Origin of the sequence: Frigoribacterium sp. CFBP 13707 (genome assembly GCF_014842245.1) — a bacterium.
In the GTDB taxonomy this organism is placed as follows: Bacteria; Actinomycetota; Actinomycetes; order Actinomycetales; family Microbacteriaceae; genus Frigoribacterium; species Frigoribacterium endophyticum.
The window spans coordinates 1-57,671 of sequence record NZ_JACYVL010000012.1 but is presented as its reverse complement, the minus strand read 5'-3'; the positions used below and the strand labels follow the sequence as shown (position 1 = coordinate 57,671).

Sequence of the window (57,671 nt, the reverse complement as noted above, 5' to 3'; positions counted from 1 at the left end):
CCCGCGCGGCGATGTCGGTGCGGTGCTGCGAGCCCTCGAGCCGGATGCGCGAGACGGCCTCGTAGACCCGGCCCCGCGCCTCCTCGAAGTCCTTCCCCTCGGCGACGACGCTGAGCACGCGCCCGCCGGTGGCGATCAGCCGGTCGTCGAGCCGCGCGGTGGCGGCGTGCGTCACGTGCACCCCCGCGACGGCCAGGGCGTCGTCGAGCCCCGTGATCTCGCGCCCGCTGACGACGGCCTCGGGGTAGCCCTCGCTCGCCAGCACCACGGTGACGGCGGGCGTCGGCACGAAGCGCGGAGCCTCGTGGTTGCCGAGCGACCCGGTCGCCGCCGCGAGCAGCAGGCCGCTCAGCGGGGTGACGAGACGGGGCAGCACGACCTGCGTCTCGGGGTCGCCGAAGCGCGCGTTGAACTCGATCACCCGCACGCCCTGCTCGGTGAGGATGAGCCCGGCGTAGAGCAGGCCGATGAACGGCGTGCCCTCGTGCTCGAGCTGGCGCACGGTCGGCGTCGCGACGGTGTCGAGCACCTCGTCGACGAAGTCCTTCTCGCTGCCGAATCGGTCGGCGAGCCAGGGCAGCGGCGAGTACGCGCCCATGCCGCCCGTGTTCGGGCCCTCGTCGCCGTCGCGCAGGCGCTTCGAGTCCTGAGCGGGGCTGAGCGGCACGACGGTGTGGCCGTCGCTGAGGAAGAAGAGCGAGACCTCCGGGCCCTCGAGGTGCTCCTCGACGAGCACGGAGCCGTGCTGCAGCCAGTAGGTGACGTGCTCGACCGCGGCGTCGCGGTCGGAGGTGACGAGCACGCCCTTGCCCGCGGCGAGCCCGTCGGCCTTGACGACGTAGGGGGCGCCGAACTCGTCGAGCACCGTGACCGCCTCGTCGAGGGTGCCGACCCGGGTGGCCCGGCCGGTGGGGACGCCCGCGGCGTCCATGACGCGCTTGGCGAAGGTCTTGCTGCCCTCGAGCGCGGCGGCCGCCTTGCCGGGGCCGAAGACCGGGATGCCGCGCGACCGGAGCGGGTCGGCCACGCCCGTGACGAGCGGCGCCTCCGGGCCGACGACCACGAGCTCGACGTCGTTCTCGAGCGCGTACTCGGTGACGACCGCACCGTTCGACGGGTCGAGGTGCACCACCTCGACCTGCTCGGCGATGCCGGCGTTGCCGGGGGCGACGACGATCTCGTGCCCCGCGTCTTCACGGAGCAGGGCGGTGATGATGGCGTGCTCGCGAGCACCGGAGCCGAGGACGAGGATTCGCACGCGCCGATCCTACCCAGTGGGCCGTCCGGGCCCCTCGGCGCCCGCCCGTATAGGTTGAGCCGCATGGCCAAGGCGAGGATCGACGACGGCACCGGCGCGGCCGCCGTGCGCGAGGCCCAGACGGCGCTCGCCGAGGGCGCGCAGCCCTCCCGCGTGGTCACCGCGACCGCGGTCCGCTGGCTGCTGCAGGTGCTCGCCGACGGCGAGCCCGGCGCCACGGTGGAGGTGCGGGTGCCGCCCTGGGGAGCGGTGCAGTTCCGTGAGGGCCTCAGCCACACCCGCGGCACCCCGCCCAACGTCGTCGAGACCGACCCGGCCACCTTCATCCGCCTCGCCACCGGTGCGCTCACCTGGCAGGAGGCCGTCGACCAGGCCCTCGTCTCGGCCTCGGGCAGCCGCGCCGACCTCACCGGCTACGTGCCGGTCCGCCTGCCGCGGAGCTGACGACCGCTCGGCACCGAGACACCGGGCGTGCGCGCGACCTCGGCTCTGGGAGAATGGCCGACGTGACCACCGCACCCGACTCCCCGCAGCAGCCCGACGCCGACGCCTCGGCGGTCGACGCCCCGGTGGTCGACGACCGCTCGCACGACGAGGTCAGCGTGCGGCGGGCGCCGAAGATCTCGGTCTTCCTCATCGTCGGCGCGATGGCGGGCGTCGTCGTCTCGTTGATCGTCACGTCGCTCTTCCCGTTCGACGAGGGCGAGGGCATCGCCTCGACCTACGGCTACTTCGCGCTGTGGGGCCTGACCTTCGGCGGCGCGATCGGCGCCACGGTCGCGATCGTCGCCGACCGCAGCTCGATCCGCCGCGCCAAGCGGGTGCGGGCCGAGCGCGAGAGCGTCGACGCCCCCGACGAGCCCGCCGTCGAGGGCGAGCTCGAGTAGAGCCCCCGGGTCTCGAGCAGAGCCCCCTGCGGGTCAGGAGCCGGAGGCGCGCCGCAGCCGGGCGAGCAGCTCCGGCCCGCGCTCGTCGAGCGAGCGTCCGCCGCGCACGACGCCGACCACCACGAGCACCCCGCCGAGCAGCAGGCCCACGACCAGCGCCGCGACCCCGAGCAGCAGGCTGCCCTGGGCCAGGGCGACGAGCCCCAGCGCGATCTCGGGCAGCGCGAACGCGAACGACAGCGCCCACGCCGCGTACATGCCGAGCGCCGACGTCAGGCTGGCGCCCTGCGGCGACTTGAACGGGCTCTCGCCCGCCGCGGGCACCGGCATCAGGAAGCGGGTCGACGCCACGCTCGAGACCCCGAAGCCGGTGAGCATGACGCCCAGGCCGATGCCGAGCAGCGCGGGTGCCTTCGTCAGCTCGCCGAGCACGGCGAGGGGCACGAGGGTCGCGACGACCACCACGGGCACCGCGAAGAGCGAGAGCGTGATGACGCGCCCCGCCCGGTCGGCACGGCCGGAGACCCCGGTCGAGAGGTGCGCGGCGAACGCGGTGCCGTCGTACGACACGTCGGCGCACAGGGTCACGGCGAGCAGGGCGGCGATGCCCGGGCCGAGCGCGTAGAGCAGCCAGTCGCTGCCCGTCGTCGCGGCGAGGAACACCGCGAGCACCGGCAGCAGCGGCACGATCACGAGCGAGCCGCCGTAGCGCGGGTCGCGCAGCCAGTAGACGGCCGTGCGGGCCGCGACGGCGCCGGTCGGCGTCGCCGGGAACCAGCGGAACGGCCCGAGGCCCTTCGAGCGACCCGAGGCGGCCGCGCCCGGCGACGAGACCAGCGCGGCCCGCAGCCCGACGCGCCAGAGCAGCAGCAGCACGGCCAGGGTGGCGAGGGCGATCAGGGCCTTGACCCCCGCCTCCCCGGGGCGGCCCAGGGCGAGGTCTCCCGGCACCGACCAGACGGCCCCGAGGGGCGTGAACGAGAGGACCCCGGCGATCTTCGGCAGGTCGTCGCGCAGGCTCGAGAGGCCCGTGCCCGCCAGCACGATCAGGGGCCCGGCGAGGATGAGCGGCACGAAGACGAGCACGCCCATCACCTCGCGGTAGCGCCGGTGGGCGCCGAGCGAGCTGGTCAGCGACTCGAGCGCTCGCGACGCGGCGATGCAGGTGAGCACCCCGACGACGCCGCAGACGACGGCGGTGAGCAGCGACAGCGGGTGCTGCCACCAGCTCAGCCCGGTCGCGACACCGGCGACGAGGGTGACGAGCCCCGGCACGCCGAGCACCCCGCACACCAGCAGGGCCACGAGGAGGCGGTCGGCCGGCAGCGGGAACGCCCGCAGCTTCGAGATCGCGAGCGTCTGGTCGACGCCGCGCAGCAGCAGCGGCACGACGACCCAGCCGAGCACGGCGACCGAGCCGCCGAGCACCCCGACCGTCCACGCCCAGGTCTCGGGCGCGAACGACAGCGCGAACAGCCCGCCGACGAGGAGGGCGAGGATGCCGAGGCCGTACAGGAGCCCGATGATCGCGGCGATCAGCTGCCAGGTGCTGCGACGGAACCCGTTCAGCATCACCCGCCAGCGGAGGCTCAGGAGGTGCGCAACCACGAGGGCCCCTGTGCGTGCTGACGGCCGCCGACGAGCTCGACGAAGCGGTCTTCGAGGCTGGAGCCGGCGCGCACCTCGTCGGTCGTGCCCGCCGCGAGCACGCGGCCCGACGACACGACGGCGACGTGGTCGCACATGCGCTGCACGAGGTCCATCGAGTGGCTCGAGACGATGACGGTGCCGCCGCCCTCCACGTAGCCGTGCAGGATGTCGCGGATGTTCGCCGCCGAGACCGGGTCGACCGACTCGAACGGCTCGTCGAGCACGAGGAGGCGCGGGGCGTGGACGAGCGCGCAGGCCAGCGCCACCTTCTTGGTCATGCCCGCGGAGTAGTCGACGACGAGCGTGCCGCCCGCCTCGCGGAGGTCGAGCAGGTCGAGCAGGTCGCCGACGCGGAGGGCGGTCGTCGCGCGGTCCATCCCGTTGAGGAGGCCGTGGTACGTCACGAGCTGCTCGCCGGTCAGCCGGTCGAAGAGGGCCACGCCGTCGCTCAGGACGCCGACGAGCGACTTGGCGCGGACGGGGTCGCTCCACACGTCGGTGCCGAGCACCTCGATCGTGCCGGCGTCGGGGCGCAGCAGGCCGGTCGCCATCGACAGGGTGGTCGTCTTGCCGGCGCCGTTCGGGCCGACCAGCCCGTAGAAGGAGCCGAGCGGCACCGTGAGGTCGAGGCCGTCGACGGCCACCTTGGGGCCGAACGCCTTGCGGAGGCCGGCGATGCGGAGGGCCGGCGCGGCGGTCCCGGCTGGAGCGGCGCCGGGGGCCGGGGCGGCGCCGGGGGCCGGGGCCTTCTCGGGCACCGCGGGCGGGCGCACGGTCGCGGTGTCGTCGGGGGGCACGGGGGAGCCGAGGTCGCTCATGCGACGAGCCTATTGACGACGGCTCGGGTCGGCCACCGTCTCGTGGGGGAGGCGCGGCCGCCCAGGCCGACCCGCGCCTCCGTCACGGTCAGCTGAGCTGGTTCGCCTCGACCCAGGCAAGGTACTCGGGGGTGACCGAGCCGGTGACGTAGTCGCCGGTGAAGCAGCTCATCTCGAGGTCGACGACGTCGCTGCCCTCGGTGATGGCGGAGCGCATGTCTTCCACCTCCTGGTAGATGAGGTGGTCGGCGCCGAGCTCGCGCGCGATCTCGGGGATCTTGCGGTCGTGGGCGATGAGCTCGTGCCGGGTCGGCATGTTGATGCCGTAGACGTGCGGGTAGCGCACCGGAGGCGCGGCGGAGGTGAAGGTGACCTCGTTCGCTCCGGCGGCGCGGGCCATCTCGACGATCTCGCGCGAGGTCGTGCCGCGCACGATGGAGTCGTCGACGATGAGGATGTTCTTGCCCTTGAACTCGCTCGACATCGCGTTGAGCTTCTGGCGCACCGAGCGCTTGCGCTCCGCCTGCCCCGGCATGATGAAGGTGCGGCCCACGTAGCGGTTCTTGTAGAAGCCCTCGCGGTACTCGATGCCGAGCTTGCGGGCGACCTGCATGGCGGCGGGCCGCGACGAGTCGGGGATGGGCATGACCACGTCGATGTCGCCGGTCGGCGCGTAGGTCGCGATCGTGTCGGCGAGGCGGTCGCCGAGGCGGAGGCGGGCGTCGTAGACCGAGATGCCGTTCATCACGGAGTCCGGCCGGGCCAGGTAGACGTACTCGAACGAGCAGGGCACCAGGCGGGGCGCCGCGTGGCACTGCTTCGACACCATCTCGCCGTCGAGCGAGACGAACACGGCCTCGCCGGGCGCGACGTCGCGGACGATCTCGTAGCCGCCCGACTCGAGCACGAGCGACTCGCTCGCGACGATCCACTCGTCGCGCTGCCCGTCGGCGGCCTTCCGGCGGCCGAGCACGAGCGGACGGATGCCGAACGGGTCGCGGAACGCGAGCAGGCCGTGGCCGGCGATCATCGCGATCGCGGCGTACGAGCCCTGCACCCGGTCGTGCACCCGGGTGACCGCGGCGAAGATCTGCTCGGGGTCGAGGTCGGTGCCGTTGACCTGCTCCTGCAGCTCGTGGGCGAGCACGTTCACGAGCAGCTCGGTGTCGCTGTTCGTGTTGAGGTGCCGGCGGTCGACGTGGAAGAGCTCGCTCGTCAGCTCACGCGTGTTCGTGAGGTTGCCGTTGTGCACGAGGACGATGCCGTAGGGGGCGTTCACGTAGAACGGCTGCGCCTCCTGCTCGTTCGTCGCCGCGCCCTTCGTGGCGTAGCGGACGTGGCCGAGGCCCATCGTGCCGAGCAGCGCCCGCATGTCACGCGTGCGGAAGCCCTCGCGGACCTGCCCCTTGGTCTTGTGCACGTGGAAGATGCCGCGCTCGGCGGTCGCGATGCCGGTGCTGTCCTGCCCGCGGTGCTGCAGCAGGAGGAGGGAGTCGTAGACGAGTTGATTTGCTGGCTCGTGCGCGACGAGACCGACGATGCCGCACATGCGGATCTGGCTCCAGACCGTAGAGTTGGGGTTACTGCGTCAGTCTGCCACGACACCGAACGGATGAACGAATGGTGACCTCCCCTGCCCCCTCGAGCAGCGCCTCCTACGCGGCGGCGGGGGTCGACACCGCCGCGGGCGACCGTGCCGTCGAGCTGATGAAGGCGGCCGTCAGCGCCACCCACGGGCCCGGCGTCGTCGGCGGGGTCGGCGGCTTCGCGGGGATGTTCGACGTGTCGTTCCTCAAGGACTACGACCGGCCGCTGCTCGCGACCTCGACCGACGGCGTCGGCACGAAGGTCGCCATCGCGCAGGCCCTCGACAAGCACGACACCATCGGGCAGGACTTGGTGGGCATGGTCGTCGACGACATCGTCGTCGTCGGCGCCCGCCCTCTCGTGATGACCGACTACATCGCCTGTGGCCGCGTCGTGCCCGCCCGCATCGCGTCGATCGTCGAGGGCATCGCCCGCGCCTGCTCGGAGACCGGCACCGCCCTCGTCGGCGGCGAGACCGCCGAGCACCCCGGCCTGCTCGGCCCCGACGACTACGACGTCGCCGGCGCCGCGGTGGGCGTCGTCGAGGCCGGCTCGCAGCTCGGCGAGCACCTCGTCGTCGACGGCGACGTCGTGCTGGCCCTCGCGTCGTCCGGGCTGCACTCGAACGGCTTCTCGCTCGTGCGGCACATCCTCGCCTCGCGCGACCTCGGCTACACCGACAGTGTCGACGAGCTCTCGGGCACCCTCGGCGAGGCCCTGCTCGAGCCCACCCGCCTCTACACCGCGCCCCTGCTGCGCGTGCTCGACGACCCGGCGCTCGCCGGGGCCGTGCACTCGCTCAGCCACGTCACCGGCGGCGGCATCGCCGCGAACCTCGCCCGTGTGCTGCCCCGCGGGTCGTGGACGGAGGTCGACCGCACCACCTGGTCGCCCGCGCCCGTCTTCCGCGTGCTCAGCGAGCTCGCCGGATCGACGCTCGAGTCGAGCGAGGGCACCTGGAACCTCGGCATCGGCATGATCGCCGTCGTCGCGGCCGACCGCGCCGCCGCCGTCACCGCGGCCCTCGCGGCCGACGGCGTCGAGACGTGGCAGGTCGGCACCGTCGCCACGTCGACCCGCGACCTCAGCGGCTTCGAGCAGGGCGCCAAGGGCGTGGACGGCGGGGCCGTGCGCCTCGTGGGGGCGTACGCCGGCTGAGGTCGCGCGGGGCGGGGCGGGGTCGGGGTCGGGGTCGCCGCTCGCTCGCCGCGACTCGGGGGACGCTGCTCGCTCGCCGCGACTCCGTTTTCCTGTAAATGCCGACCGGGAAGCCTGCAATACGGAGGAATCCGGGTACCAGAAGGGCTCGGGCGGCCGGATGGTCGGCATGTGCCCCGAGGAGGCGCGGGGCGGGTCGGCGGGGCCGGTCGGGGGAGACGGGGCGGCCGAGGTGGCGAGGCGGTGGCCGATCGCCGCGGGCGGCCGAGGCCGCGGGTGCGGCGGCGGGCGTCGCGCCGTAGGATCAGCGCACGCCCTCCGGGGCGCGACCCGACGACGACGTCGGGACGGACGACGAAGGAGTCGACCAGATCATGACCACGCACCCGCACGCCCTGCCCGCCCGCTCGACCCGCGCCTCCCGGGTGCCGGCCGCCTCTGCTGCTCGTCGCCCCGGCTACACGCCGGTGCGGAGCAGCCGCCGCGTCGCCGTCGTCACCGCGACGGGCCTCGTCGCCGTCGTCGCCGTGGGGCTGCTGCCGGTGCTCGCGCAGTTCGTCGGCTAGGCACGGCTGATCGGTCGGACGCCTGTCGTCGGCCCGTCGCCACGGGGCGATCGACCGCCGCGGGTCCGTCAGGCGTCGGTGCTCGGCTGATCGCCGCGGCCTGCTGGTCGCCGCTCGACGCCCCTCGCCGCTCGGCCGCTCCTCAGCGGCGCTGGTCAGCGGTGCCGCTATGCCGCGCTGCTCAGAGGACGCAGAACTCGTTGCCCTCGGGGTCGGCGAGCACGACCCACGACGCGTCGACCTGTCCGACGTCGACGCGCGTCGCCCCGAGCCCGATGAGGCGGTCGACCTCGGCGGCCTGCTCGTCGCGGCTGTCGGGCCGGAAGTCGAGGTGCAGCCGGTCTTTCACGGTCTTGGGCTCGTCGACGTGGACGAACAGGAGGCCGGGCAGCACGTCGGGCGCGGGCCGGATCTCGGGCTCGTCGTCGCCCGTCGAGACGACCACCCAGCCGAGGGCCTCAGCCCACCAGGCGGCGAGGGCGGCGGGGTCGCTCGAGTCGACCACCACTTGTTCCCAGGTGAGAGCCATGCCGGTCAGCCCCGTCGTCTCAGATCGCGCTCGTGAGCCGTCGGCTCAGGCGCTCTTGTCGTGCTCGTGGCCAGCGTCGTACTCGTCGTCGACGAAGTCGTCGGCCCACTTGTCGACGTACTCGTCGCCCGAGTCGCTCTTCGTGGCGAGTTCTTTCTCGAGCGCACCGTAGTTGGTGTCAGGGCTGAAGTACTTCAGCTCTCTGGCGACCTTGGTGTGCTTGGCTTTCTGACGGCCGCGCCCCATGCGTGACCCCCTCTGCTCTCGGCCCGGAAACGGTGTCGGACGAACCGGGTACAGCCGACAGATGACAGTTGCAAAACTGGACACGATCTTATCACGGGGCCCCGCCGCCCCCGTCCCCCCGAGCGGGTGCTGTGCCGGGGGCGCGGGGGCGGTCGTCAGCGGGGCGGCACGACGTCGTGGGTGGCCGCCCAGACCGCGACGGCGGCGGCCGCGGACCACGCCTGTGGGCGGCACGACGCCGGGTACGGCACCGGCGACGGCACCTCGCCGCGGTCGTCGCCGGAGTGCAGCTCGGGCATGCGGTGGTCGAACGACGGCGCCGCCGCGAGCAGGCCCTCGGCGAGGGAGCGCGCCTCGTCGTCGAAGCCCGCGCGCGCGAGGCCCGAGACCGCGACGGCGGTGTCGTGCGTCCACACGCTGCCCCCGTGGTAGCTCAGGGGCCAGAAGCCCGCGGCGTCGCTCGACAGGGTGCGGAGCCCGAAGCCGGCCGCCAGCTCGGGCGAGACGAGCCGGGCGGCGACCAGCGCCTCCTCGTGCTCGTCGAGCAGGCCCGTGCCCAGCAGGTGGCCGAGGTTGCTCGTGACGGTGTCGACCGGCCGCTTGGCCGCGTCGAGCGCGATGGCCGGGTAGGCCCCGGCCGCGTCGGAGACCCAGAAGGAGTCGCGGAACCTGTCGCGCAGGCGCGCCGCCCACGCCCGCCACGCGGCGCCCCCCTCGCGGCCGAAGTGGTCGAGCAGGTCGGCGCCGTGCACCGCCGCCTCGTAGGCGTACGCCTGGACCTCGCAGAGCGCGATCGGCCCCTCGGCCAGGCGCCCGTCGCGCCACTGGACGCTGTCGCCGCTGTCCTTCCACCCCTGGTTGGCGAGGCCGTGCCCCGTCTCGTCGACGTACTCGAGCAGCCCGTCACCGTCGCTGTCGCCGCTGTCGCGCATCCAGGCGAGGGCCGCCTCCGCCGCGGGCAGCAGCGCCTCGACCTCGGCGTCGGGCAGGCCCCAGCGCCACGCGTCGTGCAGCAGGCAGACCCAGAGCGGAGTCGCGTCGACCGTGCCGTAGTGGAGCGGGGGGAGGCTCACGCCCTCGCCGGGGATGGTGAGGGTCTGCTGCCGCAGCTCGTGCATCACCTTGCCCGGCTGCTCGGCGGTGTCGGGCACGGAGGCGGTGCCCTGCAGGCGCGCGAGGGCCCGGAGCGTGCCCGCCGCCACGGTGCGGTCGAGGGGCAGCGTGAAGCGGGCCGCCCAGATCGAGTCGCGCCCGAACAGGGTGAAGAACCACGGCGCCCCGGCCGCGTAGAAGACGTCGCCCGGCTCGTCGGCCGTCGTGAGGCGCAGCGCCGCGAGGTCGTCGTGCGCCCGGTCGAGCCAGCGAGCCAGCCGGTCGTCGCGCGGCGCCGGGTCGGGCGCGGCCCAGGCGAGCGGGCCCGCGACACCGGCGACGACGGGGGAGGGGCGCGACGCGGTGAGGGCGAGGGCGACCGAGGCCGAGGCCCGGGGCGGCACCACCAGCCGCCACGTGGCCACGAGACGGGTGCCGTCGTGCTGCACCGCGCCTCCGGCACCGCCGTCGACGCCGGCCGCGTCGAGGGAGACGGCGACGCCGTCGGAGGTCCAGGAGGCGCGGGCGCCGTCGCCCGCGACCGTCACGTCGTCGGGGCGCCCGCCCGGCAGCCCGGCCTTGACCAGCTCGAGGGGGGCCGCGTCGGGCCGCAGCGCGAGCGCGACGGTCAGCGTCAGCTCGCGGTCGAGCCGCGACGTCACGGTCAGCCGGTCACGCATGCCGCCCACGTCGACCGAGCGCAGCACCGACAGGCGGACTCCGGGGTCGGCCCCGCGGTCGTCGACGCCGCGCAGCAGCGACTCGACCCGCAGCGTCGACGCGTCGACGGCGACCGTCGCGACGGTCTCGGGCACGCGCCCGTCGACCGTCAGCGTCAGCTCGTCGACGAGGCGCACGTCGCCGAGGTAGAAGCCGTGCACCGCGGCCCGGCCCATCGTGCCGTCGTCGGACGACCAGGCCTGCGCCGGGGCGCGGAGCACGACGGTCTCGGCGGCGAGGAAGGGCTGGAGGCCGTGGCGCTCGGTGCTGGCTTGGTCGTCGACGCCGTCGCGCTGGTCGGCGGGGCGGGGGCGGGCGGCGGTCTCGGTCATGTCGGTGCTCCGGGGGTCAGGGCGGGCGTGGGGAGGGGGCCGGTGGGGCTCACTCCTTCACCGCGCCGTCGCTGGCGTTCATGATGCGGCGCTGGAAGACGAAGAACACGAGCGCGACGGGCACGGTCATGATCGCCGCGGCGGCCAGCTTGATCGGGTACTGCGACCCCTGGCTGAGCTGCCCGGAGGCGAGGCTCGCGACGCCCTTGGTGAGGGTGGTCAGCTGGGGGGACTGGGTCGAGACGATGAAGTGCGAGAGCTCGTTCCACGAGCCCTGGAACGACAGGATGACGATCGTCACGAGGGCCGGCCGCGCCATCGGCAGCACGATCGACCAGAACACCCGGAAGGTGCCGGCGCCGTCGATGCGCGCCTGCTCCTCGACGCTGCGGGGGATCGACTCGAAGAAGTTCTTCATGATGAAGACGCCCGCCGCGTCGGTCAGCAGCGGCACGATCATGCCCGAGTACGAGTCGTACATGCCGAGCTGGTTGATGACGAGGAACTTCGGGATGAGCAGCACCACGGTCGGCACGGCCATCACGCCGACGAGCAGCACGAAGATGAGGCCGCGCCCCCGGAACTGCAGCCGGGCCAGGGCGTACCCCGCGAGCGAGTTGAAGAACACGCGCCCCGTCGTCACGAACACCGTGACGACGGCCGAGTTGGCGAACCAGGTCGGGAAGTCGCTGTTGAGGAACAGCTGCCGGTACGCCGCCGTGGTCGCCGTGGCCGGGATGAGCGAGAGCGGGTCGGACGCGGCCTCGGGGTCGGTCTTGAACGACGTCGCGACGTTGATGAGGAACGGTGCGATGTAGATCACCGCGATCACGATCAGCACCGCGTAGAGCACCGAGGTGCCGGCCACCCGGGCGGAGCTGCGCCGGGGCCGGCCCGCGGGGCGGGGAGCGGCGGGAGGCGCGGCGAGGGGGGAGGGCGTGGGGGTCGCGCCCTCGCGGGGCAGCGTCGCGGTCATCGCCCGGCTCCTGTCGTGTAGAGCGCCGTGCGGCGCGTCGAGACGGCGCGCTCGCGGAGCACGATGCGCTGCAGGATCGTGAGCGCCACGATGATGACGAAGAGCACGAAGGCGATGGCGGCGCCGCGGCCCCACTCCTGGTCGCTGAAGGCCGAGGTGTACGAGAGGTACGCCGGCGTGAGGGTCGTCTTCTGCGGCCCGCCCTGCGTGCCCGTGTAGATCTGGTCGAAGACCTGCCAGGTGCCGATGAGGCCGAGGGTCAGCACGGTGAAGAGCGTGGGTCGGAGCTGCGGGAGGGTGATGCTCCAGAAGCGCTGCCAGCCGTTCGCGCCGTCCATCATCGCGGCCTCCTGCACGTCGCCGCCGAGGTTCTGCAGCGCCGCGAGGAAGAGCAGCATGAACGTGCCGCTGGTCGTGAAGACGGCCATGAGGATGAAGGCCGACATGGCGACGGAGGGGCCCGCGAGCCAGTCCCAGAGGGTCACGCCGAGCGCGGTGTGCTCGGCGAGGAAGGCCGGCGGGCGGGTCACGCCGACGAGCGCGAGCAGGTTGTGGAGCACCCCGCTCGCGTCGTTGAACCAGGCCGGGCCCGTGATGCCGAGGAACGAGAGCGCCTTGTTGACCGCCCCGCTCTGCGAGAAGAGGAAGAGCCAGAGCACGGTGATCGCGACCGAGCTGGTCACCGACGGGAAGTAGAAGGCGGTGCGGAAGAAGCCGCGCCCGCGCAGCACCTGGCGGTTCACCAGCACCGCCAGCAGCAGCGAGACCGCCGTCTGGATCGGCACCACGAGCAGCACGTACCAGGCGTTGTTGCGGAGGCTGATGCCGAAGTCGCGCTCGGCGAGGCCGCCGCCCGAGAGGAGCTCGCGGTAGTTGTCGAGCCCGACGAAGCCGACGCCGGCGGCGAAGGGCGACCCCCGGCCCGTCCAGTCGGAGACGCTGACCCAGAGGGCCATGAGCACCGGGACGGCGAGGAACAGGCCCAGGATCACCAGGATCGGGGCGACGAACAACCAGCCAGAGAGGCTCTCCCCCCGCGTCGCGGCGCTGCGGCGACGCGGGGGCTTCGTGACGACGGCGGTCATGGTCGGCGCCTAGTCGAGGATCGCGGCGAAGTTCTGCTGCGCGGACTCGAGGATCGTCCTCGGGTCGCCGTCCTCGAGCCCCGCGAGCTGCGAGTTGAAGTCGGCGATCACCGCGGCGGAGCCGTCCTGCGTCGGGACGCCCTGGGCGAACTCGACGGAGTCGAGGAAGGCGGCCTCGTCGGGGTTCGCGGACTTCCACTCCTCGGCGGCGGACTCGATCGACGGCATCACGCCGAAGGCGTCGGCGAAGGCCAGCTGCTGGTCGGTGCCCGTGAGCTGCTCGACCAGCGCGACCGCCGCCTCCTGGTTGGGGCTGTCGGCGGCGATGCCCCAGCAGTTCGTGAACTGGAGGGTGCCCTGGCCGCCGGGGCCGGCGGGCAGCTCGGCCACCCGGTACGAGACGTCGGGGTAGTCGGCGCTCATCGCGCCGGCGATCCAGTTGCCCTCGATGGTCATCGCCGCGGCGCCCGTGCCGAAGGCCTCGCCGCCCCAGCCCGCGCCGAGGTCGCTCGAGTAGGCGGCGTTGCCGCTCGCGAGGAGCTCCTGCACGTAGGTGAGCGCCTCGACGTTCTCGTCGGAGTCGAGGGTCGCCTCGGTGCCCTCCGCGTTCGTCACGGTGCCGCCGGCCTGCGCCATGAAGGCGCCGACGCGGGCGTACTCGGGGCTGAACGCCAGACCGACGTGGTCGGCCGTGGTGAGCTCGGCGGCGACCTCGCGCAGGCCGTCCCAGTCGGTGGGCACGTCGGCGTCGGTGAGGCCGGCCTCGGCCCACATGTCGTCGTTGATGATCAGGCCGAGGGTCGAGAAGTCCTTCGGGGCGCAGTAGAACTGGTCGTCGACGGTGAAGCTGTCGACGAGGGCGGGGTAGAAGTCGTCGGCGTTGCTGAGCCGGTCGCCGTAGGCCAGCAGGCTGCCGTTGCCCGCGAAGCCCGCGAGGGCGTCGGTGGAGAGGTAGAACACGTCGGCCGGCTCGCCCGAGGCGAAGCCCTGGCTCAGCTGCTGGGGCAGGTCGGAGGCGACGCTCACCTCAGCACCGGTGCCCGACTCGGACGACCAGGCGGCCACCGCGTCGGTGACGGCGGTCGCCTCGGCGTCGCCGCTGGCGGCGATGAGCACGCTGAGGGCGTCGTCGCTCGAGGTCAGCTCGCCGGAGGCGCCGGCCCCGTCGGAGGTGTCGCTGAAGCCGGAGCCGCCGCAGGCGGTGAGCCCGAGCACGGAGATCGTGGTGAGTGCGGCGGCTGCTGCCAGCCGGGCGGTGCGTCGTTGCATGAGGGGCCTCTCGTCGCGTCGTTGCGAGGTGGTGCGGTCGGGGTGCTGTCTTGATCGTTCATATTTGATCGATCAAATCGGTGACGTCAGAGTAGGCAGCCGCCCTCGCGGCTGTCAAGCACGACCGCGCGGGGCGGACGACGCGCTGGGGTAGCGTGACGGCAGGCCGGTCAGCGGGGCGGGCCGGGAGCGGAGGTGGGCGTGCCCTCGGTGCCGACACCGCGACTCCCTACGGTCAGCGACGTGGCCGAGGCGGCCGGCGTCTCGCGGCAGACCGTGTCGAACGTGCTGAACGCCCCCGCCGTCGTGCGCCCCGACACCCGCGGCCGCGTCGAGAAGGCCATCGCTGACCTCGGCTACCGCCCCCACGCGTCGGCCCGTCGGCTGCGTACGCGGAAGAGCTCGACCATCGGCGTCCGCCTCGACCCGGTGCAGAACGGCATCTCGGGGGCCGTGCTCGACAGGTTCCTGCACGCGGTGACCGAGCAGGCCGACCGACGCGGCTACCGGATCCTGCTCTACACGGCCGCGAGCCCCGCCGACGAGATCGCCCAGTTCGGCCGGCTGCTCGACGGGGCGGACGTCGACGGGTTCGTGCTCACCTCGACCTCGTTCGACGACCCCCGCACCGAGTGGCTGATCGCGGCCGGCGCCGAGTTCGTCACCTTCGGCCGCCCCTGGGGGCTCGACGACGTCGACGACCCCCGACACCGCTGGGTCGACGTCGACGGACGCCACGGCATCGCGTCGGCGACCCGGTCGCTGCTCGACGACGGGGCGCGGCGCATCGCCTTCGTGGGCTGGCCCGCCGAGTCGGGGGCGGGCAACGACCGGAGGCGCGGCTGGCGCGAGGCGATGGCGGCGGGGTCGGGGCTCTCGCCGAAGGCCCTCGACGCGCTCGACCTGCACCTGGAGGACTCCGTGTCGGTCGCGGCCGCGGCGGTGCACGGGCTGCTCGAGGGCGGCGGCCTCGACGCCGTCGTGTGCGCCAGCGACACCCTCGCGCTCGGGGCGTCGACGGTCGTCGGCCCCGGCGTGCGCGTCGTCGGCTACGACGACACCCCGGTGGCGGCCGCCCTCGGCTTCTCGAGCGTGCAGCAGCCCCTCGAGGAGGTCGCGTCGGCCGCCCTGCAGCTGCTGCTCGACGGCGAGTCCGGTGGTGAGGCGGGCGGGGCTGCCGGCGGGGCTGCGGATCGTCACCGGCTGCTGCGGCCGCGGACGGTGTGGCGCTAGGGGACTGACGACGCGGGCGGGTGCCGGGGGCGTGCCCCGTGCCTCCCTCTGGCCCCGATCCGAGAGGGATCCGCGCCGGACGGCCGCAGATGTGCGGAACGCTGGTGCGCTGACCGCCGATCACTCTCGGATCACGAAGTTCCGCGGCGCGGGGGCGGAGATGCCGACCATCGGGCCGGACCGGGCGCTCTGGTACCTGACTTTCCCGGTGTTGCAGGGCCCGCGGTCGGCATGTGCCACAGGAGCGACCGCGGGAGGCGCGGGGCGGCGCCCCAGGGAGGTGGGGGGAGGGAGGGCGCTGCGGTGCCGCCCGCAGCCGCTAGCGCTTGCGGCGGGAGGCGGAGCCGCCGGGGCTGTTGCGCGCCGTGGAGCGCGCCTTGCGGGCGGCCTTGGCGGCGGCGCTCCGCGAGCCCTTGCCCTTGCCCGCGGGGGCGCCGGCCGAGCCGTCTCCCGCAGCGCCGTGCGGCGACGCCGGGGTGCGGACCGAGCCCGTGTCGGTCGTCAGGGGCTCGGCCAGCCCGAGGCCGACCGCACCGCCCTCGGCGGCCGCGCCGGCGCGGCCGGCCGGACCCGCGCCTCCGGTGCCCTGGGTCGCCCCGGCCGCGGTGCCGACGGGCCCCAGCGGCTTGCGCGGCAGGGGGCGGATGGGCTCTCCGCGACGGTCCTGCCCGGGCACCGGCCGCGAGCGACGGCCGTAGAGCACCTCGGACGAGTCGAGCAGCCACGGCACCAGCGAGATGGTGACGCCGTGCACGAGCATGAGCTTCTGGCGGATGCGCCGGCTCTTGTGGTTGTGCAGCGCCGCCTCCCACCAGTGGCCGACGATGTAGATCGGCGTGTAGACGGTCACGACCTCGCTGCCGTGCTCCTCGCGGTGTGCCTTGATGTACTTGATCAGCGGCATGCTGATGTCGCGGTACGGCGAGGGCACGATGCGCAGCGGCACCTCGATGTTCTGCTCCGCCCACTGCCGCTGCAGCCGCGCGGTCGAGTCGTCGTCGATGCCGACGTGGATCGCCTCGAGCGACTCGTGCCGCGCCGCGATGGCGTAGTCGAGGGCCTTGAGCACGGGCTTCTGCATCGTGCCGACCAGCACGATCGCGTGGTCGCCGTGCGAGCCGAACTGCGTCGTCGCGTCGGGCTCGATCTCGACCAGCACGTCGCGGTAGTAGCGGTTCACCCCGAGCATCAGCGTGAACAGGATCGGCATGATGACGAAGACCAGCCAGGCGCCGTGCGTGAACTTCGTCACCGTCACGACGATCAGCACCGACGCCGTGAGCAGCGCCCCGAAGGCGTTGATGCCGCGGGCCCGGTAGACGGCGCCGCGGTCGGCGCAGCCCTCGCGCAGCATGCGGGTCCAGTGCACGACCATGCCGGTCTGTCCGAGCGTGAACGACACGAAGACGCCGATGATGTAGAGCTGGATCAGGCCGGTGACGCTGGCCTGGTACACGAGCAGGATGGCGCAGGCCACCAGGGCCAGCACGATGACGCCGTTCGAGTAGATCAGGCGGTCGCCGCGCGTGTTGAGCGCCTTCGGCGCGTACTGGTCGCGGGCGAGGATCGAGCCGAGCAGCGGGAACCCGTTGAACGCCGTGTTGGCCGCGAGCAGCAGCACCGCCGCGGTGCACGCCTGGATCAGGTAGAACGGGATGCCGAACAGCGAGCCGCCGAACACGGCGCTCGCGATCTGCGCGATGAGGCTGCGCTGCGGCGTGCCCTCGCAGTCGACGAAGCCCTGCAGGTCGCAGGCGTCCTCGGCGTAGTGCACCTTCGCGATCAGCGCGACGGCGACGAGGCCGGCGAACAGCACGATGGCGATGCCGCCCATGAGCACGAGCGTCTTCTGGGCGTTCTGCACCTTGGGGCGACGGAAGGCCGGCACGCCGTTGGCGATCGCCTCGACGCCGGTCAGCGCCGAGCAGCCGCTCGAGAACGCCCGGAGCAGCAGGAGGATGAACGCGGCCTGCGTCAGCTGGTCGGCCTGCACCGTGTACTCGGCGCTCTCGGCCACCGGCGGGTCGCCGAGGGCCGTGCGCACCAGGGCGATCACGATCATCACGAACACGCTCGACACGAAGAGGTAGGTCGGCACCGCGAACGCCTTGCTCGACTCGCGGACTCCCCGCAGGTTCACCGCGGCCAGCACGATGACGAAGAAGATCGCCAGCTCGACCCGGATCGGCGCCAGCTCGGGCACCGCCGAGATGATGTTGTCGACGCCGGAGGCCACCGACACGGCGACCGTCATGACGTAGTCGACCAGGAGCGCGGAGGCCACGACGAGGCCGGCCTTCTCGCCGAGGTTGCGGTGGGCGACCTCGTAGTCGCCGCCTCCCGACGGGTAGGCCTTGATCAGCTGGCGGTACGACGCGACGACCACGAGCAGCAGCACGACGACCGCGACCGCGACCCACGGCGCGAGGGTCAGGAACCCCAGGCCGCCGATCAGCAGGATCATCAGCAGCTCCTGCGGCGCGTACGCCACCGAGCTCAACGGGTCGCTGGCGAAGATCGGCAGCGCGAGGTGCTTCGGCAGCAGCTGCCCCTCGAGCTTCTCGGAGGGGAGGGGTTCGCCGATCAGCCACCGCTTCGGCGACCGGACGTCGTCAGTCACGAGCGGCGACTCTACTCCGCGGCGAGGGACTGTCAACTCGGCGGCGGGGCCGTTCATTCCCGATCCGTCCCACGGGCTCCGAACCGTCTGGTACCGGCGCTCCGGGCTCAGGGGAGGCGCGCCTCCGGCAGGTCGGCGACAGGCGTCGAGGAGTCGCGGGTCGGCGCCCCGGGGGAGGGCTCGGCGGGCGTCGCGGCGGGCGGCGCGCCCGGGGTCTCGGCCGCCGGGCGGCGTCGGGCCAGCGCGGGGATGGTCACGGCGACCATCGGGCCGATCAGCAGCGCCTCGAGGGCCGTGCCGATCCCGACCTGGCCGCCGAGGAGCCAGCCGATCGCGAGCACCGTCACCTCGATCGCCGTGCGAGCGACGCCGATCCGCCAGCCCAGCCGCCGGTTGAGGCCGAGCATGAGGCCGTCGCGCGGCCCGGGCCCGTGGTCGGCGCTGATGTAGAGGCCGCTCGCCACGGCGAGCAGGGCGAGGCCGAGCGCGAAGGTGAGGCCCTGGGCCCACCACGCCGTCTGCTCGGGCAGCACCCGGAGCACGACGTCGGCGACCGGGCCGATCGTGATCGTGTTCGCGACCGTGCCGAACCGGACCCGCTGGCGCAGGGGGATCCACGCCAGCAGCACGAGCACGCTGGTCGCGACGACCACCACTCCGTACGAGAGGCCGGTCTGCGCGACGATGCCGGTCGACAGGACGTCCCACGGGGCGAGCCCGATGCCGGCCCTGACCATCAGCGCGAGGGCGACCCCGTAGAGCACGAGGCCGACGGCGAGGCGCGCGAGGCGCTCGAGGTGGTCGCCGCGGCGGAGGGCGGTCAGGGGGAGGCGGGGGTACGGCACGTCGACGATCCAATCGGTCAGGTGGACTGGTCGCAAGGTGCCAATCGCCCTAGTGTGGCCGCATGACCACGGTGACCACCAGCGGACCAGCCGTCTCGTCGCGGGCCCTCGGCTCCCTGCTCGACTCGTGGCGCGCCTCCTCGGCTCCCGGCTACGCCGCCCTGGCGGACCGCGTCCGGCTGCTGGTCGTGGACGGGCGGCTGCCCGTCGGCACGCGCCTGCCGAGCGAGCGCGACCTGTCGGCCCACCTCGGGGTCAGCCGCACCACCGTCGCCGCCGCGTACGCGTCGCTGCGCGAGACCGGGCACGTGCAGAGCGTGCGCGGCAGCGGCAGCACCGTCCGGCTGCCGGCCCGGACGAGCCTGCCGCGCGCCTCGTCGTCGGCCGGGCTGCTCGACCTCACCAAGGCCGCGCTGCCCGCCGTCGACGGCATCGCCGAGGCGGCCCAGCGCGCCGCCGCGAGCATCGGCGGCTACCTCGCCGACAGCGGCTACGACACCGTCGGCCGCCCGGTGCTGCGCGAGGCGATCGCCGAGCGCTACCGGGCCCGCGGCCTGCCGACCGACGCCGAGCAGATCGTCGTCACCCTCGGGGCGCAGCACGCCATCGCCCTGCTCGCGCGCGTGCTCGTCGGCCGGGGCGACCGGGCGGTCGTCGAGGCGCCGGGCTACCCGCACGCGTTCGAGGCGCTGCGCGGCGCGGGCGCGCGGCTCGCCCCCGTCAGCGTGACCGTGCGCGACGGGTGGGACGAGTCGGCCCTGCTGCAGACGCTCCGGCGCACCAGCCCGACGATCGCCTACCTCATGCCCGACTTCCACAACCCGACCGGGGCGACCATGCCGGCCGACCAGCGCGTGCGCGTGCTCGAGGCCGCGGCGGACGAGGGGACGGTCGTCGTCGCGGACGAGACGATGGCGGAGCTGCGGATCGGGGGGCCGCTCGGCGCGGGCCCGCTCGGCGGGGGCTCCCTCGGGGGCGGGCACCGCGCCTCCTCGCCGTTGCCGATGGCGGCCTACGGGCCCGCCGTGCTGATCGGCTCGGCGGGCAAGTCGCTCTGGGGCGGCCTGCGGATCGGCTGGATCCGCGCCGAACGCCCCCTCGTCGACCGCCTGGTGCGCGCGCGGTCGGCGGGCGACCTCGGCACCCCGGTGCTCGAGCAGCTGATCGTCGCCGACCTGCTCGGCGACATGGAGGGGATCCTGGAGGCGCGGGCCGGCCAGTTGAGACGGGGTCGCGACCGCGTCGTGGCCGGGCTGCGCTCCGCCTTCCCCGGGTGGCAGGTGCCGTCGCCGGCCGGCGGGCTCACGACCTGGGTCGCCCTCGGGGCGCCCGTCAGCTCGCAGCTCACCTTCGCGGCCCGGCAGCAGGGGCTGCTGCTCGCCGCGGGGCCGATGTTCGGCGTCGACGGCGCCTTCGAGAGGTTCCTCCGCGTGCCGTTCTCGTACCCCGACGACGAGACCGACCGGGCCCTCGCGGCGCTCGCGGCGGCGTGGGAGGGGATCGACGGCGTGCAGGTGCCCCGCGGGGCGGTGATGGCGGAGGTCGTGTAGCCGCGTTCCCAGAGAGACTGACGACAATGGAGGAGTGCACGACGTGCACGTCCTCCTCACCGGCCTTCACCAGCCACGTCTCCGGGAGCCCCGTGCACCTCCTCTCCGTCTTCAGCCTGCGCAACCGCGCCCTGATCGCCCTCGTCACCATCGTGGTCGCGGTCTTCGGCGGCATCGCCCTGACGAGCCTCAAGCAGGAGCTCGCGCCGAGCGTGCAGTTCCCGCAGATCGCCATCGTCAGCTCGTACCCCGGCGCGACCCCCGAGGTCGTCAACGACGACGTGTCGACGCCGATCGAGCAGGCCGTGCAGATCATCCCCGGGCTCGAGGGCACGACGGCCACGTCGAGCACCTCGCAGAGCACGGTGTCGGCCGAGTTCACCTACGGCACCGACCTGAACTCCGCCGAGCAGAAGATCCAGTCGGCGATCAACCGGCTCTCGCTGCCCGACTCGGTCGACACGCAGGTCGTCACGGGCAGCCTCGACGACCTCCCGGTGATCCAGATCGCGGTCACCGGCTACGACCAGGCCGACGCGCAGACCCTCGTCGACCGCCTCACCACCACGACCGTGCCCGACCTGCAGAAGCTCGACGGCGTGCGCGAGGCGTCGATCTACGGCGACGCGGGCCAGCGCGTCACGATCACGCCTGACCAGACGGCGCTCGCCGCGGCGGGCCTCACCGCGCAGGCCTTCCAGGACGCCCTCGACGCGAACGGCACGCTCATCCCCGGCGGCACGATCACCGAGAACGGCCAGACCCTCTCGATCCAGGCCGGTCAGCGCATCACGAGCACCGACCAGATCGCGGCCCTGCCGCTGCTCGGCGGGTCGGGCACCTCGCTCGTCACGATCGGCGACGTCGCCGACGTGCAGCTGACCAGCGCGCCCGTCACCTCGATCAGCCGCGTGAACGGGCAGGACGCCCTGACCGTGGCGGTCACGAAGACCCTCGACGCGAACACCGTCGACGTCTCCGAGATCGTCCGCGACGCCATCCCGGGCCTCGCCACCGACCTCGGCGACGGCGTCGAGCTGACCGTCGTCTTCGACCAGGCGCCCTTCATCCAGCAGTCGATCGACAGCCTCGCGACCGAGGGCCTGCTCGGCCTGGCGTTCGCGGTCGTCGTCATCCTCGTCTTCCTGCTCTCGGTGCGGTCGACGATCGTCACCGCGATCAGCATCCCGACCAGCGTGCTGATCACCTTCATCGGCCTGCAGGCGGCGGGCTACACGCTCAACATCCTCACGCTCGGGGCGCTGACGATCGCCATCGGCCGCGTCGTCGACGACTCGATCGTCGTGATCGAGAACATCAAGCGGCACCTGACGGCGGGCACGGACCGGCTGCAGGCCATCTCGGTGGGCGTCCGCGAGGTCGCCGGCGCCATCACGGCGTCGACCGTCACGACCGTCGTGGTGTTCCTGCCGCTGGCGTTCGTCGGCAACATCACGGGCGAGCTGTTCCGGCCGTTCGCGCTGACGGTGACGATCGCGCTCATCGCCTCGCTGTTCGTGGCGCTGACGATCGTGCCGGTGCTGGCGTACTGGTTCCTGCGGGCGCCGAAGGCGCACAAGCACGCTGGTGGGGCTGGTGCGGGTGCCGGTGCCGGTGCTGGTGACGGCGTCGGCGCGGAGGCGCGGGTCGGCTCGCGGGAGCCGCTCACCACGGCCGCCTCCGACCCCACGGACCCGACGCCGCTCGACCGTCTGCGCCGTGTCTACGTGCCAGTGCTGCGCGGGACGCTGCGTCGCCCCGTCGTCACCCTCGTCGCGGCGGCGCTCGTGCTCGCCGGGACGGGCGCCGTCATCCCGCTCATGAAGACGAACTTCCTGGGGTCGAGCGGGCAGAACACCTTCACGGTGACGCAGACCCTCGCCCCGGCGTCGAGCCTCGACACCCTCTCGACCGCGGCGACGCAGGTCGAGGACGTGCTCGAGGGCGTCGACGGCATCGACACCGTCCAGCTGACCATCGGCTCGAGCGGCACCTCGATCGCGAGCTTCTTCGGCGGCAGCGGCGACAGCACGGTCACGTACTCGATCACGACCGACGAGGACGCCGACCAGGAGGCCGTCCAGGCCGACGTCCGCTCGCAGCTCGACGGCGTCAGCGACGCGGGCACGATCGAGCTGGCGGCCTCGAGCGGCTTCGGCACGAACAACGACATCACCGTCGACGTCTCGGCGCCCGACCCCGACACCCTGCAGACCGCGACCGACGCCGTGCTGGCCGAGGTGCAGGACCTCCCCGGCACCGCCGAGGCGAGCTCGAACCTGCAGTCGGCCCAGCCGATCATCGGCGTCACCGTCGACCGCGACGCGGCGGCCCGGATCGGCCTCAGCGAGGTCGCCGTCGGCGGCATCGTCTCGCAGGCCGTGCAGGCGTTCCGCGTCGGCTCGGTCGAGATCGACGACAGCTCGGTCGACGTCTACACGCTCGACCCGACGCCGCCGGCGACGCTCGACGACCTCCGGGCGATCCAGCTGCCGAGCCCCACGGGCCCCGTCCGTCTCGACTCGGTCGCGACGGTCGACCAGAGCACCGGGCCGACCTCGGTGACGACGAAGGACGCCGTCCGCACCGCCACGGTCACCATCACGCCCTCGGGCGACGACCTGTCGAGCGCGGGCACCGAGGTCTCCGACGCGCTCGCCGACGTCTCGCTGCCCGCCGGCGCCGACGCGGTGGTCGGCGGGGCGACGGCCGACCAGGCCAACGCCTTCTCGCAGCTCGGCCTCGCGGTGCTGATCGCGATCCTGATCGTCTACATCGTCATGGTGGCGACCTTCCGCAGCCTGCTGCAGCCGCTCCTCCTGCTGGTGTCGATCCCGTTCGCGGCCACCGGCGCGATCCTGCTGCAGCTGGCCTCGGGGATCCCGCTCGGCGTCGCGTCGCTGATCGGCGTGCTGATGCTGGTGGGCATCGTGGTCACGAACGCGATCGTGCTGATCGACCTCGTCAACCAGTACCGCGAGAAGGGGCTCCGGGTGCGCGAGGCGCTGCTCGAGGGGGCGTCGCGACGTCTGCGGCCCATCCTCATGACGGCGACCGCGACGATCTTCGCCCTGACCCCGATGGCGCTCGGCATCACGGGCCACGGCGGGTTCATCTCGCAGCCGCTCGCGATCGTCGTCATCGGCGGGCTGGTGTCGTCGACGGTGCTGACGCTGGTCGTGCTGCCGGTCATGTACTACCTCTACGAGCGGGTCGGCGAGCGTCGGGCCGACCGGGCGGCGGAGGCCGCGGGGGGTGCCGGGGGTGCCGGGGGTGCCTCGGGCGCCGGGGGTGCCTCGGGCGCCGCAGGCGATCGCGAGGCTGCTGGGGTGTCGCCGGCGTAGCTCGTCGCTCGTCGCTCGTCGTGCCGAGGGCGCCGTGTCACCGCGAGGTGGGGCGGCGCCCTTCGTCATGCGGGGGCGAACGGGGGATGCACGCCGCGCCCTGAGTCGCGCTCGGAAGGCGGGAGGGATCAGCTCGGTGCGAGCGGCGGCGGGAGGCTGTGGCGGCCGTGCCTGTCGGGTCACTCTCGAATTTGGAAGGAGTCGCCGTGGTCGGGCTGCAGAACCCGACCGTGGGGGCTGTAGTAGTGGGATATCCGGGTACCAGGGGCCGTGGCGGGTGCGGATGGTCGGGTTGTGCGGCGGTGTCGGAGCGCGGAGCGCTGGGCAGGGCCGCGCGGCTGGCCGCGCTCGGAATGCGGGAGGGATCTGGTCGGGGCGGGCGGCGGCGCGCGGCTGTGGCGGCCGTGCAGGTCGGATCACTCTCAAATTTGGAAGGGGTCGCCGTGGTCGGGCTGCAGAACCCGACCGTGGGGGCTGTAGTAGTGGGAGATCCGGGTGCCAGGGGCCGCGGCGCGGGCGGATGGTCGGCATGTGCAGGGGTGGGGCGGGGGAGGCGGGGGTTCCGCGGGCGGGAGGCGTCGGGTACCGTAGGTGGGTCGGCTCAAGACACCGCGCCTGTGGCGCGAACCGATCGGGCGCTGAGTGCAGCGACGATCACGCATAGAGGGTTTGTCAGTCTTGTGGGCCGGATTCTCGACGGATGTCGTCGAGATGAATTCACGAACGTGAACGGTCCTGGCCAAAGGCTGCCCGGGTATCACCTCGCGTCACCGCGCAAGCCCGGAGAGAACCACCATGCCCCCCTACGACAAGACGCCTTCGCGCGCCCGCAACGACGACGGCCCCCGCGGCGGCGGCTCCAAGAGCCCCAAGCACCGCGGCCACCGCCCCGACGAGGCCGGAGCCCCCGCCCGCAAGGACCGCTGGAACAGCGACGCCCGCGCCGAGCGCCGTGGCGACGCCCCCCGCACCGGCGGCGGCCGCCCCAACTGGGAGCCCCACGAGAAGACCGGCAACAGCCGCTTCGCCCCCCGCGACCACGACGCCCGCAACGGCGAGCGTGGCCGTGACGGAGGCGCCCCCCGCTTCGGCCGGGACGGCGGCCGCGAGGCAGCCCGTGCCGGCCGCGACGGTCGCCCGACCCGCCCCTGGGAGCGCTCGGAGCGCCCGGCTCGCGACGACCGCGGCGGTCGTGACGACCGTGGCGGCCGCGACGACCGCGCCCCGCGCAGCTGGGACCGCGACGCCCGCCCCCAGCGCGACGACCGTGGCGGCCGTGACGACCGCGCCCCGCGCAGCGGGGACCGCGACGCCCGCCCCCAGCGCGACGACCGCGCCCCCCGCTCGTACGACCGCGACGAGCGCCCCGCCCGCCGTGACGACCGCGCGCCCAAGAGCTACACGCCCGCCGGGCGCCCGCCCCGTGACGACCGCCCGCAGCGCTCGTTCGACCGCGACGACCGCGCTCCGCGCAGCTTCGACCGCGACGACCGAGCACCCCGCAGCGACCGCGGCGACCGTAACGACCGCCCCCAGCGCAGCTTCGACCGCGACTCCCGCAGTGACCGCCCCCAGCGCTCCTTCGACCGCGACTCGCGCAGCGACCGCCCCCAGCGCTCCGACCGCGGCAGCGACCTGTACCCGAAGCGCGACGCGGGCCACTACTCGCCCGAGGACGACGTCAAGCTCGAGAAGCTGCAGGCCGCCGTGGTCACCGCGGCCGACGTCGAGGGCGTGAGCTTCGGCGACCTGGGCCTCGGCGACAACATCGAGCGCCAGCTGGCGTCGATGGGCGCCGCCGCTCCGTTCGCCATCCAGGCGGCGACGATCCCCGACGTGCTGGCAGGCAAGGACGTCCTCGGCCGTGGCCGCACGGGCTCCGGCAAGACGATCGCCTTCGGCGCTCCGCTGGTCGAGAAGCTGATGGAGAACAACGGCGCCAAGGGCCGCAAGCCCGGCCGCAAGCCGCGCGCGCTCATCCTCGCCCCGACGCGCGAGCTCGCGATGCAGATCGACCGCACCGTGCAGCCCATCGCCCGCTCGGTCGGCCTCTTCACGACGCAGGTCTACGGCGGCGTGCCGCAGGCCCGCCAGGTCGGCGCCATCAACCGCGGCGTCGACATCGTCATCGGCACCCCCGGCCGCATCGAGGACCTCATCGACCAGGGCCGCCTCGACCTCAGCGAGGTCACCATCACGGTGCTCGACGAGGCCGACCACATGTGCGACCTGGGCTTCCTCGAGCCGGTGCAGCGCATCATCCGCGAGACCGCCGACGTGAAGCCGAACGGCGACCGCGCCCAGAAGCTGCTCTTCAGCGCGACCCTCGACAAGGGCGTCGCGAAGCTCGTCGACGAGTTCCTCGTCGACCCGGCCGTGCACGAGGTCGCCGGTGAGGACCAGGCCAGCGCGACGATCGACCACCGCGTGCTGCTGATCGAGCAGCGCGACAAGACGGCCGTCATCGAGCAGCTCGCCTCCGGCCCGGGCAAGACCCTCGTCTTCGCCCGCACGCGCGCCTTCGCCGAGCAGCTCGCCGACCAGCTGGAGGACGCGGGCATCCGCGCCACGAGCCTCCACGGCGACCTCAACCAGGCCCGTCGCACCCGCAACCTGCAGATGCTCACCAGCGGCCGCGTCAACGTGCTCGTCGCGACCGACGTCGCCGCCCGCGGCATCCACGTCGACGACATCGAGCTGGTCGTCCAGGCCGACATGCCCGACGAGTACAAGACCTACATGCACCGCTCGGGCCGCACGGGCCGCGCCGGCAAGGAGGGCACGGTCGTGACGCTGATCACGCGCCAGCGCCGCCGCCGCATGGAGGAGCTGCTCGACCGCGCCGAGATCGACGCCGAGATGATCGAGGCCCGCTCCGGCGACGCCCTGCTCGACCGGCTCGCCGGCGCGTAACGACACCGCAGCACCACGGCACCCGACGGGCGCTCACCTCACGAGGTGGGCGCCCGTCGTCGCGTGCGGGGGCCCGAGGGAGGCGCGGGTCGGCCCGCCCGCACCGCCCGCGTCACGGGGGCAGGACCGCCCCTAGGCTCGCGAGGTGCCCCCGACCCGTGAACGCCCCGGCCTGGTGCCGGTGCTCGTCAACGACCGCCGGCGCTGGTACGTCGTCGACCCCGCGCTGACGCCCGACGCGGCCGCCGACGCCGTCGCCGAGCTACGCCGGTCGGCGGCCCCGACGAACGTCGGGAGCGGGCGGCGCGTGCTGCGGTGGGCGCCGCTGGTGCTGTTCGTCGTCACCACGGCGACCGGGGGCGCCGGCGTCGCGGCAGGCGTGGAGGCGCTGCCCCTCACGGAGGAGTTCGGCGCGATGAGCATCGCCGTCGTCGGCGTCCTCGCCGTCCTCGTCGGCGCGATCGCCCTGGCGTTCAGCGTCAGCGACCGTCTCGCGCCCGACCTCGTCGGCCCCGCTCCCTCGGCACAGGTCGTCCCGGTGCCGCGTCACGTGCTCTCGTGGCTGCGCGACGACACCCCGGCCGAGGCTGTCTGGCGCGTCACCGCGGCCGTGGGGCTCGTCGAGGAGCTCCGTGGCGCGAGGTGGGCAGTCGCTGACGCCGACGGACAGGAGCGCGAGGACGGCCGGGGCGACGAGGGCCCGGGCGGCGAGGCAGTCGCCCGCCGGGCCGTGGCCGTGCTGGTCGCCGCCGAGGCGACCGCGGTGGACGAACTCAGGGCCGTCGCGGCCGCGACCGGCTACGTTCCGTCTCGCCGGCACGCCGAGGTGGACCGGTGACGGCGTTCGTGAGCATCCCTGGTGACGACGAGGAGTCGTGCTGGTTCGTCGCAGCCCCGGGGGTGCCCACGGCCGCGGTGGAACGGGAGCTCCGACGTCGGGGCTGGGCCGCCGAGCCCACCCGGTGGTCGACGCGGTGGCTGTACGCCGCAGCGACGATCGCCGGGGCCGTCATCGGCGTCGCGGTGACCCGCGAGGTGGGTCACCTGCACGAGTGGGCGTCGCTCGCGGCCGGTGCCGTCCTCGGAGCCGCGGTCGGCGGGGGGCTCGTCGCCGTCGGCCACGACGTCGTCCCCGGGCCGCGTCGTGATCCGGCGGCCCTGCGCCGGACCGTCCGTGACGCCCTCGACGGTGACGGCGTCGTCACCGTCCCCGTCGAGTTCCGCACCTGGGCCGAGCAGCACGACCCGCCCGTGCCGCACGACGACCTCGCCGAGCTCGCCCGGCGGCTCTCCGACACGGAGGACGCCGCCGACGAGCTCGACCTGTGGCGGCTGGTCGTGCACGCCGACACCTCGCCCCGCGCCTTCGCTCTGGTCGACCCGATCTACCTCCAGCACCACGCGGCGGCCCGGGCACGCCTCGACGAGGTGGCCGACCGCCTGGGCTTCCCGGTGCCGGCGAGCTGCCTGCCGGAGTCGCTCCGCTGACGACGCAGGCGGTCCGCACAGGCCGACCCGCGCCTCCCCGGTGCTGAGGCGGGGCTAGCGGCGGTCGAGCAGCCCGCGCACGAACGACGCCTGGCCGAGGTGCTGCTGGCAGTCGCCGAGGATGCTCACGAGCCGCGCCCCGGCCGTGACCGGCGGGTCCCACTGCTCGTCGACGACGTCGTCCCAGGAGGCGGCGTCCAGGTCGTCGAGGTAGCCGCGGGTGCGCAGGGTGACCGCCTCGAGGTAGGCCACGAGCAGGTCGCCCTCGACCCGCACCGAGGCGACGTCGGCGGGCGACATGCCGTAGCCCATCTCGGCGGGGGAGAAGGGCAGGCCGAACGACTCGGCCCAGCCGTCGACCGACCACACCTCGTCGCTGCCCGCGAGGTCGGCGACCTGCGCGTCCTGACCGCGCGCGGTGTGCCAGACGAGCCAGGCGATCGTGTTGGCCTCGGGGTCGGCCCGCCAGGCGAGGTCGTCGACCGAGAGGCCGTCGACGGCCGAGCGGGCGATGGCGGGCAGGCGCGAGAAGGCGTCGATGAGCACGTCGGAGGGAGTCATCGCGCCACCCTACGACCGGCTGCGCGGGAGGGTCCGGCCGCGAGGAGCGCCGACCGGGGCGGAGCTAGTCGGACGAGGCCGGAGCCTGCGCCGACCCCTCGGCCGCACCGGCAGCGAGGGCCGCCAGGTCGGCGTCCGCCTGCGCCGCCGACCGGACGAGGGAGTCGCCGATCGCGCGCATCGCCGCGGCCAGGAAGTCGAGGTGGTGCGGATCGACCGCGTCGCGGAACGCCCCGCGGTAGAACTCGTCGATCTCGTCGATGGCCTTGCGGCCCGCCGGGGCCAGCTCGAGCACGACGCTGCGCCGGTCGGTGGGGTGCGGGGCGCGGTGCACGAAGCCGGCGGCGCCGAGCCGGTCGATCAGGCTCGTGGTGGCGCCCGTCGACAGCTCGAGCGCCTCGGCGGTGGCCTTGGGCGTCGAGGCGGCGTTCTCGCCGACGAAGCGGAGGCAGCGCAGGTCGCTCGTGCCGATGCCGTAGTAGGTGGCGACGAGGCGCTCCACGCGCTCGTTCTCCTTCTGCAGGGCACGGAACGCGTCGAGGACGCCCGACACGTCGAGCAGCCCGTCGTCGTGGAGGGGAGGCGCGGCGCCGGCGGGCGGCTGGGGGGAGACGTCGGTCATGGGGTGGGCTCCGGGGCCTCGGGGGCGGGTCGTGCGCGAGCGTGCGGGGCGACACGGTGCGGGGGGTCACGACGAGGGGCGAGGTCGACGCCCGCCGAGGGCGGGGAGCGAACTGCCTCGACGACGAGCATAGCTCGGATGACGAGTAGTTCACCCGTCGAGCCATGTCCCCTTGAGTGGGGGCATGCTTCGGCTTGCGTGCTACTCGGGTGACAAGTAACTTGATTGTCGTACCACTTGAGAGGCCAACCACTCGGATACCGAGCAAATTGTTCTCCGAGGCTCTCCCCCCAACTTCCCGTTCCACCCCAACCACCTGGAGCTCCCCATGTCGCGTCCCACCCCCCGCCTCGCCCGCCTCGCCGCCTGGATCGCCATCCCCGCCGCCCTCGTCGCCTCCGGCCTCGTCGTCTCGCAGGCCTCCTACTCGGCGTTCTCGTCGACCACGGCCAACCCGACCAGCAACTGGACCGCGGGCAGCGTCGCCCTCACCGACGACGACGGCGGCACCACGGCCGACGGCTCGACCGGCGCCGCGATGTTCCAGGCCACGAACCTCAAGCCCGGCTCGACCGGCTCCAAGTGCATCGCGGTCACCTCGACCGGCTCGCTCGCCTCGGCCGTCAAGCTCTACAGCAGCAGCTACTCGACCACCAAGGCCCTCGGCGACAACATCACGCTGAACATCACGCAGGGCACCGGCGGCGGCTTCGGCTCCTGCACCGGCTACACGCCCGCCCAGGGCGCCGCCGGCGCCGTCTACTCCGGCACGGTCGCCGGCCTCAGCACCGCCGCCACCAACTACGGCAACGGCGTCGGCACCTGGGCGACCGTCGGCGGCACGACCCCCGAGGTCCGCACCTACCAGGTGACCTACACGGTCAACTCCGCGGCGACCAACGCCCAGCAGGGCGGCACCGCCGCCATCGCCCTCACCTGGGAGGCGCAGAACAGCTAGTCGCCCGGCCGCCGGCCCCGACAGCCGGCGGCCCCGACCGCCGCCGGCCCCGACCGCTGACCGCTCCACCGACTCCCGTCGCCGCTCCTCCCCCCTGCGTCGCGACGGGCCCCACCTCGCCGCCCGCCCCGACCCCCCGCGGGGCGGGCGGCGAGGACCTCCTCCGGCCCCCTGAGCCGGCCGGAGGAACAGCAGCACCGCAGGACACCCGATCGCCCGCGACGCCGCACCGCACCACCGCACCACCCGGCCCCCCACCTCGCCGGTCGCACGCCCACCCCGAGCACCACCGCACCGCCCCGACGCACCACCGCACCACCGCCCCGCCCGACCCGGAGCGCAGCACGACAGCAGCACCGCACCGCAGCACGACAGCACTCACCACGCACGCACCACGAGACCACGAGGCACGCCATGACCACCTTCGACTTCCTCAGCCCGGCCACCGCCGCGGCGCAGGTCGCCGGGTCGCGGCGTGCCTCTCGGTCGTGGTCGCACTGGCTCCGGCTGCTGGTCGGGGTGCTCTCGCGCACCGTCCTCGCCACCGTGGTGGGCCTCCTCCTCTGGGCCGCCGTCCCCGCCGTGATCGGCTGGACCCCCACGACGGTCATGACCGGCTCGATGGAGCCGCGCATCCACCCCGGCGACATCGTGGTCGCGAAGCCCGTCGCCGAGTCGGCGATCCGCCAGGGCCAGGTGCTCCTCTTCCAGGACCCCGACCGGGCCGACCACCTCCGCCTGCACCGCTACCTCGACAACGGCGAGGGCACGACCATCGTCACCAAGGGCGACGCCAACCCGCAGGCCGACAGCACCCCGGTCGCCCGCGACGCGGTCGTCGGCGTCGGCTACCTGCGCGTGCCGTACCTCGGCACGCCCTTCGTCTGGGCCCAGGCCGGCCAGACCGGCCACCTGCTCGTCACGGGCAGCCTCCTGATGCTGCTCGTGCTCGGCGCCCGCGCCGACCGCTACCTGCTCAAGGGCCTGGAGGGCCCCGAGGAGTCGCCCCGCACCTCCCGCCGTCCGGTCGCCCTCGCCGGCGGTCGCGTGGCCGCCCGCCGCAGCGTCCGTCGTGCGGCCCGGCTCCGGGTCGCCGGCAGCACGCTCGCCGTGGTCGGCCTCGTCTCGGGCCTCGCCGTGACCCTGGTCGTCTCGGGCGGCGCCGGCGCCGCCTTCTCGGCCCAGGTCGCGAACCCGTCGAGCGCCTTCGGCGCCGCGTCGACCTTCGACTGCCTCACCGACGCGTACAACGACCAGACCTCCTTCGGCTTCTCGTACAACGAGACGTCGGGCACGACGACGGCCGACGGCAGCGCCTTCGCCCGCGTCGGCACCCTGAGCTCCGGCGCCTCGTTCGTCGGCGGCTCGTGCGCGGCGAACTCGAGCCCGTCGCTGCAGCTCGACGGCACCTCGGGCCAGGTCACCACGGCCGTCATGCTCGGCGGGCAGCCCTCGTTCACGGCCGAGACCTGGTTCCGCACGACCACGACCCGCGGCGGCGCCCTCGTCGGCTTCTCGTCGGCGCAGACCGGCACCACCACGACCACCGACCGCGCCCTCTACATGACGAACACCGGCACCCTCGCGCTCGGCGTCCGCCCCACGACCAGCACGGTGAAGACGACCGTCACCCCCCGCGCCTACAACGACGGCGCCTGGCACCACGTCGTCGCGACGCTCTCGAGCACCGCCGGCGTCGTCATCTACGTCGACGGCCAGGCCGTCGTCACCGACACCACCTCGAAGACCGCCCAGGCCTCCTCGGGCTACTGGCGAGTCGGCTACGTGCCGCTGACCGGCCTCGGGTCGGCGCCGACCAGCAGCTGGTTCGCGGGCCAGGTCGACGGCAGCACGATCTACAACAACTCGGCGCAGACGGCCTCGCAGGTCCAGGCGCGGTTCGCGGCCGGGCACTGACGCACCGCTCCTCCTCGGGGGCTCGACCCGCGCCTCCTCGGGGCTGGCCCCCGCTCTGGGAGACTGGCCGGATGCCCCTCCAGATCAACGACGTCTACGTCGACGGCCGCCTGCACGCGTCGCACGACACCCTCGACGAGACGTACGCGGCGCTCGCCGAGACCGGCGGCACCGCGTGGGTCGTGCTCAGCGAGCCCGACGCGGCCGAGCTGGCCTCGCTGCAGCGGCGCTTCGACCTGCACGAGCTCGCCGTCGAGGACGCCGGCTCGGGCCACCAGCGCGCCAAGCTCGAGCGGTACGGCACCACGCTCTTCGTCGTCGTGCGGCCCGCGGTCTACCTCGACGACGAGGAGACCGTGGCCTTCGGCGAGATCCACGGCTTCGTCGGGCCGGATTTCTTCATCGGCATCAACCACGTCTCGCACATCGACGCCCGGCACGTCGCCCGCAGCGTCTCGCGGCTGCGCACGAAGCCCGACCTGCTCGGGGCCGGCCCGCAGGCGATGCTCTGGGCCCTGCTCGACGCGGTCGTCGACGCCTACAAGCCGGTCATCGACGGCCTCGAGAACGACATCGACGAGATCGAGCAGCAGCTGTTCTCCGGGGCGCCCGGCGTCGCGCGGCGCATCTACGAGCTGTTCGGCGAGGTCAGCGACTTCCAGAAGGCGTCGCGGCCGCTGATCGCGATGCTCGACGGGCTGCTGCGCGGCGGCGAGAAGTACGGGCTCGGCACCGAGCTCGAGCGGCGGCTGCGCGACGTGCAGGACCACGTCATCCGCGTGGTCGACCGAGCCGACACCTTCCGCGCCGTGCTGCAGAACGCGCTCGCGCTGAACGCCACGCTCGTCGCCCAGGACCAGAACGAGGTCACCAAGCGCATCTCGGCCTGGGCCGCCATCCTCTTCGCACCGACCCTCGTCGGAGCGATCTACGGCATGAACTTCGACGTGATGCCCGAGCTGCACTGGACCCTCGGCTACCCGTTCGCGCTCGGGCTGATGGCCGCTATCGGCGGCGGGCTGTGGGGGGCGTTCCGCCTCAAGCGCTGGTTGTAGGAGGCGCGGGGCCGGGCGCGCGGGGGCGCCCGCGGGGGCTGGGCGCGCGGGGGCGCCCGCGGCAGCGAGGTGCCCCGTTCTGGGTGCTCGGCGCGCGTGAGGGCCCGGAACGGGTCACCTCGGTGGGTGGGGGAAGCGCGGGCTCGCCCGGGCGCGAGCCCGCAGGCACCGAGGTGCCCCGTCGTGGGCTCTCGGCGCGGGGGAGGGCCCGGGACGGGTCACCCCGGTGGGTGGGGAGGCGCGGGGCCGCGCGTCAGCGCTGGTAGAGGCGCTTCGCGCCGAGCACGTGGGCGTCGGCGGTCTCGGGGCGGAGCGCGGTGGCGACGGCCTCGTCGCGGTCGAGGTGACCGGGGAAGTTGATGCGCGTGAAACGGCCCTTCGGGTCGTCGGGCGAGACGGGCAGCACGATCGACGTGCGGCGGAGCGCCTCGGCGAGCACGAGGCGGTGCTCGTCGGTGAGGGCAGCCCCGCGACGGTCGCGCAGGAACGCCTCGACGCGCGCCTTCCCGCCGGCCGACAGGCGCAGGGTGACGACCGGCTCGCGTCGTCGCTGGGGAAGGGCGCCGATCTGGGCGGCGTCCACCGACGCGAGCTCGACCGTGCGTGACCCGGCGCGGAGCTCGCCCGTGCCGAGGGAGACCGCGGCCAGCGGCCAGCGGCGGGTGCGCGCGACCCAGGCGACCGCCACGGTGACGACGACCAGGGCGAGGGCCGTGCCAATCGTGACGACGACCGGCACGCCGTCGGCAGCGAAGGTGGCCGCGATGTTGACCAGGTGCAGGCTGATGAGGGAGAGGAAGAACGGCTGCGCGCCGACGCCCCAGACGCTGCGCCAGTCGCGCGTGCCGATCACGACCCAGCCCTGGGGCAGGGCGTCGGCGTCGGGGCCGAGCGTCTCCGAGTCCGGGCCGCCCCGGGCCGGGGCGGCGGCGGTGTCGCCGGGGTCGGCCACGTCAGTCGGCTCGGATGACGCGGCGGGCCGTGCGGACGTCGGGGCCGAGCCGGGTCAGGTGCTGCTCCAGGTCGGCGACCGCCGCCTCCAGCTGGTCGTCGGTGAGCGGGTCGAGCGCGTCGAGGACGAACAGGGCCGACGTGGTGTCGTCGCGGAGCGCGGTGCGCGGGCCCTGCCGCCAGTTCCAGCGGCGGCAGGTGACGCCCTCGTCGTCGCACCAGACGACCTCGCCGGCGTCGGGGTGCTCGGTCACGGGCTCGCCGCCCGCGCTCGTCTCGAACGCCTCGTCGCCGACGGCGCGGACGAGGCGGGGCGCCCCGACGTAGCGTGAGAGGTCCTCGCCGCCGAGCGGGATCGCGTGCGAGACCGAGACGGCGTTGTAGAGGTCGGTGAGGCGGTTGACCCGCGGCAGGCCGGACTCCGCGCGGCGGATGAGCGCCTCGGCGCTGTTGCGCGTCCGCTGCGGCTTCGCGCCGAACGCCCGGTACGCGTCGCGCCAGGCGGCGACGTGCGGCAGCTCGTCGACGGGCACCTCCGCCAGGGCCGCGGCGGCCGACCGCTCGGCGGCCTGCAGCAGCGCCTCGCTCTCGTCGTCGCTGGGGCCGGGCACGATGCCGTCGACGGCCACGAGCGCGGCGCGGTAGTCGGGCCGGAGCGCGAAGACGGCGGGGTCGACGGAGGCGGCGGCGAGCAGGCCGGGGAGGTCGCGGTCGGTCATGGGCCCAGCTTGCCACGGGGCGCACGAGGTTCCCTCGGGTCGGTACCCTGGCGACGTCGCAGGGTGCGACGCGAGCAGGGGGAACGACATGAGTGACGACGGACGGAACGGCCAGGGCGGGCAGGGCCAGGAACAGGGACAGGGACAGGGCGGCGAGCAGGGGCAGCAGCCCGGGGAGGCGCCTCGCTGGCCGTACGGATCGCCGCCCGCGGAGGGCCAGTCGCGGCTGAGCCCGCAGGCGCCGTCGGGGCAGCACCCGTCCGGGGAGCAGTCGCCGTCCGGGCAGCAGCCGCCGTACGGCCAGCCGTCCTCCGGCCAGCCTTCGTACGCGCAGCAGCCGAACGGCCAGCAGCAGCCGCAGTACGGGCAGCAGCCGTACGGCCAGCAGCAGTACGGCCAGCAGCCCTACGGCCAGCAGCCCGGCAGCGCGGTCGCTCCGCCCCAGCCGCTCTACGGCACCCCCGTCCCGCTGGCCGCCGACGGCACGGTTCCGCTCTGGGCGCCCCTGTACGGCGCGGGGCCGGTCGAGTCGATCAAGCGCTTCTTCCAGAAGTACGCGACGTTCTCGGGGCGGGCGAGCCGCAGCGAGTACTGGTGGGCCGTGCTGGTCAACACCGTCGTCTTCATCGTCCTCGGCATCGGCGGCGGCATCGCCGGAGCAGCGGGCGCCACGACCGCGGTCGACGGCACCTCGCAGCCGGGCCCCGGCTTCTACCCGTTCGGCATAGTCCTGGCACTGGTCGCGGTCGGCACGATCATCCCGTGGCTGTCGATCGGCGTCCGTCGCCTGCACGACGTCGACCTGAGCGGGTGGCTGATCCTGCTGAACCTCGTGCCGTACCTCGGCGGCTTCGTGATCTTCATCCTGTCGGTGCTCGGGCCGAAGCCGGGCGGGGCGCGCTTCGACGTGCCCGCTCCCCAGGGGGCCGCACCGCGCCTCCCGCAGGCCTGACCCGTCACCGAGGCCCCCGGGGGCGCTGACGGCAGCGCGCCCCGGGGGCCTCGCCGTGGCCCCGGGGCGTCGCCGGGGCCCGGGCGGTGCCCTAGAGCGCGACCGCCTCGATCAGCACGAGCTGCTCGGGGAAGAGGACGGGCGCCTGCACGCCGCCGAGCCGCAGGGCACGGCCGCTCAGCACGACGCCGTCGAGGGCCCAGGCGAGCGGCGACTGGCCGGGCCCGGCGAGCGGGGCCGTCGGGGCCGCGAGGGCCACGCGGTAGTCGCGGTCGTCGTCGAGGCCGGGCAGCGTGACCGGGCCGGGCGGGTAGCTCGCGCTCGTCGCGACCTGCGTGAACGTGTAGAGCGCGCGGCCGAGGTCGGCCGCGACGACGCCGCGGAGGTCCATGCCCGCGTCGGGCAGGTCGGCGTGCACGACGGCCCCGGTGTGCAGCAGGTCGCGGTGGGCCTTGTGCACGGTGATCCAGGCGGCCAGCTCGTCCAGGGTCGCGTCGGCGACGTCGGGCGAGCTGATGTCCCACTCGACGCCGAAGTGGCCGGGCAGGGCGACGCCGGCGCGGAACGACAGGTCGTGGCGACGGCCGGTCGAGTGCGACCGGGGGCCGCTGACGTGGGCGCCCATCAGCTCGACCGGCACGAGCAGGCCGGTGTGCTTCTGGTTCACGAGGCGCTCGACGGGGTCGATGCAGTCGCTCGTCCAGATGCGGTCGGTGTGGTCGAGGACGCCGAGGTCGACGCGGGCCCCGCCGGAGGCGCAGCTCTCGATCTCGAGGCCGGGGTGCCTCGTGCGCAGCTCGTCGAGCAGGCGGTAGAGGGCCACGACGTTCTCGTGGACCGCCGGCCGTGCGGGCGAGCCGGCCCCCGCCTCCAGCAGGTCGCGGTTGTGGTCCCACTTCAGGTAGGCGACGTCGTGGTCGCTCACCAGCGCGTCGAGCTGGCCGAGGACGTGGTCGAACGCGTCGGGGTTCGACAGGTCGAGCACCTGCTGCTGGCGCGCGACGGCGGGCAGGCGGCCCTCGCCGGGCCCGAGGACCCAATCGGGGTGCGCCCGCGCGAGCTCGCTGTCGGGGCTGACCATCTCGGGCTCGACCCAGATGCCGAACTGCATGCCGAGGCCGGTGACGTGCTCGATCAGCGGCGCCAGGCCGTCGGGCCACACCGTCTCGTCGACCCACCAGTCGCCGAGCGACGTCGTGTCGTCACGACGGCCGTGGAACCAGCCGTCGTCGAGCACGAAGCGCTCGATGCCGACGCGGGCCCCGGCGTCGGCCAGGGCGGTGAGCCGGGCGAGGTCGTGGTCGAAGTAGACGGCCTCCCACGTGTTGAGGGTCACCGGGCGCGGCGTCGACGGGTGGCCGGGGCGGGCACGGAGGAGGCGGTGGAAGCGCGACGAGAGCTGCGTCAGTCCGTCGCCCCACGAGCCGATCGACCACGGCGTCTCGTAGCTCTCGCCCGGCCCGAGGCGGACCTCGCCGGGAGCGAGCAGCTCGGCGAGACGGGTGTGCGTCGCGCCCGTGACGATGCGCTCGACGCTGACGCGGTGGTTGCCGCTCCAGGCGAGGTGGGCGGCGTGGACGAGCCCGCGCTCGAACGCGAAGCCGGGCGTGCCGGTCGCGACGAGCAGGGTCGCGTCGGCGCCGGGGCGTCCGCGGCGGCTCTCGCGGTCGTACCGGCCGACCGTCAGGGCGTGGCGCTGGGGCGTGCGCTCGCGGAGGTGGCGGCCCGTCGTGTCGAGCACCTCGCCCGCGGTGTGCGGCAGGGGGAAGCTGGCGGCGAGCTCGCCGAGCTCGTAGGTGGCGGCGGTGTCGAGGGCGGCGGCGGCCGAGGCGTCGAGGCCGCGGGCGTCGTCGCCGGTCGAGCCCGCCGCGGTGTTGGACAGGCGGAGGCGCTGGTGCAGCAGGCCGTGCACGTCGAGCCGCAGGGTGACGACGAGGCGCAGCTCGGCGGCGGGGTCGTCGGCGGTGACGGTGACGGTGGTGCCGGGGGAGCCGGCGATGCCGGGGGCGGCGGTGGTCGCGGTGGCGGTGCTGGAGTCGCTGGAGTCGCTGGAGTCGCCGGAGGCGCCGGAGGCGCCGGAGGCGCCGGAGTCGGCGGCGTCGGCGGTGCCGGTCTCGCGGACGTCGAGGTCGGTGACGGTGAAGGCGGGCGAGAAGGAGGCGCCGGCACGGCTGCCGAGGAGCCCGGGCGTGCCCTGCCAGCCGTCGGACTCGAGGGGCAGGAGCGTCAGGCGGGCGGGTTCGTCGATCGCGCCCGAGGTGCGCTGGGGGCGGGAGGCGAGCACGAGGCCGGCGAGGGCGGCGTCGCTCAGGTCACCGAGGTCGGGGCCCCAGTGGACGATGCTCGGCAGGCCCCCGCCCGAGGTGTCGAGCACGACGCTCGTGCCTCCCTGGCGGAGGTGGAGCTCGGGCGGGAGGGCATCGGTGCGGCGCTGCATGGGTTAGTTCTATGACGGAAGGAATAGGGGTGTCAAGTCGGCGTCGGGGCCCTCTCCGCGCCTCCTTTTCGTCCGCCACGGAAGATATGCTCGGCGGGCCGCGTCTCTGCGGCCTCCGTGGGTCCGCCCGCGGCCGCGACGATGCAGGAGAGTGCCCATGGCGACGACGGAGCCCGCACTGAGCGAGTCCGGTCGCGAGCTCGTGCGCGAGGTGCTCATCCACGGGCCGATCGCGCGGGCGGAGCTGGGGCGTCGGCTGGGGCTGTCGCCCGCGAGCCTGACCCGGCTGAGCAGGCCCTTCCTCGACAGCGGGCTGTTCGTCGAGGGCGCCGTCGAGCTCGCCGGGGCCGTCGGAAGGCCGGCGAGGCCGCTCGACGTGCAGGCCGACCTGCAGCACTTCGTCGGCGTCAAGCTGACCGGCGACCAGGCGTTCGGCGTGCTGACCGACCTGCGCGCGAAGGCGCTCGGCGAGCACGTCGCCGACCTGGCGGGTCGGTCGCCGGAGGAGGTGGTGGAGGCGCTGGTCGCGGTGGTGCAGGCGCTCACGGCGGGCGGCAGCGGCACCGGCAGCGGCAGCCGCGGCGTCGGCGTCGGCGTCGCGGGCGTCGAGGGCGTGGAGGGCCTCGCGGGAGTCGGGGTGAGCATCGGCGGCAAGGTGACCGGGCAGCGGACGGTGCGGCGGGCGACGTTCCTCGCGTGGCGGGAGGTCGACCTGGGCGGGATGCTCGCGGAGCGGCTCGGGGTGCCGGTCGTCGTCGAGAACGACGTCGTGGCGCTGACCGAGGCGGAGCGCTGGTTCGGCCTCGGTCGCGGCGTCGACGACTTCGCCGTGGTGACGGTCGGGGCCGGCGTCGGCTACGGCCTGGTGGTCCACGGGCGGCAGGTCGTCACGCCCGACACGGGGCTCGGCCTCGGCGGACACGTCCCCCTCGACCCGACCGGGCCGATCTGCGTCGACGGGCACCGCGGCTGCTCGACGGCGATGCTGTCGACGACGAGCATGTGCGCCTCGGCCGCGGTGGGCCTCGGTCACCGCGTTGCCTACGACGAGCTGCTGGCGCTCGCCGCCTCGGGCGACCCGGTCGCCGTGCAGGTCGTCGGCACGGCCGGCCGCTCGCTCGGCCGGATGATCGCTGCGGTCGCGAACCTCACGATGGTCGGCTCCGTGGTGCTGTCGGGCGAGGGCGTCGGCCTCGTCGACGTGCCCGTCGCCGCGACCGAGCTGCGCGCGGGCATCGCCGCCGACCGCGACCCCGACGCGTCGGAGGTGCGGGTGCTGACCGGCGCCGCGGACTTCGGGGCGTGGGCACGCGGGGCGGCGGCGGTGGCGGTGCAGGCGCGCATCGGGTCGCTGGGGTCGCTCGGGGCGTGAGGCGCGTGGGCTGAGTCGGCCACGGTCTGTGCGGTCAGTTGCCGAATCGGGGGGTGGAGCGGGCTGCTGAGCCCCTCAGATCGGCAACTGAGGTGCGCGGGCGCGGCGCTGGGGTGAGCCGAGCACGACGAGGTGCCTCGAGCTGGGGCTCTGCGGGGGCCGAGGGGCCAGATCGAGGCACCTGGATGACCAGGGGGAGGCGCGTCAGCGGTCGAAGAGGTCGCCCAGGCCGGGGATCTGGAAGCCCTCGCCGAGGCCGCCGACCTGCTCGCCGAGGCCGGTGAGGCCCTCCTCGCCGGCCTGCGCGAGCCCGTCGACGCCTTCCGTGAGGCCGCCGAGGCCCTCGCCGAGCCCGGCGATGCCCTCCAGCCCGAAGTTCTCCGCCAGGCCGCCGAAGTCGACGCCGTCCGCCAGCGCACCGGAGAGGAGCGGCGCGGCCACGCTGCTGACCGCGGCACCCGCCGCGACCGTCAGGGCGAGACCGCCCAGCGCGGCGACGCCGACCCCGGCCGCCGCACCCGCCGCGAACGTCCCGGCGCCCGAGCCCGTGCGGGAGCCCGAGCCCGAAGTGCCCGTGCCGGTGCCGGCCCCGGCGCCGCCGCCGAACACACGCTGCATCAGGCCGGGGTGCGCCGTCTCGCCCCGCGTCGCCGCGCGGGCGAGGTCGTCGGTGCCGCCGCTGCGGGGCTGCTCGTGGGCGGGCAGCTCCTCGCCGAGGCGAGCCTGCACGAGCTCGCGCTGCTCGGGGGTGAGCCGCGCGAACGCGTCGCGGTGCACCTGCTCGAGCTGCTCCGGCTCGGCCGTGCGCAGGAGGTAGTCGTACTTGCCGAGGGCGACGCGGTCGGCCTCGGAGGCCCGGACCTGCGAGGCGGAGGCCCCCGCCGACGGGGCGGACTGGCGGGGCTGCTGACCGGGGGCGCGCCCCGGGGCCTGGCCCGCGCCTCCTGCACCCTGCTGGCGCTCGTCACCCGTGAGCTTGTCGGCGGCGGTGCGGACGAGGTCGCGCCAGTCCGTGCCGGAACCGGGGCGCGAGTCGCCGCGCCCGCCGGCGGACGACGAAGAAGAGGAGGATGAGGACGACGAGTCGCCGAGCGCTTTCGCGGCGGCGCCCAGGAGGCGCTTGAAGTCGGGCATGGGCACATCGTGGCGGCCCCCGATGTGCAGACCCCCCGGAGAAGCTGCGGGAGTCATCCGAACCGGACGGTCCGCTCGTGCCGGAGCCTCCTCCGCCTTCGCCACCGCGCATCCTGCCGCGTTCGGTGGACGAGGACCGTCGGCGTCGTCGGTCGATCAGACCGGGGCGCAGACGGTACGGCGCGGCACGCCGCCCCGATGCACGATCACGCCTCGAACTGGGGGCACGACGGCCATGACGCGGCGTCGGGGCTTCGTTTAGCGTCCAGGTCACTGCGCGCGGCGACCCGCCGCCGCGGCCCTGCTCCCGAGGCGGCCGCGACCCCGACACGCGCAGAACGACCCCGAAGGCACTCCACCATGTCCTCCCACGTCTCCCTGCGCCGTCGGCGCGTCCGCACCACGCCGCTCGCCCTCGCGGCCGGCGTCATCGGCTCGATCGTGCTCAGCCTCACGATGACGGGCACGCTCTCGTCGTTCACGGCCAGCATCGCGAACGACAAGAACACCGTCGGCACGGCCTCGCTGGCCATGAAGGAGGCGCTGGTGTCGTCGTCCGTGCCCGGCACGACGAGCGGCACCACCTGCAGCAGCACCGACGGCGGCGCCGGCTCGTCGGCGGCGACCTGCTCGACCATCAACAAGTTCGGCGGCGACACCGCCATGACCCCCGGCGGCCCCGCCGCGACCACGCAGGTCAGCATCCAGGCCACGGGCACGGCCGCCGTCCGCACCTTCACGCTCTCGCCCGGCACCTGCACGCAGACCGCGACGGCCGGCTCCGCCACGACGGGGTCGGCCACCGACCTGTGCAGCAAGATCCGCGTCTCCGTCACGACCGCGGGAGGCGCCTCGGTCTTCTCCGGGACGGCGGCGGGCCTCGCCAGCGGCGGCCCGATCACCCTCACCGCGCCGAGCGGCCAGACGGCCGTGCCCTTCACCTTCGTCGTCTCGCTCGACTCGACGGCCGACAACAGCTACCAGTCGCTGACGGCCTCGATGCCGCTGACGTGGACCTTCACGGCCTGACGTCGGCGCCCCTCGCGCGTCGGCTCGGCGCGCTCCTGCTCGCCGTGGCGGTCGTCGGCGCGGTCGCCCTGGCCGTCGCGGCGGGGGCGTTCCACCACGGGGGAGGGCGCTGGTTCGTCGTGACCTCCTCGTCGATGGGGGAGGCGGCGCCGGTGGGGACGCTGGTGCTCACCGAGCCGGCCCGCGCCTCCGGCCCCTCCGCCGTCCTGCGCGTCGGCGACGTCGTGACCTTCCGCCCGCCGACCGTGCCGGGCGAGGTGTACACCCACCGGGTCGCGTCGATCGGCGCCGACGGCGTCCGCACCAGCGGCGACACCACCGGGGCCGTCGACCCGTGGCTGCTCGGCGACGACGACCTCGTCGGCCGGGCCGTCGCCCTGCTGCCCGGCGTCGGGTGGCTCGTGCGCGGGCTGCCCTGGCTCGCCCTCGGGGCGCTGGCGGTCTGGGCGGTCGGCACGCGCCTCCGCTCGGACTCGGCGCGCTCGGCCTTCCGCCTCGTCGCGGGCTGCGCCGTGGTGCTCGGCGTCGTGTCGGTGCTGCGCCCGTTCGTCGGGGCCGTGCTGCTCTCGACCACGGTCGACGCCGCGGGCCGGGGCGTCGCCCACGTCGTCTCGACCGGGCTCGTGCCCGTGCGGGTCGCGGCCGAGGGCGGCGGCCACGCCGACCTCGTCAGCGGGGCCGTCGGCCAGGTGCCGGTGCCCGCGGGCGCCTCCGCCGTCGACCTCACGACGTCGCTGCACCTGCCCGTCGTGGGCTGGGTCGTCGTCGCGCTGATCTGCGCCTCGCCGCTGATCGCGGTGCTCACGCTGGGCCTGCCCGCGGGGGAGCCCCGGGCCGAGCGCGGCCGCCGCCGGGCGGAGCCGGCGTGAGCGGGCGGCACCTCGCGCGCCGCGCGGCGGCGCCCCGGCTCCGTGCCCTCGCCGCCGTGCTGGCCGTGGCGCTCGTCGCGGGCCTCGGCCTCGTGACCGGCTCCACCGAGGGCACGAGCGCGGCCTTCACGGCGTCCGTCCGCAACACGGGGGACCGCCTGCAGACGGCCACCTATTTCCGGTGCCCCGACGCGTGGGCCCCGCAGCGCGACGGCGCCGTCTTCCAGTGGCCGCTCGACGAGAAGGCGATCGCCCAGCTCGTGCGCGACACCTTCTCGGACACGGCCGGGGCGCCGCTCTCCGGCCACACCGGCGACACGGGCGGCACCTGGCTGCGCCACAACTCGAGCGGGAGCACGGAGGTCGTGTTCACGGGTGCGGGCCGCGTGCGGAAGTCGGGCAGCACCTCGTTCGTCCTGTACCGCTCGGAGCCCGCCTCGAGCAGCCCGAACTACACGGTGAGCGCCGACGTGTTCGTGCGCAGCACCGTCGCCGCCGACACCGTGGGGCTGGTGGGCCGCCTCAACACGGGCTCCGCGACCAGCACGACCGGCACCTACTACACGGCCCGCTACGAGCAGGCCGACAAGCGCTGGGCGCTGTGGTCCGTCGTCGACGGCGGCCAGACCCTGCTCGGGACGTCGCCCGCGACGCTCGCCGACGGCAGCACGACGCGGTTCTCGCTCGACCTGGTGGGGTCGACGATCCGCGTGCTCGTCGGCGGCGCGCAGGTGATCGCCGTCACCGACACCAGCATCACCGAGACGGGCCGAGCCGGCCTCGCGGTGGGCACCCCCGGCGGCTCGGTCTACGCGACGAGCGACACCACCGGCCTGCAGCTCGACGCCTTCGTGGTGCAGCCGACGCAGCGAGCGACCGACGTCTCCGGGCACGGCGCGACCGGCGCCTACGTCGGCTCGCAGGGCACCCTCGCCCGCCCTCCCCTGCCGAGCTGCCCCCGCGACCCCGGGGCCGCCTACGACCCCGACGGCAGCACGAGCTACGTCACGTACCCGACGAAGCAGTCCGACCCGCAGACCTTCAGCATGGAGACCTGGTTCCGCACCACCAGGCCGCAGGGCGTCGTCATCGGGTTCGGCGACTCCGCCACGGGCACCTCGACGCAGGCCGACCGTCTGCTCTACGTGAGCGCCGAGGGGCGCCTGATCTACGGGCAGCGGCCGCGCAACGTGCAGACGATCCGCACCACGACGTCCGTCACGGACGGGGCCTGGCACCACGTCGCCGTGACGTACACGCCGAAGGGCGGCATGACGATGTACCTCGACGGGCGTCGCGTCGCCTACGACGCGACGGTGCAGTCGGCGATGAACTACGACGGGTACTGGCGCGTCGGGGCCGGCACGATCCCCTCGGGGTGGCCCGTGACCCCCGACTCGCCCTACTTCGTCGGAGGGCTGCGCTACGCGGCCGTCTACTCGGTGGTGCTGACCGAGGAGCAGGTGCGGCAGCACTGGGAGGCGGGGCGGTAGGAGGCGCGGGTCGGCCGGGGCGCGGGGCGGCCGGGGCGCGGAGCGGCCGGGGGACGCGGGGCGGCCGGGGGACGCGGGGCGGCCGGGCTCGAGTGGTCACGAACTGCTCCTCCCGGGCGCCGGGAGGAGCAGTTCGTGACCACTCGGAGGGCCCCGGGCCGGGCCGGGGCGGACGGGGGCGTGGACCGGTCGGTCGGGGCCTGCGAGACTGAGGCGATGTCACCCGTGCTCGCAGTCCTCCCCGGCTCCAGCCCCGGCGCCTTCGACACCGGCGTCACGCTCGCCGGCTTCGTCATCGGCGTCATCGTCGTCGCGATGGTGGTGCTCATCGTGGTCAAGGTCGTGTCGGCCCGGCGTCGGGGGATCAACCCGTTGACGTTCGACGCCGAGCTCGCGGCGAAGCTCCGCGACTCGTCGGTGCTGCAGCCCGAGAAGTCGGTCGAGGCGCGCCTCGCCGAGATCGACGACCTGCACGGCCGTGGGGTCATCACCGACGCCGAGCGGGAGTCGGCGCGGGCGTCCGTCCTGCGCGGGTGAGCGGGCTGGGGGCGGGGCGTGCTCCGGGGGCCGGGCCCGCGACTCCCTCAGGCCCCGAGCCGGTGGACGACGTCGTCGCGGGGGTGCCGGTGCGGACGTACGCGGCGGCGGTGCCCGCCGGGGACGGACCCGAGGAGGCGCGGTCGGCCCCCGTGCTCGTCTGGGCCCACGGCGGAGGGTTCTTCCGGGGCGGGCTCGACCAGCCGGAGGCGCACGAGGTCGCGTCCGCCCTGGCACGCCGCGGGGTCGGCGTGGTCACGGTCGACTACCGGCTGACGCCGTGGCCGCTCGTCGGGCGGGTCGGGCGGGTCGCGTCGGTGGGCCCGGTCGCGCGGGTCGGGCGAGCCGGGCGCGGGCGGACGCGGTTCCCGGGGCCGGTCGACGACGTGTCGGCGGTCTGGCGGAGCGTCGCGGAGGCCACGCCCGGCGGCGCGCTGATCGGCGGGGCGAGCGCGGGGGCGTGCCTCGCCGCGGCCGCCACCCTGCGGGCCATCGACGAGGGGGCGGCGCCGCGCGGGGTCGTGCTCGGCTACGGCTTCTTCCACCCCGTGCTGCCGGTCGACCGGGCACTGCAGCGGTCGGTGCGGGGGCACCGGAGGCTGTCGCACTCCCGCTGGGGGCTCGACCTGATGAACCGGAACTACGCCGGCACCGCCGCGGCGCTCGCCGAGCGGCACGCCTTCGCCGGCGGGCAGGACCTCGCCGGGTTCCCGCGCACGCTCATGGTCGACGCCGAGGCGGACTCGATGCGGGCCTCGGGCGACGCGTTCGCGCGCGAGCTCACGGCGTCGGGGGCTGACCTCGAGCGGCACGTGCTGCCGGGCACCCGGCACGCCTTCCTCGACCGGCCGCGGCTGGCGGAGTTCCGGGCGGCGGTGGAGCTCGTCGCAGGGTGGTGCCTGCGGGGGTGAGGGGCGCGGGCTTCGGCTCGTGGGCTGGTCCGGGGGTCGGGGTCGGGGCCGGGGGCCGGGCTCGGATTCGGGCTCGGCATCAGGCGTCGGGGCGGTCAGCTCAGGGTCGGTCGGCGACGGCGCGCACGGCGGCGGCCGACGACCGGGCGTTCGCTCCGAGCAGGCCGAGCACGAGGGCGACGACGGCGGCCGCGACCAGCACGACGATCATCGGCCAGGGGGCGTCGACGGCGAGGCCGACGACGACGAGCAGCACGCCGAGCACCGCGGCGGCGGCGGGAAGCGTCCACCCCGGCAGCCGGTTCGCCCGCGACGACCAGCTCGGCATCGTCGCCCACTCGTGCGCGGCGCGGCGCACGGCCGGGTCGGGGTGCGCCTCGCCCCGGCCCGCGAGGCGGACGACCTCGACGCGCGTGGCGGTCGGCAGGTCGGCCCAGGTGAGCGAGGCGGCGGGGGCGGTCACGGAGGCGAGCGTAGCGGGCGGCCGGCGCAGGAGCGGGCGGTGGGCACGGGCGCGGGTGCCGGCGCCGACGCCGACGCCGACGCCGGGCAGGGGTCGGCACCAGCGCGGGCACCGGAAGACGCGAGTGATCTCGCCCGTCGACCCGCGCCTCCCGCCTGTCTGCGTCGGTGGCGGGCCGATCGCTCTCAAATTCGAGAGAACGGCCGTGCCGCGTGAGGCAGGGGCGGGGCCGTCGGGGGAGGAGGTCGGGGGCGCGGGGGGCAGAACGCGAGTGATCCGGGTCGTCGGCCCGCGCCTCCCGCCTGTCGTCGTCGGTGTCGGGCCGATCGCTCTCGAATTTGAGAGGGGGGCACGCGGACGGGCGTCGATGAGCGGGGGAGGAGACGGAGCGGGGGAGGAGACGGACCGGCGAGGAGACGGACCGGGGGAGGCGCGGGGCGGGCCGGTGCGACTGCGTAGGGATGCCGTGAGGAGGCTCCCGCCCCGACACCCCCGCGCACTATGCTGCGGGAGGCCCGCGAGGGCGCGCCCGCCTCGGGACGCTCATGCCACGGGCCCGGCGCACGGGCCCGACCCGCACGCACCACGCACCCCGCACCACGCACCACGCACCACGCACCACGCACCACGCACCACGCACCACGCACCACCCCGCACGACCGACCACGAACGCACGACCGAGAGGCAGGTGACTCGCGACATGACCGGTGATCATGATCGTCAGGGACGCCCTCGCCTCGTCGGCGGAGCGTTCCGGATCTGACCGGCTCGGCCCGCCCCGCGGGTCGGCACCCGGCTCGGCCCGCCCCGGCGGCCGAGGCTCCTCGGCCGCCCCGGCCGCTCGCGCCCGCGCAGTCCGCGCCCGAGCAGTCCGCGCCCGCGCAGCCTGCGCGCCCCCGCGCGCCCGCACCGGCCCCCGTCGCTCGCTCCCCTGCCTCCTGCACCGACAGGAGACCCGCCCATGGCACTCATCGACAACGGCATCTACGTCGGCGGCACCCGCACGCGGACGCCCGCCGACCTCCGCGAGACCTACGCCGCCCTCGACGACACCGCGGGCGGCCTCGCCTGGATCGGCCTCTTCCGCCCCAGCCCCGCCGAGCTCGACTCGGTGGCGGCCGAGTTCGACCTGCACCCGCTCAGCGTCGAGGACGCCCGCAAGGGCCACCAGCGCCCCAAGCTCGAGCGCTACGGCGAGACGCTCTTCATCGTGCTGCGCTCCGCCTGGTACGACGACGAGCGCGAGGCGGTCGAGTTCGGCGAGGTGCACCTCTTCGCGGGGCCGCGCTTCGTGCTCACCGTGCGGCACGCCGAGCGCCCTGACCTCGGCCAGGTGCGCAAGCGCCTCGAGGCCGACCCGGAGTTCCTCGCGAAGGGGTCCGAGGCCGTGCTCAGCCGCGTGCTCGACGAGCTGGTCGACGGCTACGCCCCCGTCGTCGCGGGCCTGCAGGACGACATCGACGAGATCGAGGACGACCTCTTCGACGGCCAGGTCGACCCCGAGTCGTCGAAGCGCATCTACCAGCTGCTCTCGGAGGTGATCGGCTTCCAGCGCGCCATCGGGCCCCTGCCCGAGATGGTCGACTCGCTGCTGCGCGGCGCCGCCAAGTACGGCACCGACGACGAGGTGCAGGCGCAGCTGCGCAACGTGCTCGACCACACCATCCGCATCACCGAGCGCGCCGACACCTTCCGCGTGCTGCTCGAGAACGCCCTGACCCTGCACTCGACGCTCGTCACCCAGGAGCAGAACGACGCGATGCGCCGCATGACCAGCGCCAGCCTCGCCCAGGGCGAGGAGAGCCGCCGCCTCGCCCGCGCCTCGATGGAGCAGGGCGAGGAGGTCAAGAAGATCTCGTCGTGGGCGGCGATCCTCTTCGCGCCGACCCTCGTCGCGTCGATCTACGGCATGAACTTCGACGTGATCCCCGAGCTGCACTGGCGCTTCGGCTACCCGTTCGCGCTCGGGCTCATGCTGCTGCTCGGCGTCGCCCTCTGGCTCGTCTTCAAGAAGAAGCACTGGCTCTAGGAGTCGCGGGCCGGCCCCCGCAGGGAGCCGTGCCGCATCGAGATGCCTCGTCCTGGGGCGTCGGGGCCGGCGGAGGCCCAGGAGGCGTCACCTCGGCGACGGCGCGGGCGCTGGCGCGCCGGCGGGCGCGCCGGGCGCCGCGGGCGGCACGCCGTTGAGGCGGTAGTCGCCGACGGCGCGCTCGCGGAGGATCGCCGGGTTGTGCGACGCGATCGTCCGCGCGTTCCGCCAGTGGCGGTCGAGCGCGAGCTCCGTGTCGACCGCGGAGGCGCCTCCCACCTCGAAGAGGGAGGTCGCCGCCTCGAGCACCAGCGGCAGCACGACCTGCTGCGCCTCGAAGACCCGCACGAGCGCCTCTTCCCAGCGGGCGCCGTGGCCGTCGTCGGCGGCGCCCGCGCGGTCGGCGGCGTCGACGTGCCGGACCGCGGCGAGGGTGATCGCCTCGACCGACGACGCGATGCTCGACAGCCGCCCGACGACGCGCTGCACGAGCGGGTCCTCGCGGGGCGACGACGTGCCGCCGACGCCGAAGGTGCGCGTGCGGGGCCGCACGAACGCCACCGCGTCGCGGACGACCGCCCGCGCGGTGCCGCTCAGCGCCGCGAGCAGCACCAGCTGGTAGAGCGACTGCGCGTGCGCGAGCGGGCGGCGCTCGGCGTTCTCGCCCCACGGGATGACCTGGCGCGGGTCGACCACGACGTCGTCGAAGACCGTCGTGCCGCTGCCGGTGAGCCGCTGGCCGAAGCCGGCCCAGTCGTCGACGCGGGTGACCCCGGGAGCGTCGGCCCGCACGCTCAGCGCGACCCGCTCGCCGTCGCGGTCGCCCCCGACCCGCACCGCCCCGACCCAGATCCAGTCGGAGTAGATCGTGCCGGTGCTGTAGTACTTGCGACCGGTGAGCACGAGGTCGTCGCCGCGCTGCTCGAGCCGAGTCGTCACCTCGGTCGCCGCACCGCGCTCGGCCTGGGCGTTGCCGACGAGCACGTCGCCCGCCGCGAGCCGGTGGAGCCACTCGTCGCGCAGGGGGCCGTCGGGCTGCGCCCGCTGCGTCTCGACGAAGGCCACGTGCCCGCGGAGCAGCTGCGGCAGGTTCGAGTCGGCCTCCCCGAGCCGGACGAGGAGGCGGTACTCCTGTTCCAGCGACGCTCCCCACCCGCCGTGCGAGACCGGCACCCGCAGCGCACCGAAGCCGGCCCGTCGCAGCTCGTCGACCTCGGCCACGGGGAGGCGGCGCTCGCGCTCCCGGGCGACGGCGCCGGCCGCGATGCGCTCCAGCACCGGGGCGAACGCGGCCTCGACGCGGGCGTCGACCCGCGCCTCCTCGCGGGCGTCGACCCGCGCCTCCTCGGGGCTGCCCTGCTCGCCCGTCGTCCGGTCGGTGGTCTGCGTGTCGTGGCTCATGAGGTCCTCTCGGTCGAGCTCCATTCCTCGCAGACGGACGGCTGCTCGACCACCCCCGGCGTCACGCGGCGACACGTCCCGTCACGCACCGTCACTCTCCGTCACGCGTCGACACGGACGCTTCACCGACGGCCTCCCGGCTGGCACAGTCGCTCCCCACCAGCACCACCACGATCACCACGACGACACCCAGGGGAGACACCATGAGCGAGCAGCACGACCACCACGACGACCAGGCCGGCCGCACCGACGGGGCCGAGGGGCACGACCCGGCACCCGGCGCCGAGAGGGCCGACCGGCCCGCGGGCGGCCTCCGCGCCGGCCTCGACGAGGCGCGCCGGAAGCGGCGCCGAGCGCTCTTCACCGTGCTCGGCGTCGCCGGCGTCGCGGCGCTCGTCGGCGGGGGAGTGCTCGTCGGCACCGCCGTCGGGGGCGGCACCGACCCGGCCGACGCGGCGGACGGCGACGTCGAGCGGCTCAGCGTCCGCATCGCGGGCAGCGGCGAGAGCGAGCTGCAGGACGCGGTGGCGACGGTCGCGGCGGAGGACGGCCTCGACGTGGAGTGGGTCAACTTCGACGACTGGACGCTGCCCAACTCGGCGCTCGTCGCGGGCGAGGTCGACGCGAACGCGTTCCAGCACACGGCCTTCCTCAGCGCGTACAACACGGCGAACGACACCGACCTGACGCCCGTGTTCTCGACGTCGATCAGCCAGTGGGGCGTCTTCTCGGCGACGAAGTCGTCGCTCGACGAGCTCGAGCAGGGCGACCACGTGGCGATCCCCGACGACGCGGCGAACAGCGGACGGGCCCTCGGGATCCTCGAGGCGGCCGGCCTGATCGAGGTCGACGACGGGGCCGGGATCTTCCCGACCGTCGACGACGTCACGGAGAACGACCTCGGCCTGCAGTTCGTGCCCATCGGCGCGACGACCATCCCGACCCAGTTCGACGACCCGAGCATCGACGCGGTCGTCGTCGGCACGTCGTACTTCGACCCCTCGCAGGAGATCGACGCCGACGACGCGCTCTACCTCGACGACGCGCTGAGCGACGGCTCGCGACCCTACGTCAACGCGGTCGTCACCCGGGCCGACGACGTCGACGACCCCGCGTGGGACGTGCTCGAGGACGCCTACGCCGACCCGCGCGTCGCCGAGGCGCTCGAGCGCGACTCGTTCGGGGCCGTGGTGCTGGTCGACGTGTCGGCCGACGACCTCCGGGCGACGCTCGCCGAGCTCGAGGCGGCGGCCCGCGAGCAGGCGTCGTGAGCGCGGCGGGGGGCACCGCGGCGGCCGTGGCCGTCGGCGGGGCGGGCGCGGACCTCGGGGAGGCGGGCCTCGCCCTCGGGGGGCCGGGCGCGGCGACCGAGCCGACCCGCGACTCCTCGGTGACCGGGGCGGGCGACGCGATCGTGGAGTTCCGCGGGGTGTCGAAGTCGTACGAGGTGCAGGGCCGCCGGGTCGACGCGCTGCGCGACGTGAGCCTGTCGGTCGAGCGCGGCGACGTCTTCGGCATCGTCGGCTGGTCGGGGGCCGGCAAGTCGACGCTGCTGCGGACGGTCAACGCCCTGGAGCGGCCCACGGCGGGCTCGGTGCACGTCGACGGGCGCGAGATCTCGGCGCTGCGGGGGCGGCAGCTGCACCGGGCGCGGCAGCGCATCGGCATGGTCTTCCAGCAGTTCAACCTGCTCCAGTCGCGCACGGTCTACGGCAACGTGGCGTACCCGCTCCGGCTCGCCGGGCTCTCGCGCGACGCCACCGTCGACCGCGTCGAGGAGCTGCTCGACTTCGTCGGCCTCGGCCACAAGGCGCTCGACCACCCGTCGCAGCTCTCGGGCGGGCAGAAGCAGCGGGTCGGCATCGCCCGGGCGCTCGCGACGAAGCCCGACGTGCTGATCAGCGACGAGGCGACGAGCGCCCTCGACCCGCAGACGACCGGCGAGGTGCTCGACCTGCTGCGCCGCGCGAACGACGAGTACGGCGTGACCATCCTGCTCGTGACGCACGAGATGGACGTGATCCGCTCGATCGCCGACCGGGTCGCGGTGATGCAGGACGGCGAGGTCGTCGAGACCGGCTCGGTCTACGACGTCTTCGCGTCGCCGCGGCACCCGACGACGTCGCGGTTCGTCTCCTCGGTGCTGCACCACCGGGCGTCCGCGGCCACGCTGACGCGCATCCGCCAGGTGCACACGGGCCGGCTCGTGCACCTGCACGTCGTGGACCGCGACTCGAACGACCCCTTCCTGTCGCGGGTCGCCCGCGAGCACGGCGTCGACGTCAACGTGGTCTACGGCGGGGTGAGCGAGCTGCAGTCGCGGCTGTTCGGCGACCTGACCGTCGAGCTGCTCGGCGACGACGACCGGGTGGAGGCCGCGCTCCGCGACCTGCGCCGCACGACGACGGTGGAGGAGGTGGGGGCCCGTGCGTGACGTCGACCCCGCGGTGCTCTGGCCGAAGATCGGTGCGGCGCTGCTGCAGACGCTCCAGATGGTGACGGTGTCGTTCGTGCTCGCGACGCTCTTCGGGCTGCTGCTCGGCCTCGTGCTCTACTCGACGCGGCGCGGAGCGCTGCTCGAGAACGCGGCGGTGTCGACGGCGCTGAACGCGGTGATCAACGTGGTGCGGCCCATCCCGTTCATCATCCTGATCGTGGCGATCTCGCCGCTGACGAGGGCGGTGATCGGCACCAGCATCGGCACCGGCGCCGCGATCTTCGCGCTGACGATCGTGGCGACGTTCTCGATCGCGCGGATCGCCGAGACCAACCTCGTCGCCGTCGACCGCGGCGCCGTCGAGGCCGGTGCGGCGATGGGCGCGTCGCCGCTGCGGGTGCTCGGCACGATCGTGGTGCCGGAGGCGCTCGGCCCGTTGACCCTCGGGCTCACCTACATCTTCGTCGCCCTGGTCGACGCGACGGCGGTCGCCGGCCTCGTGGGCGGCGGCGGGCTGGGCAACCTCGCCATCACGTACGGCTACCAGCGCTTCGACACCGTGGTGATGGTCACGGTCATCGTGCTGATCATCGTGCTGGTGCAGGCGGCGCAGCTGCTCGGGAACCGGGTGGCGCGGAGGGTGCTGCACGCGTGACGGGTGCGGGCCGCGCCGCGGGCACGCCGTGCGCGCGTGCACGTCCTCCTGGTGAGTTGCCATTTTGGGGGGCTCATGAGCTCTTGGAGGCCCCCAAAGTGGCAAGTCAGCGGACGCGGTGATCGAGGTGACTCGTCCTGAGGTCTCGACGGCGTCGGGAGGCCAGGACGAGTCACCTCGATGACGGAGGGCGCCGCGACTAGGGCAGCAGGCCCGAGCGGTAGGCCCAGATCACGGTCTGCAGCCGGTCGCGGGCGTCGAGCTTCGTCATCACGCGGGTGAGGTGCGACTTGACGGTGCTCGTCTCGATCACCAGGCGCTCGCCGATCTCGTCGTTGGAGAGCCCCTCGCCGAGCAGCCGCACGATGCTCTGCTCGCGGGGCGTCAGCACGTCGACGGGCGGGCCCGCGAGGGTGGCGGCCCGGCGCCGCGTGAACTCCTCGATCACGCGACGGGTGGTCGCACCGTCGATCGCGGCCCGGCCGGAGGCGAGGGCGCGCACGGCGGCGACGAACTCCTCGGGCTCGGCGTCCTTGAGCACGAAGCCGCGGGCCCCCGCCTCGAGCGCTCCGAAGACGTACTCGTCGAGGTCGAAGGTCGTCGCCACGAGCACGGCGGGCCCGCCGCCGGCACCGGCGCTCGTCGCGTCGGCCCCACCTCCGCCGACGGCGCCCGTCGCGCCGGCACCGGCGACCGCCACACCTGAGCCCGCCGCACCCGCCGCACCCGCAGCACCGGCGGTGATCGCCCGCGTCGCCTCGATCCCGTCGCCGCCCGGCATGCGCACGTCCATCACGACGACGTCGGCCCGCGTGTGCTGCAGGAGCGTCACCGCCTCGCGGCCGCCCGCGGCCTCGCCCACGACCTCGATGCCCCCGGCGGTCTCGAGCACCACCCGGAACCCCGCCCGCACGATGGACTGGTCGTCGACCAGCACGACGCGGATCACGCGCCGCCCCCGTCGCCGGCCGTCGTGCCGCCGATCGCGGTGCCCGACGCGCCGACCCCCGCAGGCCCGGCAGGCGCCCCGGGCGCCCCAGCCGCCCCGGGCGCGGCAGCCGCCACATCGGCCTCGACCGGCAGCTCCAGCCGCACCCGCCACGAGCCCGCCGCCGTCGGCCCCGCCTCGAGGCGTCCGCCGACGAGCGCCGCGCGCTCGCGCATCCCGACCAGCCCGTAGCCCGGGGCGGTGCGGCCGGTCGTCGCGGGCATCGCGTTCTCGACCACCACGACGAGGCGGCGCGGCTCGGCCAGGAGGTCGACGGCCACGGGTGCTCCGGGAGCGTGCCTGCGGGCGTTGACCAGCGCCTCCTGCACCGTCCGGTAGGCGGTGACGTCGGCCAGCGGGGGCAGCGTCGGCAGCGACCCGTCGGCCCGCACCTCGACCACGGTGCCGGAGCCGCGGGCCGAGTCGACGAGGGAGCCCACGTCGCCGAGCCCCGGCACCGGCACGCTGCCGTCGGCGTCGTCGCCGGTCTCGCGGAGGATGCCCACGATCGAGCGCAGCGCGTCGAGCGTCTCGCGGCCCTGGGAGCGGACGCTGCGCAGCGACTCCTTCGCGCGCTCGGGGTCGCCGTCGACGAGCCGCTCGGCGGCGCCCGCCTGCACGACGAGCCCGGTGAGGTGGTGGGCCGCGACGTCGTGCAGCTCGCGGGCCATGCGGGTGCGCTCCGCGGCGACCGCGGCCCGGGTCAGGGTCGCCTGGTGCTCGACCGTCTCGGCGGCGCGGGCGCGGACGTCGTGCTCGTGCCGGCGGCGCAGGGCGACCCACGAGCCGACGGCGGCGCTGACCCCGACGATCAGCACGGCGCTCGTGATGAGGGCCAGCGCCTCGGCGGCCGGGTCGAGGAGGTCGAGCGAGGGCAGGGCGACCGCTCCGAGCGCCCGCTTCGCGACGCCGGTCGCGCCGACGACCGCCCCGACCGCCGCGACGGCGACCGCGGCGACCCCGGCGCCGACGACGACCCGCGTGGGCCGCAGCGAGCCGACCGTGTAGGCGAGTACGACCGGCGCCGCCGTCCACAGCGCGATGCCGGAGGGCAGGACGGCGAGCAGCGCGGCCTGCAGCACCATGACGGTGATCAGGGCCGGCACCGGCCGCACGCGGCGGAGCGCCAGGGGCACGTGCTGGGCGAGGGCGAGCCCCACGACCAGCCCGACCTGGGCGGGCGGCACGACGCCGCCCCGGTCGGCGCCGAGCAGCTCGCCCGCCGCCTGCAGCCCGGCGAGGAAGGCGAGGGCGACCAGGGCCCAGGCGGCCGCGAGCACGACGTCGCGGCCCAGGTCGCTCCGCACGCCCACCCGGGCCAGGGCCCGGCGGAGCGCCGAGGGGCGGGGGGAGGCGGTGGCGGTGGTCACGGTAGGAGCTTGCCAGGTGCCGCCGGTCGCCGGGGCGGCCGGGGCCGCCGTGTGCGGGCGGTCGAGGGGCGCGTCGCCCTGTGAGGGGGTCATCAGTAGCTCACGCTCGGCGAGATGAGCCGGTACGCCAGCGCGAACCAGGCCAGGGCGACCAGGGCCAGCACGACCAGCACGCGACCCGTCACCACGAGGGCGCCGCAACGGTCGCGGACGGCCTGCCAGGTCGCCAGCACCGCCGGCACGACGGCGAGCACGCCGACCACCTGCAGCACCTGGAGCACGCGCAGCGACACCGCGGGCACGTCGACGAACGACAGCGCCTGCACGGCGACCAGGGCCCAGCCGACGAGGGCGACGACGGTCGCGAGCTGGCCGAGGCGCGAGAGCAGCAGGGTGCGACGACCCCGACGGGCTGCGGCGTCGGCAGGAGCCGTGGCCGGCAGCTCCCCGCGGCGGCGGCGCCCGGCGCCGGCGACGGCGACCGCCGGCCAGGCGACCAGCGAGACGAGCAGCACGACGACCGACAGGGCCACCGTCGGCAGCACCAGCGAGGCGGTGCCCCAGACGGGTGCTCGCAGCAGGGTGAAGGAGGCGCCCCACGAGATCGCCGACACGGTCGCGTCGTCGTCGTCGCCGTCGGTGCGCGTCGCGAGCACGGCGTCGCCGCCGACCTCGCGCCAGGCGTTCGCGCCCACCTGCTCGTACACGCCGGTGGTCGTCCCGAGCGGCTTCGGGGTGACCGCGACGGTGCCGTCGCTGCGCGGCACGACCGTGGTCTGGCCGCTGAGCGCGAGCAGGGCGCCGGGGTTGCTGAAGGGCGATCGGGAGGAGATGTACGTGCCTGCGAGGGCGGCCGCGGCGCTCGCGTCGCCGGACGACGCGGAGCCGGGGGAGGTGGCCGCGACCGTCTCGGCGTCGGGGCCGGCCTCGGCGGCCGCGCCCGTGCCTCCTGCACTGGCTCCCTCGTCGTCGCGCAGGTAGCGGTCGGCGAAGCCCTCGAGCAGGGTGGTGCGCAGCTCGCTCGAGTCCATCGGGTCGCGTCCGTTGCCGTTCAGGGTGACGAAGATGCCGGCGTCCTGCTCGGGGAACATCCGCATCGCGGTGTGGAAGACCTGCGTGTCGCCGTCGTGGCCGAAGGCGGGCAGGCCGGGCGTGCTGTCGTCGAAGAAGGCGAGGTCCATGCGCTGGCCCTCGGCGAGGGTGCCGAGGTCGTCGGCGTCGAGCGCGGGGCGGTGCATCTCAGCGAGCGTGTCGGCCGTGAGCGGCGACTGGTCGGCGGGCAGGTCGCCGAGGTGGGCGAGCATGAACCGGGCCATGTCGGTGGCGCTCGACGTCATCGCCCCCGCCGGTGCGGCGTTCACGACCTCGGTCGGCCACGACGGCTGCGAGTCGTCGGGGTAGCCCTTCGCGAGGCGGGCGTCGAGGTCGGCGGGCAGCGGCTGCTCGAACGACGACGACGTCATGCCGACGGGCCCGAACACCTCCTCCTGCACGAGCTCGGCGAACGGCTCGCCGCGGACGCGCTCGGCGACGTAGCCCGCGAGCGAGGCGCCGTAGTTCGAGTACGCGGGCGTCGTGCCCGGGGCGAAGACCTGCTCGGGCGGGGCGGCCGACACGGCGTCGCGCAGCGACACCTCGCTGCCGGGCGTGCCGATCAGGCCGGCGATGACCTCCTCGAAGCCCGAGGTGTGGGTCAGCAGGTGGCGCAGCGTCACGGCGCCCTTCGGGGTGTCGAGGTCGAAGTCGAGGTACTGCTGCACGTCGGCGTCGAGGTCGAGCCGGCCGTCCTCGACGAGCCGCATCACGGCCGTCGCGGAGACGACCTTCGAGACGGAGCCGACGCGGAAGAGCGTGTCGTCGGGGTCGACGGGCCGGGCCGGGTCGCCCTCGGTGCCCGTGTCGGCCAGCCCGTAGCCGCGGGCGGTCAGCAGCTGGCCGTCGGCCACGACGCTGACTGAGGCGCCGGGGATGCCCGTCGTCTGCAGCGCGGAGCCCAGGGCCCCGTCGAGCCAGGAGTCGACGTCGGAGGCGGTGAGGGCGTGCCCGCCGGGCTGGTGCTGCGGCGGGGCGGGGGGAGCGGGCTCGGCGGAGGCCGTGCCCGCGCAGGCCGCGAGCGGCAGGGCGAGGGCGACGACGGCCGCGGCGGCGGCGAGGCGGGGCAGGAGTCGGCGGTCGCGGCGGCCCCTCGGGGCCCCGCTCTCGGCGTGTGTCGATGTCATGACTCCACGCTCGCGCCCGGAGCGCGCCGCCACAGGGTGCGCAGGTCGTGACCTCGCCTACGACCTCCGACGCAGGCCCGGTGCCGACCCGGCGCACCGTCGGTGCACCCCGGGCACGCGGAAGACCCCCTCCTGCTCACGAGCAGAAGGGGGTCCCACCGGGATGCCGGCCCTACGTCGAGGGATGCAGCACCGGCGCGGTCGTCACCGAGCAGCGGGAGAGTGCTACTTGGTGGCGACGGTGATCTTCGCGACGCCGACGAGCATCTCGTCCTGGACGGCGTCGGTCTTGAAGGTCTGGTTCAGCAGCGCGGCGGCGTCGGGGCTGATGTGCACCGTGGTGCCCTCGAGGATCGCGTTGTCGCCCTCGGTCTGGAGGGGCTTCAGCGAGCCGCCGTAGAGGTTGAAGAGGTAGGCGTCCTCGGC

General features: G+C 74.6%; 47 protein-coding genes and 1 pseudogene (1 of these 48 running past the window's edge). 24 read left to right on the top strand and 24 right to left on the bottom strand.

From position 1 onward, the window contains the following. On the bottom strand, positions 1–1,258 hold the 5' portion of the coding sequence (purD, locus tag IFT45_RS14655; protein WP_192129040.1) for a phosphoribosylamine--glycine ligase. The gene continues 20 nt to the left of window position 1, outside the view; 1,258 of the gene's 1,278 nt are visible here — the first part of the coding sequence; its start codon is at positions 1,256–1,258; its stop codon lies beyond the left edge, outside the window. A gap of 63 nt (positions 1,259–1,321) precedes the next feature. Between purD and IFT45_RS14650 the strand changes: the two genes are divergently transcribed. Both IFT45_RS14650 and IFT45_RS14645 read left to right on the top strand, forming a co-directional pair. Continuing rightward, positions 1,322–1,702 (top strand): sterol carrier family protein, encoded by a 381-nt coding sequence (locus IFT45_RS14650; RefSeq protein ID WP_056051822.1) that lies wholly within the window; start codon positions 1,322–1,324, stop codon positions 1,700–1,702. Between the two features lie 62 nt (positions 1,703–1,764). Then, positions 1,765–2,145 (top strand): hypothetical protein, encoded by a 381-nt coding sequence (locus IFT45_RS14645; RefSeq protein ID WP_156369860.1) that lies wholly within the window; start codon positions 1,765–1,767, stop codon positions 2,143–2,145. A 33-nt stretch (positions 2,146–2,178) separates the two neighbouring features. Here IFT45_RS14645 and IFT45_RS14640 read toward each other — a convergent pair whose 3' ends face one another. From IFT45_RS14640 to purF, 3 genes are all read right to left on the bottom strand, one after another. Beyond that, a complete protein-coding gene (locus IFT45_RS14640; RefSeq protein ID WP_197982474.1) occupies positions 2,179–3,753 on the bottom strand; it encodes a transporter in 1,575 nt (524 codons plus the stop codon). Further along, positions 3,735–4,613, bottom strand: coding sequence for an ABC transporter ATP-binding protein (locus tag IFT45_RS14635; protein ID WP_192129038.1), 879 nt, complete (start codon positions 4,611–4,613; stop codon positions 3,735–3,737). The genes IFT45_RS14640 and IFT45_RS14635 overlap by 19 nt, the downstream gene beginning before the upstream one ends. Before the next feature lie 88 nt (positions 4,614–4,701). Then, positions 4,702–6,162, bottom strand: a complete 1,461-nt coding sequence (gene purF, locus IFT45_RS14630) for an amidophosphoribosyltransferase (protein WP_056051828.1) — start codon at positions 6,160–6,162, stop codon at positions 4,702–4,704. 71 nt (positions 6,163–6,233) lie between these two features. Here purF and purM point away from each other — a divergent pair, with 71 nt between their 5' ends. Both purM and IFT45_RS14620 read left to right on the top strand, forming a co-directional pair. Further along, positions 6,234–7,358, top strand: a complete 1,125-nt coding sequence (gene purM / locus IFT45_RS14625; RefSeq protein ID WP_185231091.1) for a phosphoribosylformylglycinamidine cyclo-ligase — start codon at positions 6,234–6,236, stop codon at positions 7,356–7,358. 374 nt (positions 7,359–7,732) lie between these two features. Continuing rightward, positions 7,733–7,924, top strand: a complete 192-nt coding sequence (locus IFT45_RS14620) for a hypothetical protein (protein ID WP_056051831.1) — start codon at positions 7,733–7,735, stop codon at positions 7,922–7,924. A 181-nt stretch (positions 7,925–8,105) separates the two neighbouring features. Here IFT45_RS14620 and IFT45_RS14615 read toward each other — a convergent pair whose 3' ends face one another. The 6 genes from IFT45_RS14615 to IFT45_RS14590 form a co-directional block, all read right to left on the bottom strand. Further along, positions 8,106–8,453, bottom strand: a complete 348-nt coding sequence (locus IFT45_RS14615) for a VOC family protein (RefSeq protein WP_056051834.1) — start codon at positions 8,451–8,453, stop codon at positions 8,106–8,108. A 45-nt stretch (positions 8,454–8,498) separates the two neighbouring features. Further along, entirely contained in the window at positions 8,499–8,699 is a 201-nt protein-coding gene (locus IFT45_RS14610; protein WP_056051837.1) for a DUF3073 domain-containing protein, read from the bottom strand. 155 nt (positions 8,700–8,854) lie between these two features. Beyond that, positions 8,855–10,843, bottom strand: a complete 1,989-nt coding sequence (locus IFT45_RS14605; protein WP_192129036.1) for a glycogen debranching N-terminal domain-containing protein — start codon at positions 10,841–10,843, stop codon at positions 8,855–8,857. A gap of 49 nt (positions 10,844–10,892) precedes the next feature. Then, positions 10,893–11,819, bottom strand: coding sequence for a carbohydrate ABC transporter permease (locus IFT45_RS14600; protein WP_192129034.1), 927 nt, complete (start codon positions 11,817–11,819; stop codon positions 10,893–10,895). After that, entirely contained in the window at positions 11,816–12,904 is a 1,089-nt protein-coding gene (locus tag IFT45_RS14595) for a carbohydrate ABC transporter permease (protein ID WP_167261727.1), read from the bottom strand. Before IFT45_RS14595 ends, IFT45_RS14600 begins: the two co-directional genes overlap by 4 nt. A 9-nt stretch (positions 12,905–12,913) precedes the next feature. Next, complete coding sequence (locus IFT45_RS14590) at positions 12,914–14,173, bottom strand: extracellular solute-binding protein (protein WP_192129032.1); 1,260 nt, start codon at positions 14,171–14,173, stop codon at positions 12,914–12,916. A gap of 243 nt (positions 14,174–14,416) precedes the next feature. Here IFT45_RS14590 and IFT45_RS14585 point away from each other — a divergent pair, with 243 nt between their 5' ends. Continuing rightward, positions 14,417–15,406, top strand: coding sequence for a LacI family DNA-binding transcriptional regulator (locus IFT45_RS14585; RefSeq protein ID WP_371811034.1), 990 nt, complete (start codon positions 14,417–14,419; stop codon positions 15,404–15,406). Positions 15,407–15,725: 319 nt separating this feature from the next. Here the strand turns inward: IFT45_RS14585 and IFT45_RS14580 are convergent, their stop codons facing one another. Both IFT45_RS14580 and IFT45_RS14575 read right to left on the bottom strand, forming a co-directional pair. Continuing rightward, positions 15,726–17,993, bottom strand: a complete 2,268-nt coding sequence (locus tag IFT45_RS14580; protein WP_244638037.1) for an APC family permease — start codon at positions 17,991–17,993, stop codon at positions 15,726–15,728. A 140-nt stretch (positions 17,994–18,133) separates the two neighbouring features. Further along, positions 18,134–18,871 (bottom strand): YitT family protein, encoded by a 738-nt coding sequence (locus IFT45_RS14575; protein ID WP_185231101.1) that lies wholly within the window; start codon positions 18,869–18,871, stop codon positions 18,134–18,136. Positions 18,872–18,933: 62 nt separating this feature from the next. Between IFT45_RS14575 and IFT45_RS14570 the strand changes: the two genes are divergently transcribed. The 5 genes from IFT45_RS14570 (at position 18,934) to IFT45_RS14550 (ending at position 28,166) form a co-directional block, all read left to right on the top strand. Continuing rightward, a complete protein-coding gene (locus IFT45_RS14570) occupies positions 18,934–20,421 on the top strand; it encodes a PLP-dependent aminotransferase family protein (RefSeq protein ID WP_192129028.1) in 1,488 nt (495 codons plus the stop codon). A gap of 92 nt (positions 20,422–20,513) precedes the next feature. Next, entirely contained in the window at positions 20,514–23,765 is a 3,252-nt protein-coding gene (locus IFT45_RS14565) for an efflux RND transporter permease subunit (protein WP_192129026.1), read from the top strand. Positions 23,766–24,560: 795 nt separating this feature from the next. Then, entirely contained in the window at positions 24,561–26,678 is a 2,118-nt protein-coding gene (locus IFT45_RS14560; protein ID WP_192129024.1) for a DEAD/DEAH box helicase, read from the top strand. A gap of 145 nt (positions 26,679–26,823) precedes the next feature. After that, the gene (locus tag IFT45_RS14555; protein WP_185231109.1) at positions 26,824–27,516 is read left to right on the top strand and encodes a hypothetical protein; all 693 of its coding nucleotides are present in this window, start codon (positions 26,824–26,826) and stop codon (positions 27,514–27,516) included. Continuing rightward, the gene (locus IFT45_RS14550; protein ID WP_206759078.1) at positions 27,513–28,166 is read left to right on the top strand and encodes a hypothetical protein; all 654 of its coding nucleotides are present in this window, start codon (positions 27,513–27,515) and stop codon (positions 28,164–28,166) included. The genes IFT45_RS14555 and IFT45_RS14550 overlap by 4 nt, the downstream gene beginning before the upstream one ends. A 54-nt stretch (positions 28,167–28,220) precedes the next feature. Here IFT45_RS14550 and IFT45_RS14545 read toward each other — a convergent pair whose 3' ends face one another. Beyond that, positions 28,221–28,727, bottom strand: a complete 507-nt coding sequence (locus IFT45_RS14545) for a DinB family protein (protein ID WP_056051862.1) — start codon at positions 28,725–28,727, stop codon at positions 28,221–28,223. A 64-nt stretch (positions 28,728–28,791) separates the two neighbouring features. Further along, complete coding sequence (locus tag IFT45_RS14540) at positions 28,792–29,349, bottom strand: MarR family winged helix-turn-helix transcriptional regulator (RefSeq protein WP_056051865.1); 558 nt, start codon at positions 29,347–29,349, stop codon at positions 28,792–28,794. Positions 29,350–29,677: 328 nt separating this feature from the next. On the opposite strand from IFT45_RS14540, the gene IFT45_RS14535 reads away from it, so the two are divergent. The 3 genes from IFT45_RS14535 (at position 29,678) to IFT45_RS14525 (ending at position 33,279) form a co-directional block, all read left to right on the top strand. Continuing rightward, a complete protein-coding gene (locus tag IFT45_RS14535) occupies positions 29,678–30,307 on the top strand; it encodes a hypothetical protein (RefSeq protein ID WP_192129020.1) in 630 nt (209 codons plus the stop codon). A 414-nt stretch (positions 30,308–30,721) separates the two neighbouring features. After that, a complete protein-coding gene (locus tag IFT45_RS14530) occupies positions 30,722–32,224 on the top strand; it encodes a signal peptidase I (protein WP_192129018.1) in 1,503 nt (500 codons plus the stop codon). A gap of 71 nt (positions 32,225–32,295) precedes the next feature. After that, positions 32,296–33,279, top strand: coding sequence for a magnesium and cobalt transport protein CorA (locus tag IFT45_RS14525; RefSeq protein ID WP_056051876.1), 984 nt, complete (start codon positions 32,296–32,298; stop codon positions 33,277–33,279). A gap of 253 nt (positions 33,280–33,532) precedes the next feature. Here IFT45_RS14525 and IFT45_RS14520 read toward each other — a convergent pair whose 3' ends face one another. Both IFT45_RS14520 and IFT45_RS14515 read right to left on the bottom strand, forming a co-directional pair. Next, positions 33,533–34,231: a hypothetical protein gene (locus IFT45_RS14520; RefSeq protein WP_192129016.1), complete on the bottom strand. Its 699-nt coding sequence runs from the start codon at positions 34,229–34,231 to the stop codon at positions 33,533–33,535. Between the two features lies 1 nt (position 34,232). Then, positions 34,233–34,949 (bottom strand): B3/4 domain-containing protein, encoded by a 717-nt coding sequence (locus tag IFT45_RS14515; RefSeq protein WP_192129014.1) that lies wholly within the window; start codon positions 34,947–34,949, stop codon positions 34,233–34,235. Between the two features lie 88 nt (positions 34,950–35,037). On the opposite strand from IFT45_RS14515, the gene IFT45_RS14510 reads away from it, so the two are divergent. Then, on the top strand, positions 35,038–35,901 hold the full coding sequence (locus IFT45_RS14510) for a DUF805 domain-containing protein (protein WP_197982472.1): 864 nt from the start codon (positions 35,038–35,040) through the stop codon (positions 35,899–35,901). A 91-nt stretch (positions 35,902–35,992) separates the two neighbouring features. On the opposite strand, the gene IFT45_RS14505 is transcribed toward IFT45_RS14510, so the two are convergent. Continuing rightward, positions 35,993–38,338 carry an alpha-galactosidase gene (locus IFT45_RS14505; protein WP_192129012.1) on the bottom strand — a complete coding sequence of 782 codons (2,346 nt, stop codon included), beginning with the start codon at positions 38,336–38,338 and terminating at the stop codon, positions 35,993–35,995. A 157-nt stretch (positions 38,339–38,495) separates the two neighbouring features. Between IFT45_RS14505 and IFT45_RS14500 the strand changes: the two genes are divergently transcribed. Continuing rightward, the gene (locus IFT45_RS14500; protein ID WP_192129010.1) at positions 38,496–39,710 is read left to right on the top strand and encodes an ROK family protein; all 1,215 of its coding nucleotides are present in this window, start codon (positions 38,496–38,498) and stop codon (positions 39,708–39,710) included. Between the two features lie 204 nt (positions 39,711–39,914). On the opposite strand, the gene IFT45_RS14495 is transcribed toward IFT45_RS14500, so the two are convergent. Then, positions 39,915–40,844: a cation-transporting ATPase gene (locus IFT45_RS14495; protein ID WP_192129008.1), complete on the bottom strand. Its 930-nt coding sequence runs from the start codon at positions 40,842–40,844 to the stop codon at positions 39,915–39,917. Between the two features lie 360 nt (positions 40,845–41,204). On the opposite strand from IFT45_RS14495, the gene IFT45_RS14490 reads away from it, so the two are divergent. The 5 genes from IFT45_RS14490 (at position 41,205) to IFT45_RS14470 (ending at position 45,683) form a co-directional block, all read left to right on the top strand. After that, the gene (locus tag IFT45_RS14490) at positions 41,205–41,873 is read left to right on the top strand and encodes a hypothetical protein (protein WP_167261762.1); all 669 of its coding nucleotides are present in this window, start codon (positions 41,205–41,207) and stop codon (positions 41,871–41,873) included. After that, entirely contained in the window at positions 41,855–42,742 is an 888-nt protein-coding gene (locus IFT45_RS14485) for a S26 family signal peptidase (protein ID WP_192129006.1), read from the top strand. The genes IFT45_RS14490 and IFT45_RS14485 overlap by 19 nt, the downstream gene beginning before the upstream one ends. Next, positions 42,739–44,235 carry a LamG domain-containing protein gene (locus tag IFT45_RS17925; RefSeq protein ID WP_192129004.1) on the top strand — a complete coding sequence of 499 codons (1,497 nt, stop codon included), beginning with the start codon at positions 42,739–42,741 and terminating at the stop codon, positions 44,233–44,235. The genes IFT45_RS14485 and IFT45_RS17925 overlap by 4 nt, the downstream gene beginning before the upstream one ends. A gap of 216 nt (positions 44,236–44,451) precedes the next feature. Next, on the top strand, positions 44,452–44,772 hold the full coding sequence (locus IFT45_RS14475; protein WP_185231121.1) for an SHOCT domain-containing protein: 321 nt from the start codon (positions 44,452–44,454) through the stop codon (positions 44,770–44,772). A gap of 62 nt (positions 44,773–44,834) precedes the next feature. Beyond that, positions 44,835–45,683 carry an alpha/beta hydrolase fold domain-containing protein gene (locus IFT45_RS14470; protein WP_192129002.1) on the top strand — a complete coding sequence of 283 codons (849 nt, stop codon included), beginning with the start codon at positions 44,835–44,837 and terminating at the stop codon, positions 45,681–45,683. Between the two features lie 100 nt (positions 45,684–45,783). On the opposite strand, the gene IFT45_RS14465 is transcribed toward IFT45_RS14470, so the two are convergent. Next, complete coding sequence (locus tag IFT45_RS14465; protein ID WP_192046978.1) at positions 45,784–46,146, bottom strand: hypothetical protein; 363 nt, start codon at positions 46,144–46,146, stop codon at positions 45,784–45,786. Positions 46,147–47,107: 961 nt separating this feature from the next. Here IFT45_RS14465 and IFT45_RS14460 point away from each other — a divergent pair. Continuing rightward, positions 47,108–48,175: a magnesium and cobalt transport protein CorA gene (locus tag IFT45_RS14460; protein WP_056051908.1), complete on the top strand. Its 1,068-nt coding sequence runs from the start codon at positions 47,108–47,110 to the stop codon at positions 48,173–48,175. Between the two features lie 87 nt (positions 48,176–48,262). Here IFT45_RS14460 and IFT45_RS14455 read toward each other — a convergent pair whose 3' ends face one another. Then, positions 48,263–49,576, bottom strand: coding sequence for an acyl-CoA dehydrogenase family protein (locus IFT45_RS14455; RefSeq protein ID WP_192129000.1), 1,314 nt, complete (start codon positions 49,574–49,576; stop codon positions 48,263–48,265). Between the two features lie 203 nt (positions 49,577–49,779). On the opposite strand from IFT45_RS14455, the gene IFT45_RS14450 reads away from it, so the two are divergent. From IFT45_RS14450 to IFT45_RS14440, 3 genes are read left to right on the top strand one after another with little or no spacing between them, the layout of a single operon-like run. After that, on the top strand, positions 49,780–50,847 hold the full coding sequence (locus IFT45_RS14450; RefSeq protein WP_192046976.1) for a MetQ/NlpA family ABC transporter substrate-binding protein: 1,068 nt from the start codon (positions 49,780–49,782) through the stop codon (positions 50,845–50,847). Next, positions 50,844–52,010 carry a methionine ABC transporter ATP-binding protein gene (locus IFT45_RS14445; protein WP_235491113.1) on the top strand — a complete coding sequence of 389 codons (1,167 nt, stop codon included), beginning with the start codon at positions 50,844–50,846 and terminating at the stop codon, positions 52,008–52,010. The genes IFT45_RS14450 and IFT45_RS14445 overlap by 4 nt, the downstream gene beginning before the upstream one ends. Then, complete coding sequence (locus IFT45_RS14440; protein WP_371811032.1) at positions 52,003–52,668, top strand: methionine ABC transporter permease; 666 nt, start codon at positions 52,003–52,005, stop codon at positions 52,666–52,668. Before IFT45_RS14445 ends, IFT45_RS14440 begins: the two co-directional genes overlap by 8 nt. Before the next feature lie 199 nt (positions 52,669–52,867). Here IFT45_RS14440 and IFT45_RS14435 read toward each other — a convergent pair whose 3' ends face one another. The 4 genes and pseudogenes from IFT45_RS14435 to IFT45_RS14420 all read right to left on the bottom strand — a co-directional run. Next, a complete protein-coding gene (locus IFT45_RS14435; protein ID WP_056051914.1) occupies positions 52,868–53,617 on the bottom strand; it encodes a response regulator transcription factor in 750 nt (249 codons plus the stop codon). Beyond that, on the bottom strand, positions 53,614–55,026 hold the full coding sequence (locus IFT45_RS14430; protein ID WP_371811031.1) for a sensor histidine kinase: 1,413 nt from the start codon (positions 55,024–55,026) through the stop codon (positions 53,614–53,616). The genes IFT45_RS14435 and IFT45_RS14430 overlap by 4 nt, the downstream gene beginning before the upstream one ends. Positions 55,027–55,118: 92 nt before the next feature. After that, positions 55,119–57,245, bottom strand: coding sequence for a serine hydrolase (locus IFT45_RS14425; RefSeq protein ID WP_192128996.1), 2,127 nt, complete (start codon positions 57,243–57,245; stop codon positions 55,119–55,121). Between the two features lie 225 nt (positions 57,246–57,470). Next, positions 57,471–57,671: pseudogene (locus IFT45_RS14420) on the bottom strand (hypothetical protein); the annotation flags it as partial.

Bases quoted from the DNA above. Each gene is read 5' to 3' on its own strand.
- IFT45_RS14530 (WP_192129018.1), top strand. From the start codon at position 30,722: ATGACCACCTTCGACTTCCTCAGCCCGGCCACCGCCGCGGCGCAGGTC.
- purM (WP_185231091.1), top strand. From the start codon at position 6,234: ATGGTGACCTCCCCTGCCCCCTCGAGCAGCGCCTCCTACGCGGCGGCG.
- IFT45_RS14510 (WP_197982472.1), top strand. From the start codon at position 35,038: ATGAGTGACGACGGACGGAACGGCCAGGGCGGGCAGGGCCAGGAACAG.
- IFT45_RS14590 (WP_192129032.1), bottom strand. From the start codon at position 14,173: ATGCAACGACGCACCGCCCGGCTGGCAGCAGCCGCCGCACTCACCACG.
- IFT45_RS14460 (WP_056051908.1), top strand. From the start codon at position 47,108: ATGGCACTCATCGACAACGGCATCTACGTCGGCGGCACCCGCACGCGG.
- IFT45_RS14560 (WP_192129024.1), top strand. From the start codon at position 24,561: ATGCCCCCCTACGACAAGACGCCTTCGCGCGCCCGCAACGACGACGGC.
- IFT45_RS14490 (WP_167261762.1), top strand. From the start codon at position 41,205: ATGTCCTCCCACGTCTCCCTGCGCCGTCGGCGCGTCCGCACCACGCCG.
- IFT45_RS14545 (WP_056051862.1), bottom strand. From the start codon at position 28,727: ATGACTCCCTCCGACGTGCTCATCGACGCCTTCTCGCGCCTGCCCGCC.
- IFT45_RS14475 (WP_185231121.1), top strand. From the start codon at position 44,452: ATGTCACCCGTGCTCGCAGTCCTCCCCGGCTCCAGCCCCGGCGCCTTC.
- IFT45_RS14505 (WP_192129012.1), bottom strand. From the start codon at position 38,338: ATGCAGCGCCGCACCGATGCCCTCCCGCCCGAGCTCCACCTCCGCCAG.
- IFT45_RS14455 (WP_192129000.1), bottom strand. From the start codon at position 49,576: ATGAGCCACGACACGCAGACCACCGACCGGACGACGGGCGAGCAGGGC.
- IFT45_RS14605 (WP_192129036.1), bottom strand. From the start codon at position 10,843: ATGACCGAGACCGCCGCCCGCCCCCGCCCCGCCGACCAGCGCGACGGC.
- IFT45_RS14450 (WP_192046976.1), top strand. From the start codon at position 49,780: ATGAGCGAGCAGCACGACCACCACGACGACCAGGCCGGCCGCACCGAC.
- IFT45_RS14595 (WP_167261727.1), bottom strand. From the start codon at position 12,904: ATGACCGCCGTCGTCACGAAGCCCCCGCGTCGCCGCAGCGCCGCGACG.
- IFT45_RS14425 (WP_192128996.1), bottom strand. From the start codon at position 57,245: ATGACATCGACACACGCCGAGAGCGGGGCCCCGAGGGGCCGCCGCGAC.
- IFT45_RS14540 (WP_056051865.1), bottom strand. From the start codon at position 29,349: ATGACCGACGTCTCCCCCCAGCCGCCCGCCGGCGCCGCGCCTCCCCTC.
- IFT45_RS14600 (WP_192129034.1), bottom strand. From the start codon at position 11,819: ATGACCGCGACGCTGCCCCGCGAGGGCGCGACCCCCACGCCCTCCCCC.
- IFT45_RS14610 (WP_056051837.1), bottom strand. From the start codon at position 8,699: ATGGGGCGCGGCCGTCAGAAAGCCAAGCACACCAAGGTCGCCAGAGAG.
- IFT45_RS14615 (WP_056051834.1), bottom strand. From the start codon at position 8,453: ATGGCTCTCACCTGGGAACAAGTGGTGGTCGACTCGAGCGACCCCGCC.
- IFT45_RS14525 (WP_056051876.1), top strand. From the start codon at position 32,296: ATGCCCCTCCAGATCAACGACGTCTACGTCGACGGCCGCCTGCACGCG.
- IFT45_RS14535 (WP_192129020.1), top strand. From the start codon at position 29,678: ATGTCGCGTCCCACCCCCCGCCTCGCCCGCCTCGCCGCCTGGATCGCC.
- IFT45_RS14495 (WP_192129008.1), bottom strand. From the start codon at position 40,844: ATGCCCGACTTCAAGCGCCTCCTGGGCGCCGCCGCGAAAGCGCTCGGC.
- purF (WP_056051828.1), bottom strand. From the start codon at position 6,162: ATGTGCGGCATCGTCGGTCTCGTCGCGCACGAGCCAGCAAATCAACTC.
- IFT45_RS14635 (WP_192129038.1), bottom strand. From the start codon at position 4,613: ATGAGCGACCTCGGCTCCCCCGTGCCCCCCGACGACACCGCGACCGTG.
- IFT45_RS14650 (WP_056051822.1), top strand. From the start codon at position 1,322: ATGGCCAAGGCGAGGATCGACGACGGCACCGGCGCGGCCGCCGTGCGC.
- IFT45_RS14620 (WP_056051831.1), top strand. From the start codon at position 7,733: ATGACCACGCACCCGCACGCCCTGCCCGCCCGCTCGACCCGCGCCTCC.
- IFT45_RS14515 (WP_192129014.1), bottom strand. From the start codon at position 34,949: ATGACCGACCGCGACCTCCCCGGCCTGCTCGCCGCCGCCTCCGTCGAC.
- IFT45_RS14500 (WP_192129010.1), top strand. From the start codon at position 38,496: ATGGCGACGACGGAGCCCGCACTGAGCGAGTCCGGTCGCGAGCTCGTG.
- IFT45_RS14570 (WP_192129028.1), top strand. From the start codon at position 18,934: ATGACCACGGTGACCACCAGCGGACCAGCCGTCTCGTCGCGGGCCCTC.